General features: G+C 60.3%; 47 protein-coding genes (2 of these 47 cut by a window edge). 16 read left to right on the top strand and 31 right to left on the bottom strand.

Annotation, left to right across the window (positions count from 1 at the left end; translation table 11 throughout):
• The 6 genes in view from FHS54_RS13980 to FHS54_RS13955 are tightly spaced (at most 56 nt apart) and all read right to left on the bottom strand, a layout consistent with a single transcriptional unit that may run on beyond the window.
• Positions 1-791, bottom strand: the 5' portion of a protein-coding gene (locus FHS54_RS13980) for an SDR family NAD(P)-dependent oxidoreductase (protein ID WP_167304687.1). Its footprint begins 13 nt before the window's first position; 791 of the gene's 804 nt are visible here — the first part of the coding sequence; the start codon lies at positions 789-791; its stop codon lies off the left edge, out of view.
• Positions 788-2,116 (bottom strand): aspartate aminotransferase family protein, encoded by a 1,329-nt coding sequence (locus tag FHS54_RS13975; RefSeq protein WP_167304685.1) that lies wholly within the window; start codon positions 2,114-2,116, stop codon positions 788-790. Before FHS54_RS13975 ends, FHS54_RS13980 begins: the two co-directional genes overlap by 4 nt.
• 55 nt (positions 2,117-2,171) lie before the next feature.
• Positions 2,172-2,942: an SDR family NAD(P)-dependent oxidoreductase gene (locus tag FHS54_RS13970; RefSeq protein WP_167304683.1), complete on the bottom strand. Its 771-nt coding sequence runs from the start codon at positions 2,940-2,942 to the stop codon at positions 2,172-2,174.
• Positions 2,943-2,998: 56 nt separating this feature from the next.
• The gene (locus FHS54_RS13965; protein WP_167304681.1) at positions 2,999-4,486 is read right to left on the bottom strand and encodes an APC family permease; all 1,488 of its coding nucleotides are present in this window, start codon (positions 4,484-4,486) and stop codon (positions 2,999-3,001) included.
• 19 nt (positions 4,487-4,505) lie between these two features.
• Positions 4,506-6,308, bottom strand: coding sequence for a hydantoinase B/oxoprolinase family protein (locus FHS54_RS13960; protein WP_243855775.1), 1,803 nt, complete (start codon positions 6,306-6,308; stop codon positions 4,506-4,508).
• Positions 6,305-8,392, bottom strand: coding sequence for a hydantoinase/oxoprolinase family protein (locus tag FHS54_RS13955; protein WP_167304679.1), 2,088 nt, complete (start codon positions 8,390-8,392; stop codon positions 6,305-6,307). The genes FHS54_RS13960 and FHS54_RS13955 overlap by 4 nt, the downstream gene beginning before the upstream one ends.
• Positions 8,393-8,759: 367 nt before the next feature.
• Here FHS54_RS13955 and FHS54_RS13950 point away from each other — a divergent pair, with 367 nt between their 5' ends.
• Entirely contained in the window at positions 8,760-9,470 is a 711-nt protein-coding gene (locus FHS54_RS13950) for a TetR/AcrR family transcriptional regulator (RefSeq protein ID WP_167304677.1), read from the top strand.
• A gap of 229 nt (positions 9,471-9,699) precedes the next feature.
• Here FHS54_RS13950 and FHS54_RS13945 read toward each other — a convergent pair whose 3' ends face one another.
• The 3 genes from FHS54_RS13945 to FHS54_RS13935 all read right to left on the bottom strand — a co-directional run bounded on the left by FHS54_RS13945 (position 9,700) and on the right by FHS54_RS13935 (position 13,143).
• Complete coding sequence (locus FHS54_RS13945; protein WP_167304675.1) at positions 9,700-10,704, bottom strand: beta-keto acid cleavage family enzyme; 1,005 nt, start codon at positions 10,702-10,704, stop codon at positions 9,700-9,702.
• A gap of 80 nt (positions 10,705-10,784) precedes the next feature.
• A complete protein-coding gene (surE, locus tag FHS54_RS13940; RefSeq protein WP_167304673.1) occupies positions 10,785-11,639 on the bottom strand; it encodes a 5'/3'-nucleotidase SurE in 855 nt (284 codons plus the stop codon).
• Positions 11,640-12,030: 391 nt separating this feature from the next.
• Complete coding sequence (locus FHS54_RS13935) at positions 12,031-13,143, bottom strand: S-(hydroxymethyl)glutathione dehydrogenase/class III alcohol dehydrogenase (RefSeq protein ID WP_167304671.1); 1,113 nt, start codon at positions 13,141-13,143, stop codon at positions 12,031-12,033.
• Positions 13,144-13,349: 206 nt separating this feature from the next.
• Here FHS54_RS13935 and FHS54_RS13930 point away from each other — a divergent pair, with 206 nt between their 5' ends.
• Positions 13,350-14,267 carry a LysR substrate-binding domain-containing protein gene (locus FHS54_RS13930; protein WP_167304669.1) on the top strand — a complete coding sequence of 306 codons (918 nt, stop codon included), beginning with the start codon at positions 13,350-13,352 and terminating at the stop codon, positions 14,265-14,267.
• 214 nt (positions 14,268-14,481) lie between these two features.
• Here FHS54_RS13930 and FHS54_RS13925 read toward each other — a convergent pair whose 3' ends face one another.
• From FHS54_RS13925 to FHS54_RS13910, 4 genes are all read right to left on the bottom strand, one after another.
• A complete protein-coding gene (locus tag FHS54_RS13925) occupies positions 14,482-15,876 on the bottom strand; it encodes an NAD(P)(+) transhydrogenase (Re/Si-specific) subunit beta (protein WP_167304667.1) in 1,395 nt (464 codons plus the stop codon).
• Between the two features lie 3 nt (positions 15,877-15,879).
• On the bottom strand, positions 15,880-16,170 hold the full coding sequence (locus tag FHS54_RS13920) for a proton-translocating transhydrogenase family protein (RefSeq protein WP_167304665.1): 291 nt from the start codon (positions 16,168-16,170) through the stop codon (positions 15,880-15,882).
• 17 nt (positions 16,171-16,187) lie between these two features.
• Positions 16,188-17,330 (bottom strand): Rossmann-fold NAD(P)-binding domain-containing protein, encoded by a 1,143-nt coding sequence (locus tag FHS54_RS13915; protein WP_167305161.1) that lies wholly within the window; start codon positions 17,328-17,330, stop codon positions 16,188-16,190.
• A 270-nt stretch (positions 17,331-17,600) separates the two neighbouring features.
• Positions 17,601-18,419, bottom strand: coding sequence for an SDR family NAD(P)-dependent oxidoreductase (locus FHS54_RS13910; protein WP_167304663.1), 819 nt, complete (start codon positions 18,417-18,419; stop codon positions 17,601-17,603).
• 535 nt (positions 18,420-18,954) lie between these two features.
• Here FHS54_RS13910 and FHS54_RS13905 point away from each other — a divergent pair.
• The gene (locus tag FHS54_RS13905) at positions 18,955-19,506 is read left to right on the top strand and encodes a VOC family protein (protein WP_167304661.1); all 552 of its coding nucleotides are present in this window, start codon (positions 18,955-18,957) and stop codon (positions 19,504-19,506) included.
• A 243-nt stretch (positions 19,507-19,749) separates the two neighbouring features.
• Here the strand turns inward: FHS54_RS13905 and FHS54_RS13900 are convergent, their stop codons facing one another.
• Complete coding sequence (locus tag FHS54_RS13900; RefSeq protein WP_167304659.1) at positions 19,750-20,544, bottom strand: SDR family oxidoreductase; 795 nt, start codon at positions 20,542-20,544, stop codon at positions 19,750-19,752.
• Positions 20,545-20,661: 117 nt separating this feature from the next.
• Complete coding sequence (locus FHS54_RS13895; RefSeq protein ID WP_167304657.1) at positions 20,662-23,043, bottom strand: TonB-dependent receptor; 2,382 nt, start codon at positions 23,041-23,043, stop codon at positions 20,662-20,664.
• 395 nt (positions 23,044-23,438) lie between these two features.
• On the opposite strand from FHS54_RS13895, the gene FHS54_RS13890 reads away from it, so the two are divergent.
• Positions 23,439-23,753 carry an NIPSNAP family protein gene (locus FHS54_RS13890; protein ID WP_167304655.1) on the top strand — a complete coding sequence of 105 codons (315 nt, stop codon included), beginning with the start codon at positions 23,439-23,441 and terminating at the stop codon, positions 23,751-23,753.
• An 85-nt stretch (positions 23,754-23,838) separates the two neighbouring features.
• Here FHS54_RS13890 and FHS54_RS13885 read toward each other — a convergent pair whose 3' ends face one another.
• From FHS54_RS13885 to FHS54_RS13845, 9 genes are all read right to left on the bottom strand, one after another.
• Entirely contained in the window at positions 23,839-24,774 is a 936-nt protein-coding gene (locus FHS54_RS13885; RefSeq protein ID WP_167304654.1) for an aldo/keto reductase, read from the bottom strand.
• A gap of 6 nt (positions 24,775-24,780) precedes the next feature.
• Positions 24,781-25,347 (bottom strand): VOC family protein, encoded by a 567-nt coding sequence (locus tag FHS54_RS13880; RefSeq protein WP_167304652.1) that lies wholly within the window; start codon positions 25,345-25,347, stop codon positions 24,781-24,783.
• Between the two features lie 144 nt (positions 25,348-25,491).
• Entirely contained in the window at positions 25,492-26,820 is a 1,329-nt protein-coding gene (locus FHS54_RS13875) for an aromatic ring-hydroxylating oxygenase subunit alpha (RefSeq protein WP_167304649.1), read from the bottom strand.
• Positions 26,821-27,006: 186 nt separating this feature from the next.
• A complete protein-coding gene (locus FHS54_RS13870) occupies positions 27,007-27,606 on the bottom strand; it encodes an SRPBCC family protein (RefSeq protein WP_167304647.1) in 600 nt (199 codons plus the stop codon).
• A gap of 13 nt (positions 27,607-27,619) precedes the next feature.
• The gene (locus FHS54_RS13865; protein ID WP_167304645.1) at positions 27,620-29,242 is read right to left on the bottom strand and encodes an FAD-dependent oxidoreductase; all 1,623 of its coding nucleotides are present in this window, start codon (positions 29,240-29,242) and stop codon (positions 27,620-27,622) included.
• Positions 29,243-29,296: 54 nt separating this feature from the next.
• Positions 29,297-30,892, bottom strand: a complete 1,596-nt coding sequence (locus tag FHS54_RS13860) for a GMC family oxidoreductase (protein ID WP_167304643.1) — start codon at positions 30,890-30,892, stop codon at positions 29,297-29,299.
• A gap of 228 nt (positions 30,893-31,120) precedes the next feature.
• On the bottom strand, positions 31,121-31,447 hold the full coding sequence (locus FHS54_RS13855; protein ID WP_167304642.1) for a Rieske (2Fe-2S) protein: 327 nt from the start codon (positions 31,445-31,447) through the stop codon (positions 31,121-31,123).
• On the bottom strand, positions 31,444-32,208 hold the full coding sequence (locus FHS54_RS13850; RefSeq protein WP_243855774.1) for an SDR family NAD(P)-dependent oxidoreductase: 765 nt from the start codon (positions 32,206-32,208) through the stop codon (positions 31,444-31,446). Before FHS54_RS13850 ends, FHS54_RS13855 begins: the two co-directional genes overlap by 4 nt.
• A gap of 200 nt (positions 32,209-32,408) precedes the next feature.
• Positions 32,409-32,630 (bottom strand): hypothetical protein, encoded by a 222-nt coding sequence (locus tag FHS54_RS13845; RefSeq protein WP_167304640.1) that lies wholly within the window; start codon positions 32,628-32,630, stop codon positions 32,409-32,411.
• Here FHS54_RS13845 and FHS54_RS13840 point away from each other — a divergent pair.
• The 6 genes from FHS54_RS13840 (at position 32,616) to FHS54_RS13815 (ending at position 40,954) form a co-directional block, all read left to right on the top strand.
• Positions 32,616-33,320, top strand: a complete 705-nt coding sequence (locus tag FHS54_RS13840; RefSeq protein WP_167304638.1) for a TetR/AcrR family transcriptional regulator — start codon at positions 32,616-32,618, stop codon at positions 33,318-33,320. The genes FHS54_RS13845 and FHS54_RS13840 overlap by 15 nt on opposite strands.
• A gap of 249 nt (positions 33,321-33,569) precedes the next feature.
• Positions 33,570-35,918, top strand: coding sequence for a TonB-dependent receptor (locus FHS54_RS13835; protein ID WP_167304636.1), 2,349 nt, complete (start codon positions 33,570-33,572; stop codon positions 35,916-35,918).
• Positions 35,918-36,484 (top strand): VOC family protein, encoded by a 567-nt coding sequence (locus FHS54_RS13830; protein WP_167304634.1) that lies wholly within the window; start codon positions 35,918-35,920, stop codon positions 36,482-36,484. The genes FHS54_RS13835 and FHS54_RS13830 overlap by 1 nt, the downstream gene beginning before the upstream one ends.
• A 10-nt stretch (positions 36,485-36,494) precedes the next feature.
• On the top strand, positions 36,495-37,985 hold the full coding sequence (locus tag FHS54_RS13825) for an FAD-binding protein (protein WP_167304632.1): 1,491 nt from the start codon (positions 36,495-36,497) through the stop codon (positions 37,983-37,985).
• Positions 37,986-38,042: 57 nt separating this feature from the next.
• Entirely contained in the window at positions 38,043-39,473 is a 1,431-nt protein-coding gene (locus FHS54_RS13820; protein WP_167304630.1) for a long-chain-fatty-acid--protein ligase, read from the top strand.
• Between the two features lie 26 nt (positions 39,474-39,499).
• Complete coding sequence (locus tag FHS54_RS13815) at positions 39,500-40,954, top strand: acyl-CoA reductase (RefSeq protein ID WP_167304628.1); 1,455 nt, start codon at positions 39,500-39,502, stop codon at positions 40,952-40,954.
• Between the two features lie 150 nt (positions 40,955-41,104).
• Here FHS54_RS13815 and FHS54_RS13810 read toward each other — a convergent pair whose 3' ends face one another.
• From FHS54_RS13810 to FHS54_RS13785, 6 genes are all read right to left on the bottom strand, one after another.
• Positions 41,105-41,767 (bottom strand): TetR/AcrR family transcriptional regulator, encoded by a 663-nt coding sequence (locus FHS54_RS13810; protein ID WP_167304626.1) that lies wholly within the window; start codon positions 41,765-41,767, stop codon positions 41,105-41,107.
• 218 nt (positions 41,768-41,985) lie between these two features.
• Positions 41,986-42,369, bottom strand: coding sequence for a VOC family protein (locus FHS54_RS13805; protein WP_167304623.1), 384 nt, complete (start codon positions 42,367-42,369; stop codon positions 41,986-41,988).
• A 144-nt stretch (positions 42,370-42,513) separates the two neighbouring features.
• Positions 42,514-44,214, bottom strand: coding sequence for an FAD-binding protein (locus tag FHS54_RS13800; protein WP_167304621.1), 1,701 nt, complete (start codon positions 44,212-44,214; stop codon positions 42,514-42,516).
• Positions 44,211-45,479, bottom strand: a complete 1,269-nt coding sequence (locus FHS54_RS13795) for an MFS transporter (RefSeq protein WP_167304619.1) — start codon at positions 45,477-45,479, stop codon at positions 44,211-44,213. The genes FHS54_RS13800 and FHS54_RS13795 overlap by 4 nt, the downstream gene beginning before the upstream one ends.
• Positions 45,480-45,524: 45 nt before the next feature.
• Positions 45,525-46,316 (bottom strand): SDR family NAD(P)-dependent oxidoreductase, encoded by a 792-nt coding sequence (locus FHS54_RS13790; RefSeq protein ID WP_167304617.1) that lies wholly within the window; start codon positions 46,314-46,316, stop codon positions 45,525-45,527.
• A gap of 54 nt (positions 46,317-46,370) precedes the next feature.
• On the bottom strand, positions 46,371-47,117 hold the full coding sequence (locus FHS54_RS13785; RefSeq protein WP_167304615.1) for an SDR family NAD(P)-dependent oxidoreductase: 747 nt from the start codon (positions 47,115-47,117) through the stop codon (positions 46,371-46,373).
• Positions 47,118-47,330: 213 nt separating this feature from the next.
• Here FHS54_RS13785 and FHS54_RS13780 point away from each other — a divergent pair, with 213 nt between their 5' ends.
• The 6 genes from FHS54_RS13780 to FHS54_RS13755 all read left to right on the top strand — a co-directional run bounded on the left by FHS54_RS13780 (position 47,331) and on the right by FHS54_RS13755 (position 56,708).
• Positions 47,331-48,950 (top strand): GMC family oxidoreductase, encoded by a 1,620-nt coding sequence (locus tag FHS54_RS13780; RefSeq protein WP_167304613.1) that lies wholly within the window; start codon positions 47,331-47,333, stop codon positions 48,948-48,950.
• 12 nt (positions 48,951-48,962) lie between these two features.
• Positions 48,963-50,594 (top strand): FAD-dependent oxidoreductase, encoded by a 1,632-nt coding sequence (locus tag FHS54_RS13775; protein ID WP_167304611.1) that lies wholly within the window; start codon positions 48,963-48,965, stop codon positions 50,592-50,594.
• Positions 50,595-50,639: 45 nt separating this feature from the next.
• Positions 50,640-51,503: a sugar phosphate isomerase/epimerase family protein gene (locus tag FHS54_RS13770; protein WP_167304609.1), complete on the top strand. Its 864-nt coding sequence runs from the start codon at positions 50,640-50,642 to the stop codon at positions 51,501-51,503.
• An 8-nt stretch (positions 51,504-51,511) separates the two neighbouring features.
• A complete protein-coding gene (locus FHS54_RS13765; protein ID WP_167304607.1) occupies positions 51,512-53,137 on the top strand; it encodes an FAD-dependent oxidoreductase in 1,626 nt (541 codons plus the stop codon).
• A 247-nt stretch (positions 53,138-53,384) separates the two neighbouring features.
• On the top strand, positions 53,385-55,634 hold the full coding sequence (locus tag FHS54_RS13760; protein ID WP_167304605.1) for a TonB-dependent receptor: 2,250 nt from the start codon (positions 53,385-53,387) through the stop codon (positions 55,632-55,634).
• A 111-nt stretch (positions 55,635-55,745) separates the two neighbouring features.
• Positions 55,746-56,708 carry a hypothetical protein gene (locus tag FHS54_RS13755; protein ID WP_167304603.1) on the top strand — a complete coding sequence of 321 codons (963 nt, stop codon included), beginning with the start codon at positions 55,746-55,748 and terminating at the stop codon, positions 56,706-56,708.
• A 15-nt stretch (positions 56,709-56,723) separates the two neighbouring features.
• On the opposite strand, the gene FHS54_RS13750 is transcribed toward FHS54_RS13755, so the two are convergent.
• On the bottom strand, positions 56,724-57,671 hold the 3' portion of the coding sequence (locus FHS54_RS13750) for a hypothetical protein (RefSeq protein ID WP_167304601.1). It continues 57 nt past the right edge of the window; the window shows 948 of its 1,005 coding nt (coding positions 58-1,005); the start codon falls outside the window, past its right edge; it ends in the stop codon at positions 56,724-56,726.

Raw genomic sequence — 57,671 nt, 5'->3', positions numbered from 1 at the left:
TGACCGCAGGTCTTTCCACCATCGAGCCGGTATTCAAGACCATTGGCGTGCCGAGCCTCGTCCGAAGAAAGATGGGCCACGACATCGGCTACATCCTCAGGCTGGGCAAACCTTGCCAGGGGCACTGCCTTGCGAAGCGCCTCCAGCTTTTCTGGCGACAGGCTTGCCAGCAGCTTGTCAGCCATGGGCGTTTCCACAAACCCGGGACAGACGGCGTTCGTCCGCACGCCATATCGTCCATAATCCAGCGCCAGGGACTTCATCAGTCCATGCACGCCATGTTTGGAAGCGATATAAGCGGCGAAATTGGAATCGCCCCACAGGCCCGCGTCCGAACTAATGATCGTGAAGGTGCCGCGCGTCCTGATCAGTTCCGGCATCGCAAATCGCGCCAGATAGAACACCGAATCCAGGTTGATCGATATGCACTGCTTCCAATCTTCAATGCTGGTTTCGGTGGCGTTGCCGGTCGGCGCGACACCCGCGGAAGCGACGACAGTATCTATCCCCTGATAGGCCTTGGCGAAACTGTGCACGGCCCGTTCGACCGCACCAGCATCGCTGACATCCGCAAGGACAACGAGGGCATGGCCGCCCATAGCTTCGATCTCCTCGCGCAGCGTGCTCGCCGCGCTTTCGTTGCGCCCGATCAGGCACAGCGTCGCGCCCCGTCGGGCGAGCCGCAGCGCGGTGGCGCGGCCTATGCCCGACGTCGCCCCGGTGACCAGAGCACGTTCTGGAGAGACATCCGTCGTTCCCTTGAGCCGTTCATAGTTCGTCATGTCGGTCATTCGCCGCTAGCAGGATGGGGCAGCTGGCAAAGGCTTTCCTCCGCAGCCGCGCAGAATTTGTCGATGTCCTCGGCAACCATGGCAGTGGACAGGAACGCCATGCCCGCGCCCGACACATGAAAGCCCTTAAGGACAAGCATGCGTTGCAATTCGACCATTGCCGCGCTTTCAGCCGCTGTGTGCGTCTGGCTCCTGTAATCATAGACGGGACGCTGATGCGTAATGATCTTGAACATCGAACCGACGCCCGTCACCTGTCCTGGAAACCCCGAAGAGGCGAAGGCGGCAGTCAGTCCAGCGCGGGCGCGATCGCCCAGTGCATTGATATGGGCGATCAATTCCGGCGTCAGCAGGTCCAGGGTCGCCTTGCCCGCCACCATGGTGATCGGATTGGCGGAAAACGTGCCGCTCCAGGGCACTAGCGGCCTTCCCGCATGATGATCGAAGACCTTCATGACCTCCTTCGATCCGACGAGAGCACCGACCGGGAAGCCGCCGCCGATGATCTTGCCGAGCACCGTGAGATCAGGCTTCACGCCGAACTTCTTCTGTGCGCCGCCATGATCGAGGCGGAAAGTAATGACTTCGTCCAGGATGAATACTGCGCCGATCTCGGTCGCGAGGTCCCGCAATTTGGCCGCAAATTCCGGCGTCACATGCGTAAAGCCCAGATAACTGGGTGCGGCGTCGAGCAAGATCGCGCCGATGCGGTCCTTGTGCGCGCGGATGACGTTTGCCGCAGTTTCTGGATCATTGAAGGGGATGACATATACGTCCTCCAGCAGCCGGTCGGGCACACCGACCGCATATCCCACCGATTTGGGCGGGCTGGTGAACTGGTCCCTGGGCGTATCCAGGCTGACTTCGGCATAGTCGTAGGAACCGTGATAACCGCCTTCGACTTTCACGATGGCGGGGCGCCCCGTATACGCACGCGCCGCCTTGATCGCCGACATCACCGCTTCGGAACCGGAATTGCTGAAGCGGACGTTTTCCGCGGACTCTATGCGGTCGCAAAGCAGTTCGGCCAGCTCAATCTCGACCTCGGTCGGGTTGGTAAATGCGGTTCCGAGGACAAGCTGCTTCGACACCGCGTCGATGATGGCGGGGTGACAATGGCCATGGATCAGCGAGGCAAAATTGTTGAGCAAATCGAGCCGCGCCGTTCCGTCGACGTCGGTAACATATGCGCCTTTCCCGAATTTGGTATAGACCGGGAACGGTTCCAGCCAGGGCACCAGACGGGTGATGCCGCCGGGATAGACCTTCCGTCCGCGTTCATAGAGTCGCTTCGACTTGGAGTCCTCGTCGGGCCAGATCGCCATTTCAAACCTCGTCCTATTCGAAAAGGGCACTGGCCATGCGACCGCCCCGTTCATTTCAGAAAGCTTCCCGCGCGGCCGTCAGCCAGCCGCCGTCGATGACATATGCGCTGCCATGCACGTAGTCGGCTTCGTCACTGCCCAGGAACGCCGCCATTTTTGCGATTTCCTCTGGCTCGCACCATCGCCGCGCGGGCACCTTTGCCACCGCAGCCGCCATGTCCGGGGACGTCGTGGTCTGCGTTGTGGGAATAGCCATCGGGGTTGCGGTCGCACCAGGGCAGATCGCGTTCACGCGGATGCCAAGCGCCCCATATTCGAAGCAAAGTTGCCGTGTGAGGCCAAGAACCGCGTGCTTTGACGCAGTATAGGCCGATCCGCCGCCCGCCGCACTGAACGACGCAGTGGAAGCAACGTTGATGATGCCCCCCTTCCCCTGTTTCAGCATGTGGGGGATGGTATATTTCGCCATCAGGAAAGGTCCGGTCGCGTTGGCGGCCATCACGTCGTTCCATTCGTCAAGAGTGACTTCATGGGCAGGGCGGTAGCTGTCGAGGACACCCGCATTGTTGCACAGCAGGTCGATACGCCCCCAGCGATCGATGACTTGGTCGATGGCTGCGATCACATCGACCTCGACGGCGACGTCGGCGCGAATTCCCATTACCTTGCCGGATCCGCCAGCGAGCTCCACGGTCTGGCTGATCTTGTCCAGCGTCCGTCCCAGGGCCGCTACCTGTGCGCCTTGGTTCACAAATTCGGCGACCATCGCCCGGCCCATTCCGGAACCAGCTCCGGTGACCACTACCACTTTCCCATCATATCTCATCGATCAAGACCTGTTTAGTGAATGGGCGGGAAGAATTGCGTTGCGATCATCCGGCTCTACGTGCTTGCGGTGACGATCTGATCGTACCAGTCGGGTCGCGTCCGTCGCCAGCGAGTGGCGAGCCAGACACCTGCGGCGAAGGTGGCGCAGATCGAAGCCAGGAAGAAGGCTGCCAATGTCGGCGATGCATCGACAAAGACTTCGAAATTGAATGTAGCGTAGATCGCGATTGACGTCAGGCTGACAAAGCCAAGCACCGGCGCGATGCGGTAACTCCATACGCTTCCCTGCTGCTCGTCCCGGCCAAGGTAGCGGATGATCGCCAGGGATGCGACCGCGAACAACACCAGCATCCCCATCGTGCCCAGACCCACCCCCCATGCATAGAATTGCAGCACCGGATCTATGCCGGAAAGAACCACCGGGATGATGACGGCCACCACCGTGGCGCTTTGCAGCAGCGACCCGAGCGCCGGCGATCCGTGGCGCGCGTGTGTCCGTCCAAAGGCGGCGGGCAGCACATGGTCGCAGCCAAGGTTGAAGAAATAGCGTGCAATGGCGTTGTGGAATGACAGCACCGCCGCGAACAGGCTGCTGATCAGCAGCAGATACATGGCGTCCACCGACACCTGGCCGACATAAGCCGCCAGAGCGTCAGGGAACATGCCCGTGGGATCGGTGCGGATCTTGATCCCCGCTTCCGCGACGCCATAGGCGTTGATGAGCAGGAATGTGGATATGGAATAGAGGAGGGCGATCATGATGATCGAAAGGAAAGTCGCACGGGGAATGGTCTTGTCCGGGGATCGGACTTCCTCGCTGTAGATTGCAGTCGCCTCAAACCCCAAAAAGCTGGCGGCGGCCATCATGATGCCGATACCCGCGTTGCCGGAAAATAGCGACGTCAACGAATAGGGGCTAAAGTCCAGGCCCCCTGCCGGGCTACCGCGCCACAGGACAGCGGCGTCGAGTATAGCCACGATCCCGATCTCGCCCAGCATTGCCAGGCCAAGCACCCGGGCCGAAAGGTCGATACGCCTGTAGCCCAGAGCACCGACGGCTGCCCAGGCCGCAGCGGTCGCGATCCACCAGGGGAAGGCGGGAACCCCAAGCCGGTTGTGCAGATAATCGACGATGGACACACCGACCATTCCGAACGTGCCGATCTGCAGCAGCGTATAGGAGAATATCGCAAGGAACGCGCCGCCCAGTCCGAACTGTCGGCCGAGTCCCTTGGTCAGATAGATGTAAAAGGCGCCTGCTCCTTCCCCCTTGCGGGCGATGGACCGCGCCATTGCCATGAAACCGAAGGCAAAGAATAACAGTGCGCAACCGGCGATCAGAAAGGACGACACCAAGCCCACGCCATTGCCTACAGCCATTGAAACCGGCGCAAATGCTGCCATGACGGAAAGAGGCGCGGACGCCGCCAACACCGTCATGGTGAGGTCGAACACGCCCATATTGCCGCTCAGCCTGCCATGCGCCTCTTCCGCCTGTTCGACGGGGGTGGAAGACGCAATCGTCTCTGGAGTCGTTGCCATGCCGGACGTCAACATCCTGTCACCCCACCCGGAAGTCGGCCACGGGCACCGTCTTGCGCAGCGCCGCCGTCGCTTCAGCATCGACTACCAAAGTCTCGTCCTCGACCAATCCGGCAAAGGCGACACCATAGACGTCTCTTGCCCGGTCGATGGTCTCCCATCCCTCCAGCACGTCATCCAGTACCAGCGCAGGGTCGCGTTCGCGCGGGGGGCCATAACCACCACCCGAAGAATCAAAACCCCGCAAATATTCGCCCTTCTTCAATTCGACCTGGATAGAGTTGGGCAGCGCAGTCTCCGTCCCGTCGGCCCGGACGTGCCAGCCACCCGCCGTCAGCCCATCCTGGCCGCCACGCACGCCTTTGGGCGCATAATATTGGCTGTCGAGCTGGTATATCGCCATGACGGGATAATTGGTGGGGCCATAGGCAAGGTCACACGACAGGCCGCCCCGGTGCCGACCTGCGCCACCGCTGCCGCCGCGTAGCCGCATATGGTTGTAGATGATGGGCATTTTCAGCTCATCGATCTCGATCGAGTCTCGGTACATAAGGCCGCTGACGACCGGCAATCCGTAGGTGACCCAGCCGTCTGCACTGTTGCTGGCAGGTCCGCCATTCGCCGCCACTACCAGCTGGTTGACGAAAGGCGCGTCGTCATAGCGGTGATCGCGCCCTGAAAGCACGGCATAGCCTACGCCCACGCCGGTCGCGCCTTCGGCAACGCCAAAGCCATCGATCTGCGAAAAAGCCGAACCGACCATGTTAACCAGCCGGTCGGCAATGTTCGTGGTGGCCACTGAGCAGCTGTAAGGGAATTTCGGGCGCCCGACGACACACCCGTCGGCCAGCTTCACATTGACGCGGCGGAACGCACCGGAATTTTTCGGGACATCGCTGGGTATGGCGTTGAAGATGCCCGCGAAAACGCTGGCCATCGTCGTCGCTTCGGTCAGGTTGAGCCCGCACTCGACATTGGGAATATTATCGCGCAGATCGACTTCGATCCTGCCCTCACCCGGCTTCACGTCGATCGCAACCCGCAAAGGGACGCCGTTCGGCAGGAAAGGTTCGAATGGGTCGTGATGTCCTGTATTTTTCAGCGTCACTTCCGGCAGTGCGTTGATGGCCTTTTCCATCCGCGCTTCGGAATATTCCAGCCAGTAGGATTTGAACGCCTTCAGCCTGTCCTTGCCATATTTGTCGCACAACTCCTTCAGGCGTCTTTCGGCGATGCGCGCCGATCCAATCGCCGCCAGAAAATCGCCATACCATTGTCCCGGCACACGGATGCGGCGGCGGCACATGCGCACTATATCGTCGATCATCTTGTAGTCGCGCTGCACCTGCACCACCGGGAAGATCAGCGCGCCTTCCTGATAGACATCGACCGCCGAAGAATAGTAGCTGGTCGGTAGCGAGTTGCCGATATCTGCTTGGTGCGCCTTGACCGTGGCGGTGAACATATGTTCGCCGTCCAGGAAGATCGGGACGAGCGTGCAATGATCGGCCGGATGCGAATTTCCGACATAGGGATCATTGTCCAGGAACGCATCGCCCTCCTTCAAGTCAGGGTGCATCCGGGCCATTTCCGCCGCCTGGGTCTGCACCCCGAAAATATGGACCGGCAGGCCCTCGGCACAGGCGAACAACTCTCCTTCCGCCGTACACAAGGCGCAGGAAAAATCGCGCGCGCTATTGATAACCGACGATCGCGCCGTCCGCAGCAGCGTATTCGTCATCTCCCGGACGATCCCGTCCATCCGGTTCGCGAGCACGGCCATCAGGATGGCGTCATTCCGCTTGCTGTCATCGGCCATCATGCCTGCTCCGGACGTGTGTGAAGTATATAGTTGCCCGCACCGCTGATCTCAGCGGTCATGCCAGGATAGACGACCAGCGTAGTGGTCGGCTCCTCGACGATGGCAGGGCCGCTAATGACCATGCCGGTCCTGAGGTCAGCAGGCTTGAAGATCGGTGTATCGACGCCTGCATCGCCGCCAAAAAAGCAGGTCCTGCTATGATCGGGCGCTTGCGCCCTAAAGCTGTCAGCGTTGGGCGATCGCTCCATCTTCTTGGACAGCTCGACTGTAAGGCGCCCCTTCCAGTTGATAATCTCCACCGGAGAATTTTCGTCGCGAACGGCAAAGACGCGTTCGTGAAGATCGTGGAAGCTGGCAGTCAGCACATCGATGTCCGCCTGGCTGGTGAACCGACCACAGGGAATGGGCGTATCCAGTTCCCAAACCTGCGCGAGGTATCGCGCCTCGGCGAAATATTCGATGCGCCAGGGCGCACCTTGTGCATTTTCGATCTGCGATCGGAAGCGGTCCAGTTCGGCCTCTATCTTCGCCAGCGCCGCGTTCACCCCTTCGCTGTCGAAGCGCAGGGTTGATGTGAAATGGGGTGCGGTGCTTTCCGTGACGATGTCGGCGAACTGCATCCCCGACGCCGAAAGGGCCGAAGCGACTTTGGGCAGCACGACCGCATCCGATCCCAGTTCGACCGCGATCGCCATGATGTTCATGCCCGCGGCGCCGCCGCCCGCCACTACGGTACTTTCGCGCGGGTCAATCCCCTGCTGAACGGTAATTTCATGGATGGCCTTGACCATGTGGTCGGTGGCGATGCGCATGATACCCCAGGCCGCCGCCTCGATCGAAAGGCCCAGCGGTTCGGCAATCGTGGCGATGGCTTCGCGCGCAGCCGCCACGTCCAGCTTCATGCGCCCGCCAAGGAAGTAGTCCGGATCAAAATAACCGAGCACGCAGGCAGCGTCCGATGTCGTGGGCTTCAGACCTCCGCGACCGTAGCAGGCTGGCCCCGGTTCCGACCCGGCCGATTGCGGGCCGACGCGCAGCATGCCGCCATCGTCTATCCAGGCGATCGATCCGCCGCCAGCGCCGATTGACCGGATGTCGACCGACGAAATGCCTAGCAGGTCCCCCTCCCACATGCCGCCCAGCCAGGTGTCGCGGCTGTAGACGAGTTGGCCATTGCGCGAGAGTCCGACGTCGAAGGTGGTTCCGCCAGTATCCGCGACGATCATATTATCGCCCAGACCTTCAGCGACCGAATAAGTGATACCCGCGACCGGAGCCATCGACGGCCCCGACTTCGCCATGTTGATCGGCGATTGCATGACCGAAGCCAAATCCATGACCCCGCCGAAACTGGTCGAAACGAGGATCTGGCCCTTATATCCGGCCGCGCGGATATCCTGTTCGAACTCGAACAGATGTTTCTGCATCAATGGCTTGAGCGACGCATCGATCGCGGTTGCGGACGCTCGGCGATATTCGCGGATGATGGGTGCCAACTGGTGCGAAAGCGAATAGGGAACGCCCGGCAGCATTTCCTCAATCAGAGCGCCTACCGCCAGTTCATGTTCGGGATTGATGAAGGACCACAGCAGGCACACGCCGATCGCTTCGAAATTCCTGTGCGCTAGTTGCCGCAACAGGGCGCGAACCGCATCCTGGTCCAGCCCGCGCACCACCTTGCCTTCCGCATCGATCCGTTCGGGCACTTCGAAAGTGCGCCGCCGGGGGATATAGGGAGCCGGATAGGATTTGGTGAAATCATAGCCATCCAGCTTTCCACCTTCCTTTAAAACCAGAATGTCAGGAAAACCTTCGGTCGTCAGAAACGCCGTCTTCGCGACATTACGCGTCACGATAGCGTTCGTTGCACGGGTGGTGCCATAAATGAACAGCGTTGTGTCCGCGAGCAACTGGTCAAGGCCCAGGCCAAGGTCGGCGGCCGCGGCCTTGATGGATTCGCTAAGACCGCCAAACACACGACCATGTGTCGTCAGCGCCTTGCCGATCGTCTGCTTTCCAGATGCGTCCCGGACGATCACATCGGTGAAGGTGCCGCCAGTATCCACGGAGATGGTAAAACTCATGCCTCAACATTCCCTGCTTGGCCATTGGAACGGGCCGGACTCACATTGGGACAGACGATCTGGACAGCTCGAACATGCGAGTGACTCAGGCGGATCATACCCAAACCGAAAAAAGGGAATATCCTCGCCAAACAATCAGCGTCCGGGCATCGTCCCAGCAGCGGCCATTCGTTCACGACAGGTGTCCCCCGTTGTCATTCCCGTCCAATTGCGCATACTATCGCATTTCGTTTCCAATTATGATAGCGAACGTTTGTTAATGCAAGTCCGAAGTTGAAACCGCATGCGAACCTTCGATTGTCCCGTCTGTCTTTGGACGGATAGATGGTTGCCATCGGCCTTCTGACAGGATTAAGGGATCAGCAGGATGGATTCACCGACAAAGCAGACCAAAGCCCCACGCAAGCGCGCCGGCTATGAAGCCAGACTCGCCGAGTCCGAAGAACTCGCGATCGAGCGGGAGAACCGTACCACGCGATCGGACACGCGCGCTCGGCTGCTCGTGGCGGCGCTTGAACTGTTTTCAAAGAATGGTTTCGACGCGTCCACCATGCGTGATCTAGCCCAGTTCGCAGGCATCAAGGCGCCAGCTATCTACAATCACTTCAAGTCAAAGGAAGCCCTACTGGGGGAAGCGCTGCTGTGGGCAATGGAGGATTTCAACGAACGAGTCCTGGGCCCCCGTGCTCCAGAGGAATCCGACATCAAGGCGCTGGAAGGGATATTGGAGCGGCATATCCGTTACCAGTTAGAAAATCCCGTGATCGCGAGGGCCTTTGACATATTAATGGCGCACAACCTGCTCCAGCGCGTGGGAGAGATAAAGTTCCAGCAGGCGATTCAAGATCGGTTGCGATTGTATCTCCGCGAAGTCACGAAGCTCGTTTCGCTGCTCATTGAGGATGCGCCCGTCAAATCGGATTACCGCATCCTGTCCAGCGCCATTTCGACGATGTATGATCAGGTCGGGCGCTGGTATGTATCCGCATCGAAGGCGGCGGACAATCATCTCGTTGCCACTTACTGGGATCTTACCCGCCGCATGCTAGGCGTCGGCGACACCGCACCGGGCGCGTAAACGCACGGCTGGACTGCCACGATTACCGCAACGATCCTCCGCGCTTTTCCTGATGCTGATGGCAGGGACCGGACAAGAGAGTCCGTTCAGGCTTTTGAACAGCCAGTTGCCTGATTGTCAGCACGCTTCTCTCTCTCTCTCTCTCTCTCAGGAAAAATCTTCGGTATAAAAGGAACGCTCATGCTCCTGTTCATTGGAGCATGAGCGTCGATTTCCATCCTCGCGCAGTCTACTGAGCGCAGGATTTCAGCATGTCGGTATATTCCTGCCGGGTTGCGACCCTGCGGCCCAGCACCTCGCCCAGCTTCGCGCCCAGTTGGAACGTCTGCAGGTTTGACTGGATGCGATCATCACGGTGCGGCCAGAGCCAATAGGTATCCTCCATGCCGACGCGGATATGCAGGCCCATGGCGGCCGCCAACGTGGCGACATACATGGACGCGCGGCCTGCCGCGCAGACCATGATGTGGCCGTCGGGATCAACGTCGCGAATGGTTGTGACGGTGCGCATCAGCCCTTCGACCATCTGGCGCGGGTTGTTCATCGGGCTGCATCCCGGAAGGGCTGGAAGGATCAACCAGAAGGCCGGCCCCTTGATGAGGCCGCTCTTGATTAGAAAGCGGTCCGCGTTGGAAACGTCGGCGTCTGTGTAAACGGCGATTTCGGGGATGCCTCCATTTTCCAGAATGATGCGCACCTTTTCAATCATGACCGGCGCAGGCTTACTGAACAGGGAGTCACCGATATAGGTAGTGGTGGTATTGATCGGCGCGCCGTCCAGAAGGCCAGTCGCCAGCACCCGCTTCATTTCCGCCCACTCCCCATCCAGCGCCGGGACCAGGCAGCCATCGACTGACAGATCAGGATAGTCCTTTTTCAAGGGCGCAATGACCTGTTCAAACCGATCTAGCGAGAGGACATTATAGCCCTCGTCATCACGAACGTGGATGTGCACCGTGCTCGCGCCCGCTTCCAGGCATTCGCGCGCCGAATTGCGGATTTCCTCGGGCGTGTACGGCTGGTTGGGATTTTGCGACCGGCGAAAAAAAGCCCCAGTGATGGCCACGGACACAGCCAGAGTTTCGGGAATATTCCACGGCACCGAAATCGGCGCGTCATGGAAAGACGAATGTTCCAGATCCAGAACAATGGGCGCGCCATAAGGCCGCCAGATCATCCGTTCATTTTCGCGGGCGACACCTTTCCCAATTCGGTCCCAATCTATCTTAACCATTGTTCACTCCCAGTGGTGGTTAGTCTTTCCCATATTTCGTTGAGCGGATTTCCCAGCAGCGCGACCTCTTTTGCCAACCGCTATCCGCAACAGCCTGCCGCGCACGCCCCGTCCGAAGCGCCCAGCCGGGGGTCGGCAGCCTGAATGATCCGGCGCGTCCACGCCCGAAGGCGAACGGCGGCCTTGACGCTGCCCTGGTCGAGACTGATCGGCGTGACCGACACATGCCCGTTCGCGATTGCCGATGCGTCAGATCCTGCTTCCTCCACGAAGCGGGAGGAACGATAGGCAGCGGGGTGTATCAACCAGCCATCATCTACCCCGGTCTCCGCCTGCTCCCAGTCGAGCGGCTCCCAGATGCGTTCACTTAATGATGTCAGCTTGAGGTGACGGCCCGTAAGGCGCGCCGGGATATTGACGTTCAGGATGCTGCGTTCGGGCGGTGGTGAAGCAGCCAGCCAGGCGGTGAGCTCCGCGCCCACCGCGCAGGACCAACTGAAATCCTGTTCGTGCGCACCATCGCAGCCGGACACGCTCGAATGGGCCTGCTGCGAGAGGGCCATCGCAGGATAGCCCAGGATCGCGGCTTCGGCGGCTGCGCCAAAGGTAGAGGAATAGCTGGCGTCGTCACCAATATTCGCTTCCTCCGCGATTCCAGACACTACGGCAGCAATGTTACGTGCCATCCCAGACAGGATCGCCACTCGCACGCAATCCGCCGCCGTGCCATGAACACGGTAGATGGGATGACAATCATCATCCCCGGCCCGCTCCATCCGCATCGCAGTCCGGTCGGAAATCGCCCGGGACATTCTGGGCGCGGACGAGGCCGGAGCTACGGTGAGCACATTGAACCCTGCCGCGATCAATGCGCCGCGTAAGGACAGGATGCCTCGCGAACCATCACCTTCTGAATTGGTCAATAAGACGTTCATCGAAGCCCGCGAATCCATTTGTCCGAACCAACACCCAATGATCCAATAATAATTAACGTTTGTTTCTATAGAGTGCAACCCTATTTGCTCGGGCCGCCCTTTGTCGACAGAAGCGTCAATGCCTGTCGCCTGATCTCTGACCCATCGGTAATGTCATTATCGGGTGAAGATTCGGCTGGTTCCCAAGGACAATCAGCAACATACCCCGTTCATCACATCCTGATGCGTTCATGCAGCAGACATTATCGCGGAGCTGGTCGGCAATGCAGACGGGGCACGCTCAACCTGGCTGCACCCTACTGCCGAAATTGATGGCTGCCTCCAGGGCAACGCATGTTCCCCAGAGCCTCCCCAGAACTGGCGAACGACGATCGGTGCTAAGGTGAGGCGATCAGAAGACCACGACGGATCGGATGCTTTCGCCCGCATGCATCAGGTCGAAACCCTTGTTGATGTCCTCCAGGCTAAGGACATGGGTAATCATCGGGTCGATCTCGATCTTGCCGCTCATATACCAGTCGACGATCCTGGGCACATCCGTGCGCCCCTTCGCACCACCAAAGGCGCTGCCCTGCCACACGCGGCCAGTGACCAGCTGGAATGGCCGGGTAGAGATTTCCTTGCCCGCTTCGGCGACGCCGATCACCGTGGAAACGCCCCAGCCGCGATGGCAGGCTTCCAGCGCCTGGCGCATGACTTGCGTATTGCCAGTGCAATCGAACGTATAATCCGCCCCGCCATCGGTCAGGGCCACCAGGTCGGCCACCACTTCGTCCGTGCTCTTGCCCCTGGGATTGTAAAAATGGGTCATGCCGAACCGGCGGCCCCATTCGGCCTTGCCGTCATTCAGGTCGACGCCCACGATCATGTCCGCGCCCACCATCCTTGCGCCCTGGATGACATTAAGGCCGATGCCGCCAAGGCCAAAGACGATGACGTTGGAACCGGGCGTCACCTTCGCCGTCTTGACCACCGCGCCCACGCCAGTCGTGACCCCGCACCCGATATAGCAGCTCTTGTCGAAAGGCGCGTCCTCCCTGATCTTCGCCACCGCGATTTCCGGCAACACGGTGAAGTTCGAGAAGGTCGAGCAGCCCATATAATGGAAGATCGGCTGCCCCTTATAGGAAAAGCGGGTCGTCCCGTCAGGCATCAGCCCCTTGCCCTGCGTCGCGCGGATCGCGGTGCACAGGTTCGTCTTGCCCGAAAGGCAGCTTTTGCACTGGCGGCATTCAGGGGTGTAGAGCGGGATCACATGATCGCCCGGCTTTACCGACGTTACCCCGGCACCGACCTCCCGCACGACGCCCGCGCCTTCATGCCCCAGGATCGACGGAAAGATGCCCTCGCTATCCAGCCCGTCGAGCGTGTACGCATCGGTATGGCATATGCCCGTCGCCATGATTTCGACCAGAACCTCGCCCGCTTTAGGCCCCTCCAGGTCAACTTCGACGATCTCCAAAGGCTTCTTCGCTTCAAAGGCAACGGCGGCGCGGGTCTTCATTTTTCACTCCTGGAACGGATCGAAATTTGAGAAATCAAGGATGACAAAACGCAAACAGCCAAAATCCTGTGCAGGTATCGCGGACTCACATGCGCTCGCGCTACCCCAGCCTGTCCTCATTTTTCTGTCGATCCCTCGTAGCAATGACCCTACGATTTGATAATATAGGCTTTTGGCAAAGCATTATTTCATAATAGGGATAATTTGTGTCCAGCTGGGACGGAATCGACGAATTTTTGAGCGTGGCCAGGACTGGCTCATTTACGCGCGGTGCTAGGACGCTGGGCGTATCAACAACGCATGTCAGCCGATCCATTATGGCGCTGGAGCAGCGTATAGCGGCGCAGCTGCTCCACCGCACAACCCGTACTGTGCGCTTGACCGACACGGGTCGCATCTTTTTCGAACGCTGCGAGCGGATCGCTCAGGAAAGGGATGAAGCAATTGGCCTCATCAGTGAACGTAATGAGCCCCAAGGCGAGCTGAGGGTCACCTGTTCCACGGCGATGGGGGAGCTCTTCGTCGCACCAATCATCCGCCGTTTCGCCATGCAGCATCCTAAGCTGACAGTATCGATCCTGCTGTCCAACCAAGTGATTGATCTGGCGGCCGAAGGCTTTGACCTGGCTGTACGTACGGGTCCGATTACGGACCCGCGTCTGATCGCAACCCGTGTTGCTTCGCGCAGGCTCTATACCTGTGCGGCACCCAGCTATCTGGCTTCCGCCGGACGGCCCAAACTCGTCGAATCCCTGGCAGCGCATGAATGTATTGCAGGCACGTCCACCACTTGGCATTATCAGCGCGATGGTCACACAGCCATTCACAGGCCGAAAGGGCGCTTCCGTTGTAATAGCGGGCATGCAGTGATCGAAGCATGCCTCGCTGGTTTGGGCATCTGTCAGCTGCCTGATTTTTATATTTTACCCCATCTAAAGCAAGGCACAGTTGAGCTATTGCTCGAGGATTTCCAGCCTGAAGATGAACCGATCTGGGCAGTTTATCCTCAGCGAAGACATTTGCTACCGAAAGTTCAGCAAGTCGTCGAATGCCTACAGCAAGAGCTAGGACGCACTATTGACCAAATTGGTCCCAAATCTGGATCACCCAATCACTTGGATTGATTTGAATCTGAGCATATCGTCAACATATAGTCATCGCAATTTGGGTATTCCCCAAATATTTTCGGGCAATCCTTCGCACTGATCGATGTAAAGACCGAAAAGCGCCTGAGAAACGCACCGGTCCTTGATGCCGATCCTCCTGCCCTGCCTCGTCCCGTATCACCTTGTTCAAGCGCCAGCAGCGGCGGCGACCTGAACAGAACGCCGCTGTCGATCAGTGCAACCCGGACCCGCCCCCGCTCAGTTCCTTGGCGATGGAGCCGACCATGTCCTTGGCGTCACCGAACAGCATCTGGGTGTTGCTGTTATAATAGATCGGATTATCGATCCCGGCAAAGCCCGCATTCATCGACCGTTTGATCACGAACACCGACTTGGCGCGATCCGCCTCGATGATCGGCATGCCCGCGATGGCGCTCTGCGGGTCGTCACGCGCTGACGGATTGACCGTGTCGTTCGCGCCGATGATCACCGCCACGTCCGCCTGCGGCAGTTCGGGGTTGATGTCGTCCAGGTTGACCAGCTGCTCATAAGGCACATTGGCTTCGGCCAGCAGCACGTTCATGTGACCGGGCATGCGCCCCGCCACCGGGTGGATCGCGAACTTGACGTCCACGCCCTTCTTGGTCAGCGCCTGGTAAAGCTCGCTCACCTTGTGCTGCGCCTGTGCCACCGCCATGCCGTAGCCGGGGATGATGACCACGCTGCTGGCATTTTCCAGCTGCATCGCCGCTTCCTCAGCCGAGGCGGAACGCACCACGCGGTCGTCCTTGCCCCCGGTCACGCCCGCGATCACCTTGCCAAAGCCGCCGAACATGACGTTGGCAAAGCTGCGGTTCATCGCCTTGCACATGACCAGCGCCAGGATGAAGCCCGACGCCCCGTCCAGCGCGCCCGCCACGATCAACAGCTTGTTGCCCAGCGCAAAGCCCATGGCGCTCGCCGCCAGACCTGCATAGCTGTTGAGCAGCGCGATCACGGTCGGCATGTCCGCCCCGCCGATCGGGATCACCAGCAATATGCCAAACAGCAGCGCCAGCGCGACAAACGCCGGGAACAGCCAGGTCTGGGTCGGATCGATCGCCAGCGTCGCGCCGATCACCACCGTCGCCAGCGCCACCGCGCCATTGAAGATGCGTTGGCCGGGGAAAGACACCGGGCGGCTGCCCATCAGTTCCTGCAGCTTGGCAAAGGCGACGACCGATGCCGTGCAGGTCAGGAAACCCAGCAGCATTTCGAACATCAGCACCCACATGATGAAGCCGCCGGCATATTCGGGGTGGGCATGTTTATAATATTCAGCCGCGCCGATCAGGCCGACAGCCAGCGCGCCGAATGCGTGGGAAATGGCAGTTCGCTGCGGGATCGCCGTCATCGGCATCAACAGCGCCATCGGGATGCCCGCCGCCGCACCCGCGATCATCGCGATGATGATCAGGTCGTAATTGACCACCTCATGCTGGACCAGCGCGCCGATGATGGCGATGACCATCCCGATTTCGCCCGCGCGCACGCCGCGCCGGGCAGTCGAAGGATGGCTCATCCACATCAGCGACAGGATGAACAGAGCCGATGCGGCAATCGCCGCAAAAGGAACAAAGACGCCCATCTGTTACTTCCCCCGCGGCTTGAACATCTTGAGCATGCGATCGGTGATCATGAACCCGCTGACCAGATTCACCGTCGCGCAGAACACCGCGATAAAGCCCAGCGTCTTGGCCAGCGGCGTCGCGCCTTCCTCACCCGTGATCGTGATCGCCCCCACGATCACCACCGCCGCAATCGCATTGGTCAGCGACATCAACGGCGAATGCAGCAGCGGCGACACCTTCTTGATCAACTGAAAACCCAAAAAGGCCGCCAGTATGAAGACGAAAAGATAATCTGCATTAAAAGCGTTCACTGTCACCATCCCCTGCTTCAGGCCGCTGCCGCCTGAACGAATCGGGGATGCACAATCATGCCACCCCGCGTCAGCGTCACTGCTTCGATCAGCACATCGTCGGCGGCCATCGCCAACGTCTTTCCTACCTTGTCCCAATAGGCTTCGATGAAATTATAGCAGTTGCGCGCGAACAGGTTCGACGCGTCAACCGCCAGCCGTGATGCGCCATCGACCAGCCCGATAATCTTCACGCCATGGCGTTCCACCATCTCTCCCACCACTGCACCTTCGACATTGCCGCCGCTTTCCGCCGCCAGATCGACGATCACGCTGCCCGGCTTCATGGTCGCGATCTGCGCATCGCTGATCAGGCGCGGCGCGGGCCGACCGGGGATCAGCGCGGTCGTGACGACAATGTCCTGCATGGCGATGTGGCCACTGACCAACGCCGCCTGACGCTGGCGATAGGCTTCGCTCATTTCCCCTGCATAGCCGCCCGCCGCTGCGGTCAACTGGTCGCCGTCGCGGATATCCTCGAACACAGGCTTTGCGCCCAGCGACATGATCTGCTCCCGCGTTTCCGGCCGGACATCCGTGGCGGACACCACCGCGCCCAGCCGCCGGGCGGTGGCGATAGCCTGTAGCCCGGCGACGCCAACGCCCATGACAAAAGCCTTGGCCGCGACGATCGACCCTGCCGCCGTGGTCATCATGGGCAGGCAGCGATTAAGCTCGGTCGTGGCCCGCGCCACCGCATGATAGCCGGCCAGATTGGCCTGACTGGACAATATGTCCATCGCCTGCGCCCGCGTCGTGCGGGGCAGCAGCTCAAGCGCCATGGCCTCCACGCCCAGGCTGGCATAATCCGCCATCCGGGCGGGGTCGGCGTAGGGCGCAAGCCCCCCGATCAGCTTGGTTCCGGGCCGGACCCCCGCAAGATCAGCCGCCGCCGGGGGCCGAACCGTGACCAGGGCGTCCGCCTGTGTCAGCGCTTCCTGGCGGGAAACAATGGCCGCGCCCTGTGCCGCATAGGCTTCGTCCGAAAACCCCGCAGCAAGGCCCGCGCCGCTTTCGACCAGCGTGGACAAGCCCAGCTTCGCATAACGGGTGACGGCTGATGGCGTCAACGCAACGCGATGATCACCTGCCTCCAGGTTAACCAGGACGGAAATCTGCACCATTGATCCTCTCCGTGTCCGCCGGGTTTTCAGTTACCGGCCCATGTCGGAAGCATTCTCCCGACACGTCCATCCCGCGCTTCGAGCGGGCATGGCGTCATTAGTATACCTGCATACTATCTGACATATGTCAATCATGGGATTGACGACACCCATTCGCGCCACCCCGGAACAGCCGCCTTCGGCCAACCGGCCACAGGCGCGGCGCATCCGGCTCAGCCCATAAAGGACAAGCGGGCACAGCCCTGAAGGCCGCGCCCGCCAAAGTGGCTAAAGCGAAATGCCGCCGTCGACGCAGGTGATCTGGCCGGTGACATAGGATGCCTGTTCCGACGAAAGGTAGAGCACCATGCTGGCCAGTTCCTCTCCTCGACCCGGCCGGTTGCCCAGGCGGATGCGACTGGTCATCCACTCCAGCGCTTCCGCGCCAGCGTCGCCGCCGGTCATCGCGCGGCCCGGATCGTCCAGTTCAGCCTCGGCCTTGTCGATCGCGCCCATGCCGAAATTGAACCAGCCCAAACGAACGACGTTGGCACGCACGCCATAAACCGCCTCTTCCGCCGCAAGGTAGAGCGCCATGCTTTCGAGGCCCGCCTTCGGCACGGCGGATTGGCCGTCGCGGTCGAAACGGCGCGCGTTGCCGAAACTGGTGCAAACCGTGATGACGCCCTTGTTCGCGCGCATCTGTTCCTTGGTCGCGCTGATCACGTTGAAGAATCCGAACAGCTCCGTCTTGACCAGAAACTCCATGAAACTGGGCTTCACGTCGGCCAATTGGAGCGTGTTATCCCACATCGGGCCTGACGCGTAGATGACCGTGTGGATATGGCCGTACTGCTCCACGACTTGCGCAATACATCCCTCAACGGCCTGTAGGTCCGTGATGTCCAGCTTGCTCGCCGACGCCTTCACCCCGTCAGCCGCCAACTCCTCGACCAGGGCGTTCGCCTTGCGTTCATTGCTGTTATAGGTGAATGCGATATTGGCCCCGGTCTTCGCAAAGGCCCGCACGATGGCCGATCCCGCGCCGCCGGTGCCGCCGATAATGAACACAGCTCCATCGGGCCGTACTGTCAGATTATAGGTCATTTCCCACTTCTCTCCATAAGTGCGAGCCGGAATCGCTCTGCTTTGTGTTTTGTGCCGAACCATCACCGCCGGCCTTGGCGGCGGGATCACAGCGCCTGAGACGGCAGCCGTCTCGTCGTTTATCGATATCACTGACATTTGTCGTTTACCAAGTCAATGCGCAATGCGCGTGCATGGGACTTGCTGTCGATCAGGAGGTCAGATCCCGGCCCCATCCATTATCGGTTTGACGACGTTCGTCACTTTCTATAACAGACGGATGTCGTTTATTGAATAAGCAACGACAGGGCAGTGACAAAAAGCCCGCCCAGGATCGAGGATTAATGACCGTTAGAAAGGCACAAAATGCGCCGCGCGGTGAAGGCCGCCACGACGGCGAGGCATGGAATTGCCTCGCACATCGGGCGTCGTCGGCAATCTCCCGCCATTCGCGCCTCGCCTCCTCAAAGCGGCACGACCGTTAGGTCCTGCGACGCAGGCATTCATTCACGTTCGCATCATCCAACTGACAAATGTTCAACAAGGAAGTAGTTACATGAGCGATTTCATCTTCACCCCTGCCCTTGCGATCACGCAGATCGCTTTCGTGGTTCCTGACGCGATTGAAGCGGCCCGCGCCCACTCGCGCCGCTATGGCTCCGGCCCTTTCTGGGCGGTCGAACATTACCCGCTCCACGTTCATCGCTATCGGGGCAAGGACAGCGTCATCGACGTCACGTCCGTCTATGGCCAGTGGGGCAATATCACTGCGGAATTCGTGCAACAGCATGATGATCAGCCATCGGCCTATCGCGACCTGGTAAAGCAGGGCGAGTCGCGCATCCACCATTTCGCGATGTTCGTCGATGACCTCGACAAGCGGATCGCTCAATATGAAGCGGAAGGTTGCGAGGCGGCTCTTTACGGGGAAACCTTCCCCAACGGCCTGGGCCGCTACGCCATCATGGACACGTCAAAGCAGCTGGGCGTGATGACCGAGCTTTATGAAGAAGAAGGCACCCGCCCCTTCTACGCACATCTGAAAAAGTCCGCCGAGGGCTTTGATGGAACAGATCCAATCCGCCGGATGCAGTTCACCGATATCTAAAGGCGTTACCAGGCTAGATTCCTTCGTTCGCCCTGAGCCTGTCGAAGGGTTCTACTTCTTCAGGCTCGCACATCAAAAGAAGCTCAGCCCGAACGGGGTGAATCCGCTTTAGAACCAATCGCCGCCCCGGTGCATAATGCGCCAGGGCGGCTTTAACGCATCATCGACACACCGGGCAATCACGCGCCCACAAAAAAAGGGAGGCGGGCCGAAGCCAACCTCCCCTTCGCAAATATCGTCAGTTCAGCTGCTCAGATGAGCCGTGGCCCGAGCGGCAACTTCGCCCAGTTCCGACAGGATCGGGTTGCGGCGCAGCGTCAACCCGCCATTCACCTGAAGATTCTGGCCAGTCATGAAACATTCGTCGGATGCCAGCCACACCACGGCGGCCGCAATATCTTCGCGCGTACCCAGGCGTCCAAGGGGGTATTCTTTCGCAAAAGCGTCCACCAACTCCTTGAAACTGAATGTGTCGCCTGCCATCGGCGTCTCTGTCAGGCCCGGCGATATCGAATTCGCCCGGATGCCGCGCACGCCATATTCGTTGGCAACGGTGCGGATCACATGGTCGATACCTGCCTTGGTCCCCATATAGGCGGCATGATTTTCCAGCATGATGGTCGCCGTGGCTGAGGAAATCTGGATGATCGACCCGCCCTGCCCCATCACGCGCAGCATCGCCTGGATGAAGAAGAACGGCCCCTTGAACTGGATGGCCAGAATCTTGTCCAGATCGGCCTCGCTGGTTTCATGGGTCGGCTTCATCAGGCCCCATCCGGTGGCGTTGACCGCAACGTCCAGCTTGCCATAGCTTCTGACGGCAAAGTCCACGGCGGCTTCCACCTGCGCCTTGTCCGTGATGTCCATCTGGACGTAACTGCCGTCGATCCGATCGGCGATGGCGCGCAGCGGCTCTTCATGACGCCCGGTGACGACGACCTTGCACCCTTCCTTCGCCAGCCGCTCGGCAATCTTCTGGCCCATATTGTCGGCTCCCGCCGCCCCAGCGACCAGCGCTACCTTTCCTTCAAGCCTCATCTGGAAATCTCCTGCGTTTCAATTTGGTGCCGGCTTTGGCGAATTTTCGCGTCGGTCTCGGGTGGCGGGGTTATTTTGACAGGGTAGCCCCGCCACCCGAAGACTTTGGACACCAGTTCAGAAACGCGCGGTCAGCGACGCCCCCCACTGGCGGCCCGGCGATGGGTTGGCAAATTCGATAAAAGTGCCGACCGCTTCACCAGAGGTATATCCGTCATATGTCGTATTGTTGGTGACATTCTTCACGAACGCCGCCAGCTCGATGGTGGTGTTGCCGGTAACCGGCAATTCATAACGAGCGCCCAGGTCGATCTTCGTAACCGGGGGAATAGAGCCGCGAGGATCATTCAGCACGTCCGTTTCATAACGACCGGTGTGAAAAATCGCCGCATTCACCCCAGCGGTGCCGGGACCCGCCGCAAAGCTGTAGTCCGAAATCGCGCCAGCGGTCCATTTCGGCACGCGCCGCAACCTCAGGCTGCTCAGGTCCTGGACCCCTTGCCCCAGGTTTCCGACGAAATCCTTGTACTTTGCATCCAGATAACCCGCCGATCCACTGATCGTCCACCCGCGCATGGGCGCGACGGCCAACTCCACCTCAAATCCCTTATACTGGGCCTTGGCGACGTTGAGTGTCGACGTCACATTCGTGGTCCCCACGACCTGGAGCACATTCTCCTGCTTGTCATCCAAGGTGTTGTGGAAAGCGGACAGGTTCAAACGGACGCGATTGTTCAGGAATTCGGTTTTCAGACCGACTTCATAGGCCTCCATCGTCTCCGGTTGATAAGCCTGAACGGCGGTGATCAGATTGCCGGGACGGCCATTGAAGCCACCGGTGTTATAGCCCTTGCTATATTGCGCATAGGCAAGGATGTCGGGCGTGAACTTATACTGCAAATTGACCTTGGGCGTGAACTTCTTGAACTTCGCCCGGCCCGTATCTTGGCCAACCAGCGGACCGACGACGTCCATGTCACGAACGGTCGAAAATACCGGCGCCCACAGGGTATAATCGGTGGTCTTCTTGTCCCATGTCTGACGCCCACCGACGGTCAGCCGCAGCTGATCGGTGATGTCGTAGTCGGCCTGGAAGAACAGGGCGAACGTCTTGTTGGTCTGATATGTGCGGTAGCGGTTCAGCGAATTGAGGAACGCAACGCCCGGCGGTGTCGAAAATGTCGGCAAGCCATTGGTCAGGATGACATTTCCGTTCGCATCCATGTCCGGCAGGACTGCCATGTCCAGCGACGGGTTCTGCCGTTCCGTATAGGAATAATTCATATAGAACGCACCGGCGACGATGTTGAACGGGCCGGAGAAGGATGTTGCGAAACGCGCTTCCTGGGAAAACTGCTTGGCATCGACTGCGGCCTTGTCGCGGAACAGGGCAAAACGCGTCGCATCGAAGTCGCTGGTCTGCCGTTCGTGGAATTCACGATATCCGGTCAGGGACGTGAACGTCACCTCATCCGTCAGATCATAGGATATCTCGCCAGTACCGGCGGTCATTCGCAGGGAAGCCGGCAGCTGGGTGCTCTCAACTTCATTCTTTCCCTTGTCCAGGCCGCTCAGGGGGCTGCAGACAATCTGCGTCGCCGGATTGATACAGGGGGAATTAAAGCCGCCAAAATATCCGGGGATGGGATAGGTAATAAAGTCGGGAACATGCGTCGGCACATAAGGGGGAATGACGCTGTCATTTTCCAGCCGGTCGAACGCCACATAGATGTTCAGCCTGTCGGTGGGCGTCGCGACCGCAGCCAGCGAATATTGCCGGACGTCGCGATCCCCTTCCCGCCCGCCGGTCACGATGTTGCGGAACTGACCTTTGTCCTTGCGAACCGAAACCGTCGCCTTGACTGCCAGGATATCCTTCACGACCGGGGCCATGATATAGCCTTCATAGTCGTTCTGGCCGAAACTGCCGATGGTAAAGCGAACCCGGCCCGTCGTATCTGCGGATGGATCGGGACGCAGGCGCACGACGTTGATTGAACCGCCGGTTGTGTTCTTCCCGTTAAGGACGCCCTGTGGACCGCGCAGCACCTCGACCCGCTGCACGTCGAACGCATCGATCAACGCACCGCGCTGGAATGCGATGGGGATGCCGTCCAGCGTGATGCCGATGCCGGGTTCGACGCTGGGCAGAACGTCCTGGATGGAAATACCGCGCAGGCTGATCTGCGGAACGTCAACGGCCGCGCCAGAGCGCGTGACGGTCATGCCGGGGACCAGGCCGCGCAGGCCGGTAAGCCCTTCAACGCGGGCCTTTTGAAGCGTGTCATTGCTGAATGCAGAAACGGATACTGGCACGCTCTGCAACGGCTCTGCGCGCTTTTGGGCGGTCACGATGATATCGGCAAGCCCTTGGCCTGCCGGTTCCTGGGTTGGTGTGGGCGCGGCCTCCATCTGCTGCGGCTCCTGAGCCCAGGACGCTTGAGCGCCCACCAATGCAGTTGCGATCGCAATTGCCGACGAAAATGCCAGGCTGTTCATGATATCCTCCCCATCCACGCAGACTTGGTCCTAAAATGGCATATGTCGCTTTTGCGCGACTTGTCTCCATACAAGTGTGCTAGCTAACTTCATTCCCGTTGTCGGTCAACAGGAATCCACCCAAAAGGCACTCCGCATTTCGTATATAACTGACATTTGGCAGGTATCTTCCGCACTAAAATGGTCGCCAATCGGCTAAAATGCTATGATAACCGGGGGAGATGATTCGATGCCCGACTCATCCGCGCGATCTCTTACGTCGCCACTGCCCGCCGTCCGCAGCGCTCCAGACACCAGAGCTATCACTTGCATAACGGACGGGAGTCATTTAGATTCTTGCCCAGACGGTAAAACCCGTTTCTATAATCCCATAATCTTAGGCGTGGATGGATCAGATGAGCGTTTATCTTCAGGCAACCTTGGAACTCGACTATGAAACCCTTCCGGTCTTTCTGAACATTGTTCCCGACATGAAGCGGATAGCCGAAAGCGCAGGGTGGGAAATGATCGCCGGGCTAGTGACCAAGATCGGACGGGCCAATACTGTGATTCATCTGTGGAAATTGCCCGACATGAATGCCTTTGACACGGGCATTCAGGCGATGGCGGCCGCGCCCGAAGCGGGCAGGATCTATCAGGAACTCTGCAAAAGCGGCGCGAAGGAAACGCTGATCTTCGCGGATGCCGCGCCCTACTCGCCGTCCCGCTGATAATAGTCGAAAGGCACCATCGCCGGGAAACTTCGTTCCCGGCGATGCATGGATCAACTGATCGCGACGTAAATGACGCCGGTCGTCACAACTGGTCCAACTCCGACAACAGCTCCTGCGGCAACGCCGTCATGCATGCCTCGGCATTGGCGCGAACCTGCTCCGCCTTGGTCGCGCCAGCGATCACCGATGAGACGAAGGGCTGCGCGGCGAGCCATCCCAGGGCAAGCGTGACCATCGGAATGCCCGATCTGCGAGAGATTTCGGCCAGGCGACCGACTTTTTCGAACCGTTCCGGCGTCAGGAATTTCTCAAAGAAGGGGATCTGCTTGAGCGTCTCCAGACGGCCCGCACTGTCATCCCCACCCAGATATTTACCCGTCAGCAATCCGTTCGCCAGCGGGAAATAGGGAAGAAACCCGACGCCATTCTTCGCCATCAGTGGCGCAAGGTCGCTTTCGACGTCACGCGCCAACAGGCTATATTCCGACTGGCACGAGATGAATGCCGCACGATGCGTCGCCCCGGCCGCGTCCAGTGCTTCCGCCAACTGCGCGGCGCTATGGTTCGCGCAGCCGACATAGCGCACCTTGCCTTCCTGAATCAGTTGGTCGAAAGCGCCCAGCGTTTCAGCGATCGGCACCTTCGGATCGGGGTAGTGAAGCTGATAGAGGTCCACATAATCCGTGCCCAAATTGGTCAGGCTCTGTTCCAAAGCCTGACGCACATAGGCCGGGGCCGCGCCCTGATTCTCGTCGCTGTCACCCACCTTGTCGCCGACCTTGGTGGCGATGATGACTCCATCACGGCGACCACGCACCGCTTCGCCAAGGATGCGTTCCGATTCTCCGGGCGGGAAGCCATAATTATTCGCCGTGTCGAAGAAGTTGATGCCCGCGTCGATCGCGGCGCCAATGACCTCCAACGACTTTTCCCTGTCGAGGAACCAGCCGAAATTGTTGCAGCCAAGACCTGCGACGGACACTTTAAGGTCCGACTTACCAAGGTTACGCGTTTGCATGCTGAATCATCCCTCAGCTTGTCCATAGATATAGCGGATGGGGTCCGACCTATCCCAACCCTCAGCGGATTCGCGCACCATCTTGTAGAAGTCGCTGACGACGGCCTCTTCGTAGAATTCGGTCAACATGCCGAACTCCTTGCGCGTATCCATCATGGCATAGGGACTGGGCTTGGTATCGCCGAGCGGGGAAACAACCGAATACAGGATATTGTCGAAACCCTTGCTTTCATAATCCTTGATCGCCTCGTGAAGGTCATCGACGAACACGGTCATATGGTGCAGGCCGGGGCCACCCGTGGGATAAAGTTCGCTATAGGCCGATGGCGTATCGCAATGCTGCTCCACCAATTCGATCATCACGTCGCCCCATTGACCGACGACGCCTGTCGTATCCAGGTCGATTTCCTTGCCCCGATAGGTCTGCAAATCATGCGGCAGATGGGCCAATACGAAAAAGGGACCTGACCCGAAACGGGCCATGTGCCGGTGCGCCCATTCAACCGCATTCGGCACGACAAAGGCGATCTGCCGGACCTTTTTGAGTTGGCCCGAAACTGGGTCCAGAAACATTGAGCCTCTCCTTATCGTCACATTGGCCGTCAGCATTATGTGCGCGCCCAGGATGAGGGCGTACGCACGCAGCTCCGGCGTCTACCCGCTGAAATCCGTCACATCCGCGTCAGCCTGAGCGCGCGAACGCCCGCAGGCCATTCATCATTCGGCGGCAATCGACATTTCATTGTCGGCGATCAGCTGGTCGATGCGGTCATGATAATGGGTGATCCGCTTTTCCTGCCCGGCCAGCTCCGCGCCGTTCCATCCGCGCGAATGCATGCCGCGTTGCTGCGCTTCCATGATGCCCGCATCGCCGTCCAGCGTGATGCCCAGGCTTCCTTCGCCAAAGTTGCGCCACTCGCGCTCTACCGGCTCGCGGCTCGTCTCGCTCACTCCGCCTGCGGACGTCAGCATCTTGGTGAAAAAATCCTCCGATCCGGTCGCGTAGAACCATGTGTCGAACGTGCATTTTTCAGGATCGGTCGGGTGCGGCAGCGCGCGCAGGAACAGCATTCCGTCCGAAAAACAGGTCAGCGTCAGGTTGGGGAAGATCGAATAGAGGAAGGTGTCGGTCAGCTGCGCATCTTCCATCCGGTTATAATGGCCATGCCCGCGACCTTCCCCCAGCTTGCGCTTCTGCGCGATGATTGCCTCACGGATTGCCAGCGGCTTGTCCTGGAAATCTTCGGGGTCCAGTTCCCAGGTCTTCAGGTCCTGGATCAGATAATCGTCGATCTCCAGTTTTCCGTCTGGCAAGTAACGCGACGGCTGGCTGCCCGGCGTCACAAGACGTGCATGACCGTTTTTCAACGTTTCGATGATCGCGGTCACATAATAGGGCTCGTTGACATACAGCCCTTCCGGGTGCGCCGTGGGGATGTGGTAGGTCTCGCGGAAATTGTCCGATATGATCTTCCAGTTGCACGGCATCCGCACCGAAATAGCCTGGGTGGCGTGCATCAATTCGAACGGATAACGGGCCAGCGGTTCATACAATTCGCCCAGATATTCGTTGAGCGGCATCGGGTTGGCATCCATGTTCACCCATACGAAGCTGGCGAATATCTCGCTGTTGATCTCCGCCAGCCGCTTGCGCCCACAGGGCGAGCCAGCCGCGAAATCTTCCGGGTCCTGCGCGCCGATGCATTCGCCTTCCAGCGACCATTTCCAGCTATGATAGGCGCATGTGAACGACGGCATCGAACCTTCCGCCACGGCCACCAGCTTGTTCCCGCGATGCTGGCACACATTGTAGAACGCCTTGATGCCGCCATCTTCCTGGCGAACCACCAGGATGGATTCCGCGCCGACTTCCTCCACCAGGAAATCGCCGGGTTCGGGAATCTGGTCTTCCCGGCAGATCACCAGCCAGCTTTTTGTCCAGACGGCGTCCCATTCGCGCGCGGCAAAGTCGCGGTCAAAATATCGCCAGCCCTGAAGTTTCGAAGAACGCCCGGCGCCTGCCTTTTCGGCCAGATTCTCTGTCATATTCCATCTCCTGTCGATGCAATCCGGCGTGCAGCACGCCCCGCCGGGTCTATTCCCAAACCATCACGCCGCGCCTGCAACTGCCTGCGCCAAATGCGGCAGGCGTAGAGGGGCGAATTTTCAACAATCATGCATAACGGACAATTGTCCGTCAATAGCAGAGCTTCCCCGCTTCGTCACGCCCTTCTAGCCCGGACTATCCACCGACCGAGCGATCTTCATCGCCAGATCTTCGGCCACCGGCTTCAGCATCGGCCCCAGCAACAGGTTCAGCACCGGGCCGGTCGCTCCGCCCGCCTGAACGTTCAGGCGGAAGGTGATCTGCGTGTTCCGTTGTCCCCCGCTAACCGCAGGTTTCACGGCCTGCACGTCAACGCTGTTGGTGACGCGCCGCAATAGCCAGCGGGACAGCCGGTCCCACAACCGGCCCAGCCAGCTTCCCGTCGAAGCGGGCGCAGCGGCAGGCGCGGACGACGCATCATCCGCGCCACCGCCCAGATCGGTCGCCAAAAACTCGCCGGACCCGGTGACAGGCTCCTGCACGCCCTGCATCACGAACGTGACGCGGCTTGGCTCCTGCCACTCGGTCACCTGGACCTTGAACTCCGCCGTTCGCGTCAGCCCGCCCAGCTCGCCCTTCACCACCCAGATGGACTCGTCGCGGTTGATCTTCTCATGCCGCTGGTAGCCCGTCAGGAAAGGCGCCCAATTGTCCATGTCCTCGACGAAGTTCCAAACCTGGGGCATCGACGCGGCGACAGTGGTGGTATGTTCGACTTCGGGCAATATCGCCTCCTTTTCAGAACCGGTTGACGCTGGATGCCGCTTCGCGCCCGGCGATATGGCCAAAGACCAGGCCGGGTCCGATCGTGGCCCCCGCGCCGGGATAGGCCATGCCGGTGAAGCCGCCGGACACATTGCCTGCGGCATAAAGGCCGGGGATGCGCCCACCCCGGACATTCACCACTTCGGCCTTGGCATTTATCTTTGGCCCACCCTTGGTGCCCAACACGCCCGAATAGACGCGACACGCATAATAGGGCGCTTGTCCGATCGGCCCCAGCGACTGGAGCGCACCTTCGCGCGACGGGTCGCCATAGTGACGATCATAGACGCTCCGACCGCGATGGAAGTCGGGGTCTTCGCCCCGCGCCACATTGTCGTTGAAGCGCGCGACCGTGTTTTCCAGCCCATCGGGATCGACGCCGATCTTCTGCGCCAGTTCGCGCAACGTCGGCGCGGATTCCAGCCACGCGGGGACGGGATCACCCGGATATCGCGTCCCGAACGGATATTTGTCCAGAAATGTGGCGTCGATGATGATCCAGGCGGGCAGGTTCGGATAGTCGAAGGCGACAGGATCGAAGTTGCGGAAGGACCGGCCAACATCGTTATAATTATGCGCTTCGTTGACGAAACGCTTGCCCGCGCGGTTGACCATGATCGAACCGGGCGCGGCCCTTTCGCCCACGACCATGCGGTTAAGCTGCTGTCCTTCATATTCGTCGCCGGGGATGCGGATCATCGGCATCCACCAGGCTTCGTGCGCGTTGGCCATGCTGGCCTGCGCCTCTGCCGCCATGATCAGGCCGTCGCCTTCATTAAAGGGCGGGCTCAGCGGACCTTCGATGGGACCGCCCATCAGGTCGGTCGCCATGTCCTTGTTCCATTCAAAGCCGCCACTCGCCAGGATCACCGCGCGCCGCGCGCCAATCCTGACCATGCGACCGTCCTGTTCCACTTCGATGCCGACGATCGCGCCATCCTCGATGACCAGGCGGCGGCCCCGCGCGTTGCGGCGGAACTCCACGCCCTTGTCGACCGCGCCTTTGATCAGGCCCGCCATCAGCGCCATGCCAGTGCCGACCATGCCCTTGGCCAGCCGGTCGCCGATGACCACGGGGTCCAGCATGTTCGTGCCGTCATCTATGTCCGTCATTGCCACTGGCAGCGGAAAACAGGGCGCGGACCGCAGATGGGCGCGCAGTTCGCCCAGCTCTCCCCCAGGGAACAGGCCGGGGCTGACGGAGCGGCCAAAGGTTCCGCCGGGATGTTCGGGATGATAGTCGGGCGTCTTGAGCGCGCGAAACTTCAACTGCGTCTCATCCTCGATGAAGCGCAGCACCTGGGGGCCTTCATCGACATAGGTTTCCGCCAGCTCGATATCCATTTTCCCCAGCGAAAGGCTGCGTAGATAGGTGAGCGCCTGTTCGCGTGAGTCCGTCGTCCCCACCTCATGCATGTGGTGGTTGTTGGGAATCCACGGCACGCCGCCCGAAACGGCGCTGGTTCCGCCCAGCTTGTCGCTGCGCTCCAGCACCAGCGTCCTGACGCCGCGATGCTGCGCCGCCATCGCCGCCGACACGCCCGCCGCGCCCGAACCCATGACAACGACGTCGAAAACCTCGTCCCAAACCGGCATTATCGCTCTCCAAACACTCGCGGTTCCGTCCGCTTGATACTTTCCTTGCGCGCGTCACGCATGACTGCGCCCCCGGATCAGGTCCGCCGCCTTTTCGCCGATCATGATCGCGGGCATATTCGTGTTGCCGCCAACCAGGGTCGGCATCACCGACGTGTCGGCGACCCGCAGCCCTGCGATCCCCCGCACGCGCAGGCGAGCATCTACGACGCTGTCATCGTCCGATCCCATCTTGCATGTGCCCGCCGTGTGATAGTCCGCATTGGCGTTGGCGCGGATGAAGGCGTCGATCTGGCTATCGGACTGGCAGGACGCACCCGGCGTCAGTTCATCGCCACGATAGGGGTCAAAGGCGGCCTGCCCGAAAATTTCCCGGCACACGCGAATGCCGTTGCGGAAATCGACCATGTCCCGGTTATCGCTCAGATAGCGATGATCCACGACCGGCGCTGCCAGCGGATCGGGCGATGCAAGCGTCACATGACCACGGCTATGTGGCCGGACGACGCAGACATGCGCCATGAAGCCGTGGCGCGGCATCAGGCCGGTCATCTGGTCGTTCATCAGCGCCAGCACCAGCGACAGCTTCACGTCCGCTTCCGGGACATCGGGCCGCGACCGCACATAGGCGACCGCCTCCATGCCCGTGCTGGCCAAAGGCCCCTTACGAAATGCGAGATATTGCGCCAGGGCCGTCGCCCCCTTTAGCGGGCTGACATATTGATAGTGCGACACCGGCTGCGTCACGGCCTGTTTCACATAGACGGACAGATGGTCCTGCAGGTTTCCGCCGACGCCGGGCAGGTCCAGAACGGGATCTATGCCGACCTGCGACAATGCGGCAGCACCGCCAATGCCCGACAGCATCAATAGCTGGGGCGAATTGATGCCACCCCCGCACAGGATCACTTCTCCTTGCGTGCGAATATCCGCGTCCTGCCCCTTTTCCCTGATGCGCACCCCGGCGGCACGGCCATTCTCCACCAGTATCTTCAACACTTGCACGCCCAGGCGGACGTCCAGGTTGGGACGCGACCGAACCGGCTTTATATAGGCCGTTGCCGCGCTCCATCGACGGCCCTTGCTGACGAACATGTCGACAGGCCCGGCCCCTTCGCGGGTGGCACCATTAGTGTCGTCATTATAGGGGTATCCTGCCTCCTCGCAGGCATGCAGGAACGCCTTGGCCAGCGGATTATGGACGCCCGGACGGCTGATCCTGACCGGCCCGGAATGACCATGCCACTGTTCATCGCCACCCGGTTCATAGCTTTCGGCCCGTTTGAAATAGGGCAGCAGGTCGGCATAGGACCAGCCCGCATTGCCCAGCGCCGCCCATCGGTCATAGTCGCTGGGGGTGCCGCGATCATAGATCATGCCGTTGATGGAACTGCCGCCGCCCAGCACCTTGCCACGGGGCAGGAAGAGGACGCGGTCGTTCAACTCTTCCTGCGGCGCGCTCATATAGTTCCAGCTATGCTTGCCGGACATGAGCAGCGGCATCAGCCCGCCGGGGGCGTGAATCAACGGATCGCGGTCACGGCCACCCGCCTCCAGCAGGATCACCCGGTTGCGCGGGTCTTCCGACAATCGGTTGGCGAGCGCACAGCCAGCCGCACCGGCACCGACGATGATATAATCGGCGGTCATAGCGCACATTCCGGCAGCATGACGGGCTTGCCGAAAATCGCGGTCATCCTGCCATGATTGGCTAGCGCGCAGCCGCGGAAATGCGAATGATCCTGCAACGATCCTGCTCCTTTAAAGGCCGTATCCCGGCCTCCTATTATCTTCATCGGCACGCTTCCGTGCCTCCGCATCGTTTAAGCAACCATTGTCACATTAGGCAATGATGTCCACCCGATGGCCTTTCTCGTCTCAACTGACCTCCACCGACATCGCAACCTCTATTTGGCCGTCCACGACCCGCGTCTCATATGTGCGAAGTGGCTTGTCCGTCAGCTGTCCTTTGGGGTTTCCGGTGCGCAGGTCGAACGGCATGCCATGTTCCGGGCATAGCACCATGCACCGCCTGATCCGGCCACTCTCCAGCGAAAACGCCCGGTGCGTGCATTCATTCTGAACACAGAAAAATTCTCCGTCAGCATGACACAGCAACAGCTTCACCCCGTTCAGCGTGATCGCTTTGCTGCTGTTGTTGGGCAGGTCGGCGGCCGCCGCGACAGGAAAAAAGTCGGCGCTCATGCTATGCTCAAGCCTCCATCAACGACAAATTCAGCACCCGTCACATAGGACGCCTCGTCCGATGCCAGGAACAGCGACATGTTCGCCACGTCTTCCGGTCGGCCCATGCGACCCATCGGGATCGGCGCGGTCGCGGCGTTGATGGCAGCGGGGTCTCCCTTCAACAGCTCGCCGACCATGGCCGTTTCGATGGTGCCGGGATGCACCGAATTGCACCGGATGCCATAGGGCGCTTCGTCCAGCGCGACGCTCTTGCTCATCGCGCGAACCGCGCCCTTGGTCGCGGCATAGGCTGCGCTTCTGTGAACCCCGATCAAGGCCGCAACAGATGAAATATTGACGATGGAACCGCCGCCATTGGCGCGCATGTGCGGGATCACCGTCTGGCAACCAAGGAAAGCGCCACGCACATTCACCTCCACCAGACGGTCGAGCATGCCAACAGGCGTGTCGGAGATATAGTCGGCATAGTACATACCGGCATTGTTGATGAGGATGTCGATGCGCCCGAACCGCTCCACCATGCTGGCCGCCATTTCCTGCCAGCCGCTTTCCTGGCGGACATCCTGCGACCGCGACAAAGCAATGCCGCCCTCCTGAACGATAGCAGCCGCAGCAGCAGCAGCAACTGCCTCATCAAGGTCCGTCAGCATGACCGACGCACCCTCGCGCGCGAACAGGCGGGCCGTCGCAAAGCCCATCCCCTGCATCGAACCAGCGCCAGTGATGATCGCCGTTCTGCCGGCCAATCGACTGCCCAACCGCCCTCTCCTTTTCACCCTAATCCACCGTCCGGCTGCAACTCACGACCGCAGACTCTCGAACGACAGACAAATGTCACTTAACGATGGATTACTGCGCCGGTGCGAAACTGTAAAGGCATATCGTCCGCTAGGATACTATTTTTTGACAGCAGTCGCATAACTACCTCCCTTGAAACATCCCCTCCTTATGATATGGTTCATTCATGAAAAAACAGGGATTGACGCGGCTCACTGGGAAATCCGAAAAAAAACCAACGACGATCAAACCTCACAGTTTGATCACAGATGCCCAGCCCCATACTCTCCAGACCCTTCAGAATGAGCTGCTTTCCGAACGGGAAAAGCTCGGCCAGCGAGCGCCTGGCCGCGCCCGCGTCGATCGAATCATTGAAGCAACGATAGAGTTGCTCAAGGAACATGCCCCTGCCGACATCTCCATCGCGATGATCGCCGACCATGGCAACATCACGCGAACATCAATCTATTCTCACTTCGCCAGTGTTGACGAAATATTGGGTCAGATCGCGATCCGGTTCGTCCAGCAAACGGGCGTTGAGGTGGAAAGCTATGTGCGGCGGCGCAAGCCCGCCAGCCTGGAACAATTGGTCACGCTGATGATCAAGGGAATCCAGAATTATTTCAACCAACCCAACCCGGCCAAGCCGGGCGCGCTCGCAAGGCACATTCCTTTCGAATCCCATCATCTGGTGAAGGACTTCGACAAGGTGGCGGCGCTTCCCTACCACACCTTGTGGCATACGGGTTGGGCAGTCGAACCGCTGTCGGAAGAAGACCCGTTCCGAACGCTGGTCATCATCCAGTCGGCCATTTTCGAAGCCAGCACTCAGCGGCATGGCAAGATCACCGATTTTGCGGTCAAACAGGCGACGGAAGTCGCGCTGGACTTTATCGCGCGCGCCGAAGAACGTTACGGGTCCCCCTCTGAAACTTCCAAGCCAGAAAGCAGGATTTTGGCGGCGGCCCGGACCCTTGCCGCGCATGAGGACCCCACCCTCATAGAAATGGCGACATCTCAAATCGAATTGCTGGCGTCCACTGTCACGAAACTATCGGCCAAACCTGCCCCAAGGCGTCGCAAGAAGGCCTAAAGCCCACTGCCCTAGAGTTGGCACTTCGCACCCACCACAAACCCTTGCCTGCCCACTTCTGACATTGGTCGGTTAAAGGTTGCCGTCACCGGCTTGGTCCCCCGGCCTATTATCGAACTTTCCACTGCCCTCCGATTGCGTTCTTATCAGGCCAGTGGCCGCTTCCAGGCGAGTCACCGGCGCTCAGACAGACCCTCGCGGAAAATGACGCGATGGCCGAGCGACCGCAAACATATTGGAGGGGATGGCATGAGGATCTTGAGAGGAACTTCGCTATTGGCGCTCAGTTTGGGCGTCATGGGAGCGGGCAGCGCTTTCGCGCAAACGTCGGAGGATTCAACGAAGACCTCCACGGTCGGGCTGGCGGACATCATTGTCACCGCCCAGAAACGGGCCATGCCCTTGCAGGATGTGCCGGTCGCCGTGACCGCCTTCACTGGCGAGGCTATGCGCGCATCCAATCTCGACGCGCTCACCGGCCTGCGGGGCCTGGTCCCAGGCATGACCATTTCGCGCTCAGGCGCCGCGCTGAACACGCCGCAGATCAGCCTGCGCGGCATCTCGCTTCAGGACCCCAATCGCGCGGTGGAATCGGGTATCGGCTTCACGATCGACGGCATTCCGCTGGCGTTTCAGCGCGGGACGCTGCTCGACGCGTTCGACATCGAACGGCTGGAGGTTCTGCGCGGTCCCCAGGGCTTGCTGTTTGGCCGTAACACCACGGGCGGTACGCTAAACGTCATCCGGTCCCGCCCCGATCCCGATGCTGCCGCCACTGGCAAGCTGCGCGCGACAGTGGGAAGTTTCGGGCGAACGGATTTTGAAGGCGTGATCATGGCGCCGATCATTCCCGGCCTTCTGGCGGTCAAGGGCGCGATCGCGATCAAGAAGCATGATGGCGAGTTTCGCAACAGCATCACCGGCGGCCGCGAAGGCAAGCGCGACATGCGCGACTATATGCTTTCGCTGGTGGCGACACCGAGCGACCGGACCAGCATCTACCTGTCCTTGGAACGGATGGAGGATGACAGCGAGGTGCCGCCCTATGTCCCGCTGATGACCCCCGACCTCATTCCGTTGACGGGACCCAAGCTGCTCACGCCCAACGGCCTTGGTACGCTGGGTTATCCGACTTATGTTTCGGGGCAGAATATGCAGTGCCTCAATCCTGCAACTTCCATCGTCTGCAGGCCGCTCAGCAAGAAGCGCAATGATGTCGAAACGACCCAGTTTCCCGCCTACTACAACCTGAACGCCGTGACGTTGGAGGTTGCGCACGAACTGGACGGCGTAAAGCTGGTCAGCCTGTCGGGCTATCGTGAGGACAAGGAAGACCAGATCGGCGACTTTGACGCGACCCGGTTCGCCATACAGCGCAACGACAAGCGGGAAAGCTCCTGGCAGTTTTCGCAGGAACTGCGCGCGGAAACGCAGTTCGACGGGCCGATCAATTTCGTGACCGGCGCTTTCTACATCGAATATGCCTTTACCGCCCGGCAATTCCCGTCGGTCGATTTGGCTGGACTGTCGCCGGTCACCCCGCCGGGCACCTCTTTCTTCAACTCACTCAACGCCTATCGCATCCGGCAGAAAAGCCGCTCCTTCGCGCTGTTCTTCCAGGGTGACTGGGACATCACCGACAAGCTGCGGGTGACCGCAGGCGCACGGCAGACCTGGGATCGCAAGCAAACGAACTTCACGCTTTGGGGGCGCATCCAGCAACCCTTCCGCGACCAGTTCGTGTTGGGACCTCAGCAGGGGCCGGTCAGCGCTTCGGTCAAGTTCGACGAACTGACCCCGCGCATCGGGCTGCAATATGATGTGAAGCCCGACCTGCTGGTCTACGCCAACTGGAGCCGTGGTTATAACGCTGGTGGGTTCAACGGTCGCGCAGGCAGCATTGTCAACGCCGTCATTCCCTATCGCCCTGAAATCATGGACGCCTATGAAATTGGCTTCAAGAGCGAGTGGTTCAACCGCCGCGTGCGCCTTAACGTCGCGGCGTTCCACAACACGTTGAAGGACAAGCAGGAAGATGTCCTGACTGTGGTGCCGGGCGGTGCGTTGGTGACCGCTACCGTCAATGCCGCCAAGGCGCGGTACAAGGGCGTGGAAGCTGAACTAGCGGTGGTCCCTGTCGCCGGATGGACGATCACCGGATCGGCCGGCTATCTGGACGCGAAATATCTGAGCTTTATCGGCAATCTTGCCGGGCAGGGCCTGGCGGATCTTAAGGACCTGAAGCTTCGCCGCACGCCCAAATGGACCGCAGGCGCGATTTCCGATTACACCTTTGACCTTGGGGCAGGCCGGGCGGGACTGAACGCCGCTGTCTACCACACCTCCCGGTACGAAACGAGCGTACTCAACGACCCGCGCGGGTCCATTCCCCCGGTCACCAAGGTCGATCTCGCCATGCGCTATGAATTTCCAGTGCATGACAGCCTCAGGATGACGCTGACGGGCTTCGTCAAGAATGTGACGAATAACACCATCTATGATGGCTTCACGTCCAGCAATACGGCAGGGTCGTTCATTGACTTCGCGATCCCCAGCGTCGGGCGGACATGGGGCGTGTCGTTGGCGGCGGACTTCTGATGACCGCCGACGACCTTCCCGTGAACGCCGACCGGCTGGAGTTGCTGCAGAATTGCTGGGTCGTGCCCGACCTGGACGAAGCGATGCAGCGATGGCTGTCCATGGGCATCGGGCCATTCTTCCGCCGCGATGCGGATTACCCTGACGCGCTGTATCGCGGACGGCCCGAACCGCTCGCTTTCAAAGCGGCGCTGGCGCAGGCGGGGCCGGTTCAGATCGAACTGATCCAGCAGACCAGCGCGGGTCCGTCCGCCTATCGCGACGTGGTGTCCGAAGGACAGAGCGGATTTCACCATATGTGCCGCATGGTTCACGATGTGGGTGAAGAAATCGCTCGCCTGCGGGCGCGGGGCATAGAGATGGCCAGCGAGTTCCGGTCGGTCGGCGGGGCGCAGGTGGCCTATGCCGACACCCGGCGCGAAATGGGCTGCATGCTGGAACTGGTCCCCACAGAGCCGGTGCTGGTCAACCTGTTCCGCGATGTGGCCCAAGCCGCGCGATATTGGGACGGCAGCGATCCCGTCCGCATGCTGGAACTGAACGGCGACACGCCGCCGCAGAACTGAGAGGATTATCGTGAAGATCGAAGCAGCCAAGACGCTGGACGAGGTGCAATTCGCCGCCACCGCCGACGTCATCATCGTCGGACTGGGAGGGGCCGGCGCTTCCGCCGCGATTGCCGCCGCCGAAGCGGGCGCGGACGTCCTGGTCATCGAACGGACGTCGGGCGGCGGTGGCTCCACTGCGATGTCGGGCGGGTTCATCTATCTGGGCGGCGGCACGCCCCCGCAAACGGCCAACGGCTTTGCCGACACGCCCGACAATATGGCGCGGTTCCTGAAGGCCACCCAGCCCAAGGCCGCTATGGACAAGGTCGACGCCTATTGCGCGGGCAGCGTCGACCATTATGACTGGCTGATGTCGCTGGGCGTCACGTTCAACGAACGCTATTTCGACGGCAAGCATTTCCACCCTCATAGCGATGAAACACTGGTCTGGACCGGCAGCGAAGCGTGCTGGCCGCTGTCCGATGCGGCTGTACCGATGCCGCGCGGTCACAAGCCAGGCGGTGGGTTTGTGGGACATCTACTGTTCGGACGATTGCTTCACCGGCTCGAAGAACTGGGCGTCCGTATCGTCTATGATGCATCGGCCAACGCCCTTGTCCGCGACGCGGCGGGCGCGGTTGCCGGTGTCCAGTACCGGCAGGAAGGCCGCAATATAGCCGTAGCCGCGCGCAAGGGCGTCGTGCTGGCGACAGGCGGCTGCGAATGGAACCGCGAACTCGGCCTGGCCCATGGATCGAAGGGCGTGCGCGAAGGCGTCGATCCGCTAGGCGTGCCGACAGCGGATGGCGCAGGAATAGAGCTGGGGCAAAGCCTGGGCGCAGCGACCACCGGTCTGGACCAAAGCATGGTGACGTCCCCCTTCTACCCGCCCGCCAGCCTGGTGAAAGGCATATTGGTCAACAGCCAGGGTCGCCGTTTCGTGGCGGAGGATGTCTATCACGCCTGGTCCACCGACGCGATCCTGAACCAGCCGGACGGCAAGGCTTATCTGATCTGCGACAATGTCAATTTCGGGCGACCCGAACTTGGCGACATCCGGTCGGAACGCAAGCATGAGGTGGTCGACGCCTGGGACAATATCCCAGAAATGGAGGCCGACCTCGGCATGCCGGAGGGTTCGCTGGTGAAGACGATCGGCGACTACAACCGTTATGCCGCCACCGGCCATGACGAGGAGTTCCGTAAGAACCCCAAATGGCTCGCTCCAATTTCGGAGATACCCTTTGCCGCGATCAACTGTTCGGTCGGATCGGCCTATTTCTGCTGCATCAGTCTGGGCGGCATCGACACTGACGTTGATGGCCGGGCGCTGAAACCCGACGGCACGCCGGTCCCCGGCCTTTACGCGGTCGGCCAGGTGGCGCCGAACCTGTCGGTCGAAGGCTGGGGCTATGCGAGCGGCCTGCTGATCGGCGGCGCGACCTTTTTCGGGCGCAGGGCAGGTCGAGCCGCAGCCGCAGAGACAGCGCGTCATGGCCTGGCCATCGAACCCGCCTGAGCCGCAGATCAACCGCCCCCTTGTGCGATCATTTCCACATATTCCCAGGAGCCATTCATGACCACGCAGACCAGCAATGATCTTTACGACCAACTGGAAGAAGATCCCTGGCGCTTCCTGCAACTCAGCCAGGAGGAGCTGTTTGACCTGGACTATGACAGGGTCGAACAATTCCAGCTCGCCTTGTTCAAACGACGGTTCGAAGCCCTGAAGCCCAAGTTGCGCGCGCTCCAGCGCCTGGCGGAGGAAGTGGGGGTCGATGAAGTCAGCGGGTTCGAAGACCTGACCCGTCTCGCCATGCCGCACACCATGTTCAAATCCTATTCCGCGCTGGACGTGCAAAAGGCGCGCTTTGACAAACTCACCCGCTGGCTCCAGGCGCTCACCACCCACGACCTGTCGGCGGTCCATGCCGAACATTGCGAATCCATCGAACAATGGCTGCTGGAAGTCGAGCGGGTGACGCCGCTGCGGCCAGTCACCTCATCGGGAACGAGCGGCAAGATTTCGCTCTTCCCCCTGAGCACTGTCGAAGAAAGCCTGTTCGTCGACAAGAACACCTATATCGTCGAGCCATATCGCGACGAACCGGGCATTTATGCGAAGAGCGGCGAATATGTTTTCGTCTGTCCGTGGCCTTCCCGCTATGGCCGCCACAACATCCCGCTCATCATGCGTGTCCTGAAGGAAAATTGCTACGATGGCCGGGAGGACATGTTCATCACGCTGGACGACGGCACGCTGACCGCTGACGAAATGTGGCTGAACGGACGGCTGCAACGCGCACAGGCGCTGGGCGAGGAACTGGAACTCAGCCCCGCCGAGCAGGCAATCGCCAGTGCGCTGGCAACCCGCGCGTCCAATGCGGACGAACGGTGGACTCGCTTTATCGAAAATGCCGTGGTTGGCCTAAAGGGTCAGAAGGTCATGTTCTACGGCGCGATCATGAACCTCTACCTCATGGCCGAAGCCTGCCGGAAGATGGACATCTTCGTCGAATGGCATCCCGATTCCATGATCATGACCGGCGGCGGCACCAAGGGGTTCAGCTTTCCCGAAGGGTGGCGCGACGTGGTGGCGGAACGGTTCCCGCACCATGTCCCGGCGCGCGTCAAGGAAGTCTATGGCATGACTGAATCCAGCTCGACGGCGGTCTGCTGCCCCCATGACAAGCTGCACCCCCTGCCCTGGGGCATCACCCACCTGATGGACCCGGCCACCGGCCAGTCGCTGCCGCGCACAGGCACGCAGACCGGACGGATGGTCGTGTTCGACCCCATGCCCACGACCTTCTGGGCCGGGGTCATCACCGGCGATCAGGTGACGGTACATTTTGACGGCGGATGCGCCTGCGGGCGCAAAGGCCCCTTCATGGACAATGACATCAACCGCATCTCGGAACTGAATGGCGGCGACGACAAGATCGTCTGCGCCCGCACGCCGCAGGCCTTCCAAAGCCTTGAGGACTTTCTGGCCAAAGCGTCCTGACCCTATTTGTTTCGGAGCATTTCAAGATGAAAGAATATACTATCCCGCTTATCATCCGGGGCCGCATCATAGAGGATAATCTGGTCCGTTATGAAGGACGCCGGGGCGAAATCGCCTTTCTGACGCCGGACGTGAACAAATATCTCAACCAGATCGTCCTGCGCAATGGTTCCGACCTTCAGGACTATTATTCCGTCAGCATGGACAATATCCTCGATTTTCTTGAGGAACTGGGCCGCAGGCTGCACCCGGACACCAATCCCGACATCCGGCTTGCGCTGGAAATGAACATGCAGTCTTCGGGCCAGTCACCCGACATATTGCGCACCGCCTATGTCTCCTTTGCCGCAAATCTGCGGCGGACCATCGTCGAAGAAGCGATCGACCAGAATATCGGGCGCGACTATCTGGAAGGATGGAAGCCCAGGAAGCTGCATGACCGGGACGCGATGGTGCGCGCCTTTGGATCGCGCATCGTTCACCTGAATGCAGGCAACGCGCCCAATGTGGCGCTGCACGCGGTCATCAACGGATCGGTCCTGCGTTGCGACAATATCGTCAAAAGCCCGTCGAACGACCCCTTCACCGCCGTCGCCATTGCCAAGACTATGATCGCCATGGACCCCGATCATCCGATCACCCGGCACATGACCGTCGCTTATTGGAAGGGCGGGGACCTGGGCTTTGAAAAGAAGCTGTACGACACGCGCAACATCGACAAGATCGTTGCCTGGGGTGGCCCTGCGTCGATGAACCACATCCGTCAGCATCTGACTTCCGGCCTCGACCTGATCGCGCTCGATCCCAAGGTCAGCGCATCGATCATCGGCGCGGAAGCACTGGAATCAGACGAGCAGATGGGCTGGGTCGCGCGGCAGCTGGCCAAGGATTTCGGCTATTTCAATCAGGAAGGCTGCGGCAACAGCCGCCTCGCCTATGTCGTGTGCGGCGACGATGATCGCTCGCTGGACCGGCTGAACCGCTTCGGTCGGCTGGTGCAGGACGCATTGCAGGCCCTGCCCGCTGCCTATAGCTCCCCTCACCCCGCCTTCGACCCCGTGCTACGCGACGAGATAGAGGGCATCCGCTATTCCGACGATTATCGCGTGTTCGGGGTCAAGGCCAATGAAGGCGGCGTTATCGTATCGCAACAGGCGGAGGCGGTTGAATTCAGCGACCGGCTGGGCGGACGCGTCATCAATATCATTCCCGTGCCGGACCTCGACGCCGCAGTAGCCGCCGTTACCATCCACACCCAGACGATCGGCATCTACCCCAATGCGGCACAGGCCGAAATTGCCGACCGATGCATGTTGCGGGGCGCGCAGCGTCTCTCACCGCTCGGCTGCATCGCCTATGAAGGGCTGGGCTATCCGCATGACGCGATGGAGATCATGCGCCGACTCGCCCGCTGGGGTGTTCGCGAGCAATTTGACGAAGCCGTTGCGGAAGCAGGCGCCGGGATGATGTGCGCGGCCTGACAAGCCCCGCCACCATTATGAAGGGGGGCGGGATCGTTTTTGATCCTTGGGGCGGCGTGCCCAATTACCGATCTTCCCCGATCGGGCTACGCCTTGCCAGGCCCCCCTTCCTTTTTCCAATCCGCGACGTTCAAAGCGCGCTGCTCTCCGTCAGAGCAGCCGATAGCGTCCATCTATCAGCTTGACGGCTTCCTCCTCCCAATTCACCAATATCTCGCTTATCTGATGGCCGATTTCCGACATGATCTGGCCCACAAGCATCGGTGAGAGCACGATGGATATTATCGAGAAGGCAGCGACCTTCGCATCGATATCCGGGCGGAAATATCCTTGGCTCACCAATGTGCGGATCAGTTGCTGCATTCGGGTGAAGCTGCCCTGCGACTTTTTCTGCCGATAGGAATGCCACACCGTCGAATAAGGGCGAAAACTTTCGATCAGCACGACGCTGGCGGTGCCCTTATGCTTTTCCAACAGGTTCAGCCAGGCGCTGACGATCTTGCGCGTGGCGTCCTGACAATCGGTCATGAACAGCGTGTTGAGATCGTTGAGTGTCTGGGCGAGGTCGCTGCTGAGGTTATCCAGCGCGGCATCGATCAGGCCGTTCTTGCCGTGATAATAATAATGAATCATGCCTGCGTTGGTGCCAGCGGCCAGGGCGATCTCACGCGTTGTCAGGTCAAGGTGACTTTTGTTGCGCAGCCCCAATTCCATAGCATGCAACAATTCGGTCGACACTTCGCGATGGTCCGCCATCACAGGTCGACCGCGTGCGGAAAATCCGGTTGAATCCGGCGCGTGCAGATTACCCATCGTCACCTCTCCATTATGTGCAGCGACGGGAGTCTTATATATTACCGCCGCTCGCATGACACGCCAGCATCTTTACTGTGCGCGGATAGATACAATGTCCCGGCTGTCCGGTCTCACTCCCTTTTCTGACAAGGGTTCGTCTAGGTTCCGCCGAGTGCCGACGCTCATTACCTCCTCAGGAAGCAACAAGGCATCGGCACAACGACGGTCAGTCAAATTCAGGCAGGAAGCTGATGCAGCGCGCACAGCTTGTTTCCGTCGGGGTCGCGCAGATAGGCCAGATATAGCGAACCTTGGGGACCCTTACGAACGCCAGGCGCATCCTCGATCGACTTGCCGCCGTTCGCCACCCCGGCCGAATGCCAGGCATTGGCCTGTTCCGGGTTCGCAACGCCAAAGCCGATGGTCCCGCCATTGGCGTGCGTCGCCGGCTGACCGTCTATCGGCTTGGAAATAAGCAGCGCCGCACCATTGTGCATATAGACCAGCCTGCCGTTGCCATCGTCAAAACCTGGTCCGGCGCCCAATGCGCCCATTGTAGCGTCGTAGAATTTCCGGGACGTCTCGATGTCATTGCTGCCGATAACGATGTGCGAAAACATTATTTGCTCTCCTGTGATTCAAGCTGCGTTTGAACGATGATCCAATAGGGAAATGCATGGCCGACAGAATAAATTATCCGGCAACAGAAATGGCCATGGCCATGACGCAAATCCGGTCCCGCATCCACCTGGCATTGTAAGACATCAGTCAGACAAAGACAATGATGGGCGATTTTCTGCCGCTATGACGCCCAGGCAGCTTTGGGCCGCGCGGCGTCCTGTGAACACACAGTCCGCCAGGGAAAGGCCGCTGATATAAGTGCGCGAAGGAATGCTGCCGGTCGCTCGCCCGGCTGCGTACAGACCGGGGATGCTACTGCCATCGGCGCGCCTGACAGCGCCCGTTGTTTCTTCAAGCGCAAGCCCGCCAAGGGTATGGAAGGTGATAAAGCTGAATCGGTTGGCGAGCGAAACGTTCATGGCGACATAGGGTCCAGAACCCAGCGATTTCAAATGGTCCTTCAGCTTTGAAAAATCATCGTCATGCCGGTCGCGAACCATGTCTTCATAGCGCCGGATCGTCTGGCGCAGGCGCGCGGGGTTAAGGCCGCATTTGCTGGCCAGCACATCCAGGTCGCGTGCGCGCTTCGTCCCACCGAGCAAAAGGTTGAGCATGGCCGGTGCGCCAAAGCGCATGAATGCATCGAACCCGCCCGTCACAACCTGGCGCATCGCCTTGCGCACATCCTTGGCTGACATGATCAGCCACGCCTTCCCTTCCGGTTGATCGGCGATGGCGCGGCCCAGCGTACCGACATAGACCGCTTCGTTGGCGAACCGGTCCCCCGCCTGGTTGACCAGAATGCCGTCCAGCAACGCAGCGGGGGGAGACTGGACCCGCCCGACAAACATCGCGTCCATGCCCGCGGTATCCGCACCCAGAGCCGTGCCCAGCCGGACGGCCGTGCCATCGTCGCCCAATGTGCCAAGGCGCATCATGGTCTTGTAATGCTGCGTCAGCACCGGCGCATGCTGGCTAAGCATGTCCAGGTTGAACGCGAAGCCACCCGTCGACAGGATGACGCCAGCCTTTGCCCGGACATAACGCAACTGCCCGTGCTCCGTCTCCATGGCGCGCGCAGCTCGCCCGGCTGCTTCCGCCTTTGCTTCCTTAAAGGGTGCGGTCGGCGGGAATTTATCATAATATTTCTGATGTTCAGCCTGTTTGTCGCGGGAAAGCTGGAGCGCCGCGACGCCCACCACGCGCCCGCTTCTGTCCACGACCAGGCTCTGCACGATCGTATGCAACATGGGACGAATGGCTGACTGGTCCGCTGTCTGGCGCAAGGCATGATAGAGCTTGTTGCCGGTAAAGCCGCGCCCCAAAGTCCTGTGCCCGCGTGGCGCAGGCTTCGCCTCGCGACAATAGGCCTCCACCTTCTCATTGCCCGAATATTGCAGGAAATAGCCTTCGGGCGGGTAGGTCGTCTTGCCGGTATAGAGCTTGGTCCCGAATACGACGCCATGCGCCTGCAGCCATTGCAGATTAGCCGCGCTGTCATCGCAAAAACGCTTCAACGTCTCCGGCTTGACGATATCGCCGACCTCCAGCCGCAGATATTTCAGCATGTTGTCGGGATCATCCTCGACGCCATTTTGCCGCTGTATGTCCGTGCCCGCCGCATACACCACGCCGCCGCTGAACGCCGTCGCCCCACCGCCGTTGAAACGGTCGATAGCGATGACGCTGGCACCATTTTCCACCAGTTCCAATGCAGCGCAGATCCCCGCCCCGCCATAGCCGACGACAACGACATCCGCCTCATCGTCCCACTGGAACGTGTCGGCGCTATCGATGGAAATCACCGGCTCGCCACCCAGGGAGTTCATATCCGCAACCTTCACGAAATTTCTTCCTTTATCATCGTCATATCCGCCATTTCTGCATCATCACCACGCACCGGGCGATAGAGAAGGAAGACGAGTCCGATCAGCACGAACGAACCGACATGCAGATATATGGCCAGGTCATAGGAACCGCTGGCATCGAATAGCAGGCCCGCGAGCGGAGCCGCGCCAAATATCAGCGGCACCTGAAGAAGATAGGACATCCCCATGGCAATGCCGACGCGCTCGCGTCCCATCCATTCGGCGGTCAGCGTGCCAAACAGGGTCAATATGCCGTTGCAGCATAGCCCGATGCCAAAGGCCAGAAGCAGCAGCAACGGAAAGTTCGCGCCCGCCACGATCAGCCCCAGCCAGGGCGGAATCTGCGCCAGCGACAGGATCGCAAAGGCCTTCGCGCCGCCGATGCGGTCTGCCATCCAGCCAAATAGCGGCGCGCCCGCCAACCCCGCCATGCCCAAGGCTGCGAGCAGCATCGAAGCGGAGCCAAGGTCCAGACCCCGGCTGGTTGCAAGGACGGCCAGATGGGTCACCATGACCAGCCCCGCAGCGCTCAATATGCCCACGCCCAGCGTCATGATCCACAGGGCAGGCATGCGCAGCAACATGCCCGGCGCTACTTTCGCAACGGCTATATGACTCGCGACCACGCCGCTGACCGCGCCCTTGGCTCGCTGCCCGACGCGAGCAGGATGGTCGACCAGCAATAGCAACAACGGGACCAGGGAAGCCATCAACACGCCAAAGAAGAGGAAAGTCGTCCGCACGCCTGCCATTTGCACCAATGCCGCCGCCGCCAGCGGCATCACCATATTGCCAAATGGCATGTTCATCAGCCCGATGGCCTTGCCGCGTCCCGACACGAACCAGTTGCTGACAATGTTGGTGCAGGGGATGATCCCCACCAGGCAAAAGCCCGGCCCGATCAGCAGGCCATAGCAGGCCAGCATCGCATAGACCGAATGAACATGCGCGATCAGCAGGTAGCCGGCAGCACTCGCCAGCGCGCCCGCCATCATCAGCAGCTTGATGGGAAAGCGCGACATCAGCGCCCCGGCAAAGGGCGACAGCAGCCCCATGGACAGGGTCAGCACGCTGGAACCAGCGGATGCCAACGCCCGGCTGGTGCCGAACTCCGTCTCTATCGCGCCGACCAGAGCGCCGTAGCTGCCAAAATTCACGCCCAGAACGACATTCAGCACCACGAACAGCAGTGCCGCCATGCGCCAGCCCGAAAAGGACTCCTGTTCCGCATGTTTCGCCATGAGCATGATTTCAGCTCGTCCGCGACGAAAGGGCGCGGCCTTTCGTCACAATGAAATGCCGCCATCCACGAGCAGGGTCTGCCCCGTAATGTAGGACGCCTGTTCAGACGCAAAGAACAGCACTGTGTTCGCCAGCTCCTCACCCTTTCCGGGGCGGTTGCCAAGCGGGATCATGCTGCTCATCAGCTTCACCATGTCCTTCCCGATATCGCTTTGCGTCGTCGACTGATCGATCGGCGCAACTGCCCCCTGGCCGATGTCGAACCAACCCAGGCCGATGGAATTGGCGCGGACGCCATAGCGCCCTTCCTCCACCGCGATCTGGCGCACCAGGCTTTCGATGCCTGCCTTTGCCGACGCGGACAGGCCGTCGTTTATAAGCACCTTGTAATTGGCAAAGGACGTGCAGGCGATCAGGCTGCCACGGCTTTCCCGCAGATGGCTAATCGCGCCGCGAACGATGTGGAAAAAGCCCAGAAGCTCGGAATCGACCTGCAGCTTGAAGCGATCCGGCCCATTGTCGACGATGGGGCAGACGTCGATAACCGGCCCCGCCGCGTAAACGACGGTCTGAACCGACCCGAACTTTGCCACGACATCGTCGATAATCTCCTGCGGACGTTCGGGCGACTTGATGTCCGCCTGATAGGCGACCACCGAACATCCCTCGTCACGCAACTCGGCTTGCAGGTCCTCTGCCCGTCCCTTGCCACCAAAATAGGTGAAGGCCACATCGCATCCAGCCCTGGCAAAGGCACGCGTGATGTGACCGCCAGCACCGCCGCTACCGCCGAATATGACGACGGCACCCTTCTTGAAATTATAGGTGACGGACATTCCATGCTCTCCTGTAACCAATTCATGCCCTGCCGCTTTGGGCGGTCCTTGGGGCTATAGCCTCATCCCACCGCTCGCCTGGATGATCTGGCCCGTCAGCCATGCCGAAGCGGGCGACGCCAGGAAAAGGACGATCTGCGCGATGTCGTCGGGCGTGCCCAGCCGACCGAGCGCGGCCATGCTGCTCAGCGCGCGCATCGCATCGTCGCTCGCCCGATATCCGTTGATCAGGTCGGTATCGACCGGCCCCGGCGCCACGGCGTTCACGCGGATGTTACGCGCGGCAAGCTCAACCGCCATCGACAGGGTAAAGGAATGTATCGCCGCCTTGCTCATCGCATAGGCAAAGCCCGGAGGCTGCGCCATCAGCCCGCTCATGGACGATATGTTCACGATGGCCCCGCCGTCACTCATCCGGGTCAGCGCCTGCTGGGTGACCAGCACGGGGGACTTGAAATTGACGCGATACATGCGGTCAATTTCTTCTTCCTTAATCGTGCCAATCGGGGATGTTTCGCCCGCCCCCGCATTATTGACAAGGATGTCGATCCGTCCGCCCAGTTCGTCGACCCCGGCGAACAACTGCCTGACGCCATCGCCGTGGCTAAGGTCCGCCTGCAGGATCGCCGCCTCGCCGCCCACCGCCTGCACAGCCGCTACGGTCTGCTCCGCGCTTTCGCGACGGGACGAATAATGGGCGATCACCCGCGCACCGCTTTCCGCCAGCCGGACCGCGATCTGTCGACCAATGCCGCCTGAAGCGCCTGTGACCAATGCAACCTTGTCGTCCAACGGACCCATTTTCCACCTCTCCTGACCGCCGCGTCGCTTTTCCTGTGCGAACTGCGTCGATTCTTCTTCACCGTATGCCGGCTTACCTCCTTAATAAGTGACGCGTGTCTGACAAGCTGTCAATCCCGCCTCCATGGCCTTGAACAAACGCCATTGTGTCCGCGTCATCGTCATGGCATAGAAGCCATATAAGACGAATGTCATTTAATATCTGGAGAGGACATGGCCGAGTTCGACTATATCATTGTCGGAGCGGGCAGCGCGGGTTGCGTGCTGGCCAACAAATTGTCGGCAGATTCCTCGATTCGCGTGCTGCTTCTGGAAGCGGGCGGCGACAATGATCATATGTTCGTTCGCATGCCCAAGGGCGTGGCCAAGCTGGTCGGCGATCCCAAATTCGCCCAATATTTTCCAGTTCAGCAACCGCGCGAAGAAGGACTGGACGCCAGCGAGATCTGGCTGAGAGGCCGGGGCCTGGGCGGATCTTCCGCAATCAACGGCATGATCTATATCCGTGGCCAGCCCGAAGATTTTGAGCAATGGGAAGCGCGCGGGGCGACAGGATGGGGCTGGAACACGATGCTCCCCGCCTTCAACGCTATCGAGGATCATGAACTTGGCGCGTCCAACGAACATGGCGTTGGCGGTCCAGTCCATGTTTCGACCGAAAAATTTCACTACCCCCTCGCCGACCGCATGATCGATGCGGGCAATCAGATGGGCCTGCCGCGCAACGATGACTTCAACGCGGGAAGCCGGGAAGGCGTCGGCTATTATCATTATAATATCAAAAATGGACGCAGGCAGAGCGCAGCCGTCGCTTTCCTGAACCCGGTGCGTCACCGGCGCAATCTGGTGGTCCAGACGGGCGTTCAGGTCGATCGGATCATCATTGAACAGCGCCGGGCAAAGGGCGTCGCCTGCCGCATCAATGGGCAGCAGGCGGAGTTCCGCTGCCGTGGCGAAGTCATCGTGTCGGCGGGCGCAATCGCGTCGCCCAAACTGCTGCAGCTTTCAGGAATCGGCCCGGCTGACACATTGAAAGCGGCGGGCGTGGATGTCATTTTGGACAGCCCCGACGTGGGCCAACGGATGCAGGAGCATCCGATCTACGGCATCAACTATGACCTGCAGGGCGAAAAGGGCCTTAATCACCGCTATCGCGGTCTGGGGCTGGCCCGCAGCCTTGCCGAATATTTCCTGTTCAAAGGTGGCCCTATGGCCACCGTTCCGCAGGAAATCGGCATCTTTGCCAGGAGCCGCCCCAGCGTGACGCGCCCCGACATCCAGTGCTTCGTCGGCGGCGTGACCCTGGCCCAGGGGGAAGCAGATGTTGCCGTGCCGACCAACGGGGTCAACAAGCATCCGGGCATGATGATCGCGACCGCGATGCTGCGCGCAACCAGCGAAGGCAGCCTTGCCATCACCTCGCCCGACGCCGACGCACCGCTTCGCATCCACCCGAACTGGCTGACCACGCAGGAGGATTGCGACACGGCGGTCGCCATGGTCCGTTTCGTGCGCAAGTTGATGACCCAGCCCGCCATCGCTCCCTATGTGGCGCGCGAAATCGCACCGGGATTGAACGGCAATGACAGCGACGATCAGATACTGACCGCCGTACGTCGACATCTTAGCTGTGGCACGCATGCGGTCGCGACATGCCGGATGGGCAGCGACGAACAGGCGGTGGTGGACCCACGTACGCGGGTGCGCGGCGTGGACAGGCTGCGCGTGGTGGACTGTTCCATCATGCCCAACCTGACGTCGGGCAACACCAATGCGCCGGTCATGGCGACGGCCTGGCATGCGTCGTCACTGATCCTCGAAGACGCGCGATAGAACGGAGGAGGGATGACCGTGGCAACCCAATGGGATGAAGAAACCGAAGTCCTGATCGTGGGGTCCGGCGCGGCGGGCTGTTCTGCGGCGCTGGCCGCCCGGACTGCTGGCGCGCAGGTGCTGCTGCTTGAACGCACCGACAAGCTGGGTGGGACGAGCGCCGTTTCGGGCGGCGTGCCGTGGATTCCCAACAACCATCATATGCATGAAATCGGGCGCAGCGATTCCCGCGAGCAGGCGCTCACCTATCTTCGCCGTATTTCGCTGGGCAAGATGGACGACGGCATGATCGAAACCTTCGTGGACACGGCGCCCCAGGTGCTGCTGTTCCTCGAAAAGGAAACAGACCTTCGCTTCCGCGCGCTACAGATGCCCGACTACCACCCTGAGTTTCCCGGCGGCAATGTCGGTCGGTCGGTGACGGCTGGCATCTTCCCGGCGGGAACGCTGGGGGAATTGCGCCCGGCGCTCCGGTCCAGCGCGCATTTCCCCATCCCCATCTCCATCGCCGATGTGGAGGATGGCTTCAATGTGCTCGACCCCGAACTGATCGGCGGACGCCTCAACGAAGACATGGTCGGCATGGGCGGCGCGTTGATGGCGGGGCTGCTCAAGGGGCTGGTGGATCACGGCGTCCGTATCGAACGCAATGTCCGCGTTCTGCGGCTGGTGCAGGACAATGACGTGGTCATCGGCATCGAAGCGGAGCGCGACGGGAAGCCGTGGCGCGTGGGCGTGCGCAAGGGCGTTATCCTGGCCTGCGGCGGATATGAATGGAACAAGGAAATGACCCGCGAATTCCTGCGCGGCCCGATGCACAGCCCCCACAGCCCACCCTGGAATGAAGGCGACGGGCTGAAGATGGCGATGCAGGCGGGGGCCGCCTTGGGCAATATGTCGGAAGCCTGGTGGCAACCGTCCGTCACCATACCGGGTGAGGAATATGACGGGCGTCCGCTGGTCCGGCTGACCGGGATAGAACGCTGCGGTCCCGGTTCGATCATCGTCAATCGGTCAGGTCGCCGCTTCGTCAATGAAGCGTGCAACTACAACGATATAGGCCGCGTCTTTCAGGCCTTCGATCCGGTCGATTTCGACTATCCCAACCTGCCCGCATGGCACATCGTCAGCCAGGACTATATGGATCGCTTCCCGTTCCTGACGCGCTATCCGGGTGACCCCGTGCCGTCCTGGATGGAAAGCGCGGACACGCTGTCCGAACTGGCCGCCAAGATCGGCGTCGATCCCGCCGGACTGGAGGCGCAGGTCGCGCGGTTCAACGACAATGCGCGCAATGGCGTCGACCCCGACTTCCATCGCGGCGAAAGCATCTACGAACTATATTGGGGCGACCCCAGCGCAGAGGGCACCGCAAAGACGCTAGGGCCGCTTGAACGCGGACCCTATTATGCCGTCGAAACCAAGATCGGCACGATCGGGACAAAGGGTGGCCCGCGCACGAACGAACGTGCCGAAGTGCTCAGCCTGTCGGGCGGCACCGTCCCCGGCCTCTACGCAGCGGGCAACGCCATGGCGAGCATCATGGGCATGGCCTATCCGGGCGGCGGCGCGACGCTCGGCCCCGCGCTGACCTTTGGCCACATTGCCGGACGCGAAGCCGCGCGCGGATCGAACCGCTTCTGAACAATGAGCGCGGCGCATCATGTGCGCCGCCAGTGGAGTTTCATCATGACTGATCCGAAAATCGTCGCGACCTATTACACCATCGCGGGTGATGCCTATCCCGGCAAGCCGGTCGCCAGCCCCTTCCCGCTGGAACGGCGCGCCGCTGCGGCTGTCGCGGCGGGCTATTATGGCATGGGATTGTCGGGCGATGACCTGGCCGCCAATGTCGCCCTGCACGGGACCGCCGGAATCCGTCGCATCCTGGACGATGCCGGTGTCCAGTTCCTGGAAATCGAATGCCTGACCGACTGGTTCGCACAGGGCGACGCTCGCGCCGCGTCTGACAAAATGCGCCGCCTGTGGCTGGATACCGCGGTCGAGATCGGCACCAGGCACATAAAGGTGGTCGGCGACCTCAGCGACAGCGGCGTGTCCATGGACTCCATGGCTGCCGACTTCCGCCTGCTCTGCGACGAAGCGGCACAGGTGGGTGCCCATGTGTCGATAGAGGTATTTCCGCTCGCCAATATCCGCGATCTCACCTCCGGGCGGCAGCTGATCGAACAGGCCGGCGCGGCCAATGGCGGACTGCTGATCGACATCTGGCACATGACCCGCCCGGGCATCCCCTATGAAGAGGTCGCTGCCCTGCCCGTCGAATATATCAAGCATGTGGAACTGGACGACGCCGCCGCTGAAGTGGTGGGCCATTTGTTCGACGATTCAACCGATAATCGCCTGCTGCCCGGCGAAGGCAGCTTCGACGTGCCGGCATTTCTGCGCGCGATCGCGGCGACCGGATATGACGGCTGTTACGGTATCGAGATGCTCTCGCATGAATTCCGCGCGCTTGAGCCGGAAGAAGCGGCAAGGCGATCCTTTGACGCCGTCGCGCGCCAGTTCGCGCTGGCACGAGAAGCAGCGTGATCGCCGACATGTCACAACACCATGTCAGTGAGACTGACGTCATCGTCATCGGCACGGGCGCAGCCGGGCTAGCCGCCGCCCTCAGCGCACGGCATGCCGGAGCGGACGTCGTCGTCCTGGAACGCTCCGAAAAGCTGGGCGGCACCACCGCCATTTCCGGCGGCGTGCCTTGGATTCCCTGCAATCACCACATGCATGAAGTCGGAAGCAGCGACACGCGCGCAGCGGCCCTCACCTACCTGCGGCGTCAATCACTGGGCCGCATGGATGATGAGATGATCGAAACCTATGTCGATGCGGGCGTGGATGTCATCAAATTCATCGAAGCGGAAACGGACATTCGCTTCCGCGCGCTCCAATGGCCCGATTATCACCCCGAACTGCCGGGGGGGACGTTCGGTCGGTCGCTGTCCGCAGGCCTCTTCCCCGGCAATGATCTGGGAGAATTGCGGCCCAGACTCCGCAGCAGCCTGACCTTTCCCATTCCGATTTCCAGCAACGACCTGGAGGATGGCGTCGATATATTCGACCCTGCGATCATCGGCGATCGGTTGGAAAAGGGGCTGGTGGGCGTCGGCAACGCGCTGGTGGCAGGCCTGACCAAAGCCGTGGTTCACAAAGGCGCGACGATCCTGTTCGGCATGCGCGCGCAAAGCCTGGTCATGGACGAAGGCGCGGTCGTCGGCGTTCGGGGCGATCATGATGGCGTGCCATTCGAAATTCGCGCCCGACGCGGCGTTATCATCGCCAGCGGCGGGTTCGAATGGAATGCCGCGCTGGTCAAGGACCTGTTGCGCGGCCCGCATCAGGGCGCGGCCAGCCCGCCTGACAATCAAGGCGATGGCCTGTTGATGGCGGCGGAGGCCGGTGCCGCGCTCGCCAACACCGACGAGGCATGGTGGATGCCGATCATGAAAATTCCCGGAGAGGAATATGACGGCCAACCGGCCATCCGCTTCGCCGTGACGGAACTCACCAAACCCGGTTCGATCATGGTCAACCGCGCCGGACAGCGCTTCGTCAACGAAGCCTGCAACTATAATGATCTGGGCCGGTCCTTCTTCCAATTCGACGCCCAGACATTCGACTATCCCAATCAAGATGCCTGGATCATTTTCCACCAGGCCTATCTGGACCGTTACCCGGTCATGACCCGCTATCCGGGCGACCCGTTGCCCAACTGGATCGAACAGGCCCCAACTTTGGCGGCGCTTGCCGACAGGATCGGCGTCGATCCTGTCGGTCTGGAACGCACCGTCGAACAGTTCAACATCTTCGCGCGCGACGGCAAGGACCCGGCCTTCCATCGCGGCGAAAGTCGGTACGACCGCTACCATGGCGACTGGGCATTGGAAGGATCGCACCAGACCGTTGGCGTGCTGGACCAGGCGCCATTCTACGCCTGCCGCGTTTACCCCGGCGTTCTGGGGACGAAGGGCGGCCCGAAAATCAGCGCCAGAGCGGAGGTGCAAAGCCTGCGCGGTGGCAAGATTGCGGGTCTGTACGCTGCGGGCAACGCGGCGGCCAGCATCACGGGCATGGCCTATCCAGGCGCTGGCGGGACGATCGGCCCCGCGCTCGTCTTCGGCCATATCGCCGGACGGGAAGCCGCAGCCAGAACCAACAGGCAGTAAACAACTCTGTCAAATGCAGAATAGATACACTTGTAGATCGTTCGCACGTTTACCGTATTGACAGATGTCACATTTGGTGATGGAATGATGCGGCCTGATGTGATGCAGGGTGCCGCTATTCGACGCCCAGGGCCCCGACCCGGACCTTGCTGACCATCGTTGCATAAAGATCGGGACGCCTCATCGCGGGCACGGGCGGCGTCATCCAATGATCGATAATGATAATCACAAAGCGAGGGGAAGACCGATGAAAAAGAAGGCTTTTGGTTATAGCACCATGTTGTTCGCCACCGTGGCGTCAGCGCCGCTGCTTGCTCAGACTGCGACGCCGCCTCAGGACAACGAAGCGCAGGCACGCCCCACGGCGGGCCTTGAAGAAATAATCGTCACGGCCCAGCGCCGCAGCCAGAATCTGCAGGACGTTCCCGTCGCGGTGACCGCATTCACCGGCGAAGCGTTGGAAAACAAGGGTATTTTCCGCGTATCCGACATTCAGCAGGCCGACTCGTCGCTGTTCGTGTCGCAAATGTCGGGCGTCATCATCCCGTTCCTGCGCGGCGTCGGCAATCCTGGCGCATCCACGCCCGGCAATGAAGCGAGCGTGCCCGTCTATATCGACGATGTCTATTATTCACGCCTGGCGAGCGCCTATCTTGAACTCGCCAATATCGAACGGGTCGAAGTGCTCAAAGGACCGCAAGGAACCTTGTTCGGCCGCAATTCGACCGGCGGCCTGATGCAGGTCTTCACCCGCGATCCGGGCGAAACCACGGACCTTTCCGCGACGCTGGGCTATGCCAATTACGATACGGTCAGCGGCAAGCTGTACGCAGCAACCCCGTTGGGCGAAAATGTTTCGGCTGGTATTTCTCTTGCCGGGCTGAACCAGGGCGATGGATGGGGCAAGAACCTGTTCACCGGCAAGGATACGTACCGCCGCAAATTCTATAATATCCGGTCAAAAATCGTATTCGAACCGACCGACACGACCAAGATCCGTCTCAGCGGATTCTATACCTATCAGCGGCAGAATCAGGGCAACGCGGTCAGTATCTATCCGGGAACGACGCGCGGCTACCCGTTGGGATCGCCGTTGCAAGGCACGCAATATTTCGACCCGCCGGGTTTCTACGATATTAATGCGAATACAGAGATATTCCACCGCCTCCGTGGCTGGGGTGGCGCGTTGAAAATTGATCAGGAACTTGGGTTCGCTGACTTTGTCAGCATCACATCCTTTCGAAAAGCGAAAGAATTTCTGAATTACGAAGGCGATCACACGGAACTGAACTGGCTGGCTTTCCCGATTAACATCCGGGACCGCCAGATCACACAGGAATTTCAGCTGAAGTCGCAGCCTTCATCGGACATCAGCTGGATATTGGGCCTGTTCTACATCAATTCCCGCACGAATGTCGATGTCGCTATCAATGGCGACGCCTTGACCCTGAACGGGTTGGTCAGCCAGAACCTCAATAGCGTGCAGAAGATCGAATCCTGGGCTCCCTTTGCACAGGCGACCTTCCCGGTGGTGGATGACAAGACCAATATCACCCTTGGCCTCCGCTACACAAAGGACCGGGTGGAAGGACAAGGCCGTCAGTCGATTACCCCGCTGGTCGGACCCGACTTCCCCGCCGCCCCGGACTATAATGAGACCTTCAATTTCGACAAATGGACGTACAAGGTATCGTTGGATCACAACTTCACCGACGACATCATGGCCTATGCGACATGGAGCCGTGGCTATAAATCGGGCACGTTCAACACGATCCCGGTTGCTGCGGCGCCAACCCGGCCTGAAACTGTGACGTCTTATGAAGCCGGCCTGAAGATGATGCTGTTCGACCGCCGGGTGCGCGCCAACTTTGCCGTGTTCCGCAACGACATCAAGGACCCACAGGTCCAGCTCGTCCAGCTGGTCGATACGCCCGCAGGCCCAACGCCCCTGGTCGCCTTTGCCAACGCTAAAAAGGCGCGGACCAAGGGCGTGGAGTTCGACAGCACAATCCTGGTGACCGACCAATTGAGGCTGGACCTGTCAGGCCAGTATCTGTGGGCGAAGTTCCTCGACTTTGACAACGCGCCGTTCAACGTGCCGATCTTCACGTCGCCCTGGGGCGTGACGCTGGCGACGGGCGATGCCAGCGGCAACCGTTTGTCGCAAACCCCCAAGTGGAAACTGAATGCGGGGTTCAACTATGATGTTCCGACGTCAGTCGGCCAATTCACGTTTGCCGGACAAATGTCTTATCGTTCCAGCCTGAAATGGGACCCGGACAATATCCTGACGGAACCCAAGCTGACGCTGTTCAACGCCAGCATCACCTTCAAGCCGGAATTCAACGACAAACTGACCTTCCGCCTGTGGGGCGCAAATCTCAGCAACGAGAAATATTTCAATAATGAGATCCCACAGACTGACACGCCCGCAGGTGATCTGGGCGGCGTTGGCGATCCGCGGACCTACGGGATCGAGGTTCGCTTCGACCTCTGATCCACGATTGCAGCCAGGGGGCTGAGCAGCTCGTGATCCGCGTCACATTGGGATGACGCGGATCACGACGCTTGGGGGGCCTTTTTTTCTTCCCATCTGCCTTTGGAGACAATGATGCTGCTGCATGAGGATTACCCTCACACCGTTCCCGCCCGCGCCTGGTTGCGTTGGAAGGAAAATTACTTCTGGGTGTTCATGGACCCCGAACGGGACCTGTGCTGCCTGGCTCACAGCACGGCAGAGCCGACCTTCGACCGCGCCTTCGCTTCCTTCACCGTGCTGCATAAGGGCGTAAAGGTCAGCCACAGCGGCGAAGTGCCCCTGCCCCAGCCCTTCGAACATCAGAAACTGCTGCGCTACGGCAACCAGACGGTTCACTTCCTGAAGCCTCAGGAAGAATTTCTGGTCGAATATGAGGATGAGAATATCGCCGCATCGCTGCGCTTCACGCGGCGCATGCATCTGTTCGACTTCCTGGCCTGCGCCGACGTCAATCCCGACCAGTTTTCCATTTCGGAAAACACCGCGCTCGACCGGACCGGCTTTCGTCATCAGGGCCAATGTATGGACGCAACCGGCAAGGTGACTTTCAAAACCGGTGAGCTTGCGGGCGTGTCGCTCGACGTCGATGGCTCGGGCTATCGCGATCATAGCTGGGGGATGCGCAACGACCAGATCGTGCTGGACCACAACTGGTCCTTCTTCAACTTCCCGACCATGGGTTTTCACCTGTTCACCGTCCGCAACACCGTGCGCCCGGCCAACATGACCGCCGAAGGCTATATCGCGCGGCCAGAGGGGAATGAGGTCATCAAAACGCTCCACATCGAAAATGTCGGCGAAGGGCCGGAAGGCATGCCGGACAAGGTCATATTCCATACCATGACCCTTGGCGGAAAGAAATTCACCCTGACCGCCGACGTGGGCAACGCCTTTGCCCGCCTGCCGCTGCATTCGCAAAAGCCGGGTGCAAAGGTCTACTATAACGTGGAAAATATGTGCCGGGTGCGGTGCGAGGAGACGGGCGAGGAAGGCCTTGCCAATGTCGAAATCGGCGCTTTGAAGGACGCCTGACGCCACTGGGCGCCTTTATGCCTCGCGGATGTGGGCGCCCGGAATGGTCCTCTCATAACAGCCATAGCCCTTGACCGATCCGTTGAGCAGCAGGCTGACGGATTGTTCGTCCACCACCCGCGTCGGTCCCGGATCGGTGGGATAGACCCCGGCATAAGTGTCGTTGGGCGACGCGAGCGACAGGTAGGAACTGCCGTGAAACGCCACCGTGTCGATCACCAGCGACCCGTTGGCATAGCTCAGCACCGTCTGGATCAGCTTTTCGTCGTCATCCACATGCCCGCATCGCTCGATCTGCTCGATCTTCGCTTCAAAGCCCCTGTCGCCTTCATAGACAATCGCCTCTGAAAACACGACCTGCTCGCCGGGACTGGTCTGCGCATCGAACAGCAGGAACGCGATTCCGTTGTCGAAATAGCCCTGGAACCACTGGTGACTGTGCAGATTGCGGTTATCCCGCCCACCCAGGCTGTGATCGCGGTTAGCCATCGCGTTGAAGGCAAAGTCCTCGCCGCCAATGCGAAACGATCCGGTGAGCAGGCCGGGCTGTTCGATATGGCCGGCGGGCAGGAAATCCTGAAGCGCGCCCACCTTGTGCAGGTCCCATATGTCCGCCGTCGATGTGAAGGTCAGGTCGAATGACATGGGCGTGCGCCGCCCATCCCCCACCAGCCCGTTCAGCATCTGCCCGGCCGGAACACGCATCACCCCGCCCTTGAAGCGGTAGGTCAGCTTGCGCCCCGGCTCGACGATGCGCACCGCCAGATGAGGCCCGCCCGGCCCATCCGCCGCAGCGAAAGCGTCGCCTATCGCGCGATGAGCGATCACCGTTCCATCCGGCAGTCGGATGATGACCAGTTCCCGGAACTGGGTCAGGTCGTGGTGCCAGCGGCCAATATGGAACCAGATGCCGACGCCCGATTGCGGATCGAACCCGGCAAGACAGAAATTCTCGCTCCAATT

Origin of the sequence: Sphingobium vermicomposti, from assembly GCF_011762025.1 — a bacterium.
GTDB classification, from domain to species: domain Bacteria; phylum Pseudomonadota; class Alphaproteobacteria; order Sphingomonadales; family Sphingomonadaceae; genus Sphingobium; species Sphingobium vermicomposti.
This window is presented reverse-complemented; position numbering and strand designations above follow the sequence as displayed.

Excerpts from the sequence above, each read along its gene's own strand:
- FHS54_RS13820 (WP_167304630.1), top strand. The coding sequence starts at position 38,043 with ATGACCACGCAGACCAGCAATGATCTTTACGACCAACTGGAAGAAGAT.
- FHS54_RS13785 (WP_167304615.1), bottom strand. The coding sequence starts at position 47,117 with ATGGGTCCGTTGGACGACAAGGTTGCATTGGTCACAGGCGCTTCAGGC.
- FHS54_RS13950 (WP_167304677.1), top strand. The coding sequence starts at position 8,760 with ATGGATTCACCGACAAAGCAGACCAAAGCCCCACGCAAGCGCGCCGGC.
- FHS54_RS13925 (WP_167304667.1), bottom strand. The coding sequence starts at position 15,876 with ATGGGCGTCTTTGTTCCTTTTGCGGCGATTGCCGCATCGGCTCTGTTC.
- FHS54_RS13885 (WP_167304654.1), bottom strand. The coding sequence starts at position 24,774 with ATGCAAACGCGTAACCTTGGTAAGTCGGACCTTAAAGTGTCCGTCGCA.
- FHS54_RS13795 (WP_167304619.1), bottom strand. The coding sequence starts at position 45,479 with ATGGCGAAACATGCGGAACAGGAGTCCTTTTCGGGCTGGCGCATGGCG.
- FHS54_RS13880 (WP_167304652.1), bottom strand. The coding sequence starts at position 25,347 with ATGTTTCTGGACCCAGTTTCGGGCCAACTCAAAAAGGTCCGGCAGATC.
- FHS54_RS13860 (WP_167304643.1), bottom strand. The coding sequence starts at position 30,892 with ATGACCGCCGATTATATCATCGTCGGTGCCGGTGCGGCTGGCTGTGCG.
- FHS54_RS13775 (WP_167304611.1), top strand. The coding sequence starts at position 48,963 with ATGACCGTGGCAACCCAATGGGATGAAGAAACCGAAGTCCTGATCGTG.
- FHS54_RS13890 (WP_167304655.1), top strand. The coding sequence starts at position 23,439 with ATGAGCGTTTATCTTCAGGCAACCTTGGAACTCGACTATGAAACCCTT.
- FHS54_RS13970 (WP_167304683.1), bottom strand. The coding sequence starts at position 2,942 with ATGAGATATGATGGGAAAGTGGTAGTGGTCACCGGAGCTGGTTCCGGA.
- FHS54_RS13805 (WP_167304623.1), bottom strand. The coding sequence starts at position 42,369 with ATGTTTTCGCACATCGTTATCGGCAGCAATGACATCGAGACGTCCCGG.
- FHS54_RS13905 (WP_167304661.1), top strand. The coding sequence starts at position 18,955 with ATGAGCGATTTCATCTTCACCCCTGCCCTTGCGATCACGCAGATCGCT.
- FHS54_RS13760 (WP_167304605.1), top strand. The coding sequence starts at position 53,385 with ATGAAAAAGAAGGCTTTTGGTTATAGCACCATGTTGTTCGCCACCGTG.
- FHS54_RS13830 (WP_167304634.1), top strand. The coding sequence starts at position 35,918 with ATGACCGCCGACGACCTTCCCGTGAACGCCGACCGGCTGGAGTTGCTG.
- FHS54_RS13810 (WP_167304626.1), bottom strand. The coding sequence starts at position 41,767 with ATGGGTAATCTGCACGCGCCGGATTCAACCGGATTTTCCGCACGCGGT.
- FHS54_RS13780 (WP_167304613.1), top strand. The coding sequence starts at position 47,331 with ATGGCCGAGTTCGACTATATCATTGTCGGAGCGGGCAGCGCGGGTTGC.
- FHS54_RS13960 (WP_243855775.1), bottom strand. The coding sequence starts at position 6,308 with ATGATGGCCGATGACAGCAAGCGGAATGACGCCATCCTGATGGCCGTG.
- FHS54_RS13900 (WP_167304659.1), bottom strand. The coding sequence starts at position 20,544 with ATGAGGCTTGAAGGAAAGGTAGCGCTGGTCGCTGGGGCGGCGGGAGCC.
- FHS54_RS13845 (WP_167304640.1), bottom strand. The coding sequence starts at position 32,630 with ATGTTCCTTGAGCAACTCTATCGTTGCTTCAATGATTCGATCGACGCG.
- FHS54_RS13770 (WP_167304609.1), top strand. The coding sequence starts at position 50,640 with ATGACTGATCCGAAAATCGTCGCGACCTATTACACCATCGCGGGTGAT.
- surE (WP_167304673.1), bottom strand. The coding sequence starts at position 11,639 with ATGAACGTCTTATTGACCAATTCAGAAGGTGATGGTTCGCGAGGCATC.
- FHS54_RS13855 (WP_167304642.1), bottom strand. The coding sequence starts at position 31,447 with ATGAGCGCCGACTTTTTTCCTGTCGCGGCGGCCGCCGACCTGCCCAAC.
- FHS54_RS13790 (WP_167304617.1), bottom strand. The coding sequence starts at position 46,316 with ATGTCCGTCACCTATAATTTCAAGAAGGGTGCCGTCGTCATATTCGGC.
- FHS54_RS13865 (WP_167304645.1), bottom strand. The coding sequence starts at position 29,242 with ATGCCGGTTTGGGACGAGGTTTTCGACGTCGTTGTCATGGGTTCGGGC.
- FHS54_RS13815 (WP_167304628.1), top strand. The coding sequence starts at position 39,500 with ATGAAAGAATATACTATCCCGCTTATCATCCGGGGCCGCATCATAGAG.
- FHS54_RS13975 (WP_167304685.1), bottom strand. The coding sequence starts at position 2,116 with ATGGCGATCTGGCCCGACGAGGACTCCAAGTCGAAGCGACTCTATGAA.
- FHS54_RS13965 (WP_167304681.1), bottom strand. The coding sequence starts at position 4,486 with ATGGCAACGACTCCAGAGACGATTGCGTCTTCCACCCCCGTCGAACAG.
- FHS54_RS13765 (WP_167304607.1), top strand. The coding sequence starts at position 51,512 with ATGTCACAACACCATGTCAGTGAGACTGACGTCATCGTCATCGGCACG.
- FHS54_RS13955 (WP_167304679.1), bottom strand. The coding sequence starts at position 8,392 with ATGAGTTTTACCATCTCCGTGGATACTGGCGGCACCTTCACCGATGTG.
- FHS54_RS13945 (WP_167304675.1), bottom strand. The coding sequence starts at position 10,704 with ATGGTTAAGATAGATTGGGACCGAATTGGGAAAGGTGTCGCCCGCGAA.
- FHS54_RS13910 (WP_167304663.1), bottom strand. The coding sequence starts at position 18,419 with ATGACCTATAATCTGACAGTACGGCCCGATGGAGCTGTGTTCATTATC.
- FHS54_RS13935 (WP_167304671.1), bottom strand. The coding sequence starts at position 13,143 with ATGAAGACCCGCGCCGCCGTTGCCTTTGAAGCGAAGAAGCCTTTGGAG.
- FHS54_RS13755 (WP_167304603.1), top strand. The coding sequence starts at position 55,746 with ATGATGCTGCTGCATGAGGATTACCCTCACACCGTTCCCGCCCGCGCC.
- FHS54_RS13835 (WP_167304636.1), top strand. The coding sequence starts at position 33,570 with ATGAGGATCTTGAGAGGAACTTCGCTATTGGCGCTCAGTTTGGGCGTC.
- FHS54_RS13895 (WP_167304657.1), bottom strand. The coding sequence starts at position 23,043 with ATGAACAGCCTGGCATTTTCGTCGGCAATTGCGATCGCAACTGCATTG.
- FHS54_RS13875 (WP_167304649.1), bottom strand. The coding sequence starts at position 26,820 with ATGACAGAGAATCTGGCCGAAAAGGCAGGCGCCGGGCGTTCTTCGAAA.